Below are 57,671 nucleotides of genomic sequence, written 5' to 3'. Positions count from 1 at the left end.
TCGCGGGCTCGCTAAAGGTGGTGGTGCAGGGCTTCGAGACTTTGAGCGACGCTTACTGGACCATGTCCGGCCTGGTGGTGCTGATGACGCTTGTCGGCGGCATGGGCACGCTGTTCGGGCCGCTGCTCGGCGCGGCACTGATCGTCGCACTCGAGGATCGGCTCGGCGATATCGGTGGCGCGCTCGCGTCGACAACGGGCATCGAATGGTTCCGTTCGCTGGGTGAGTCAGTGACGATCGTGACGGGCGTGATCTTTATTGCGTGCGTGCTCGCGTTCCGGCGCGGGATTGTCGGCGAGATCATCGCGCGCGTGCGGCCGCTGCGCGCGTGAGACAGCGGTCCCACGAATAATTGATTCGACATCCGATCTAATTTCGCTGCTGTGCAGTATGACGTCGGCAAACCGCTTGAGCCCTTATTTTTACGTATTGCGTCGCATCGCCGGTTAAACTTGCCCCAATTCAGTGCCGCAGTGCACCACTAGGGTAATTGCTAGTTGTGGCACGCAGGGTGCTCGTTTAACCTTCATGCAGTTCTGATGCACCACGAATTTGCAGGTGGAGAACGAGGAGACATGAGGCACTAAGTGCCCACACGAAAGCGCTGTTGGATTGATATCCAACAGCGCTTTTTATTTTGGTTTTTTGAATTACCTCGTTCAATTCCTTTGCTAAGTCGGTGACCATTTTATGTCTCCGATAATTGCTCAATTTCCCACGCGGGCACCTTGCAAAGTGCTTGCCGCGCGCGGCTCGCCTCCGCTACACTCCTTATTCACCGACCGCTGGGTCGGGATTTAAATCACGAATTTAATCCGAATTGTTTTAACGGGGCATAGAGGAGCGGGATGAAGTCGGCATTGCGTTGGATCAGTGCGGCATTGGTCGCCACGGGCATTTCGGCTGCATGGAGCAGCCATGCATTTGCAGATGTGAAAATCGGCGTCACCGTGTCGGCAACCGGCCCGGCCGCATCGCTAGGCATTCCGGAGAAGAACACCGTCGCGCTGCTTCCAAAGGAAGTGGCCGGTCAAAAGATCGAATACATCGTGCTGGACGACGCGACTGATTCGACTCAGGCCGTCAAGAACGCCCGCAAGCTCACGAGCGAAGACCATGTAGACGCGTTGATCGGGTCGACCGTCGTGCCGAATTCGCTCGCCATGATGGACGTCGCCGCTGAGAGCAACACGCCGGTGATCTCGCTCGCGGCTGCGGCCAGCATTGTCGAGCCGATGGATGCCAAGCGCGCGTGGGTGTTCAAGACGCCGCAAAACGACATTCTCATGGCTACCGCCATCGCACAGCACATGTCCAATCATGGCGTGAAGACGGTGGCGTTCATCGGCTTCTCCGACGGCTATGGCGAGAGCTGGTTCAAGGAATTCAGCAAGGCCGCCGATCTGGCAAAGATCAAGGTTGTCGCGAACGAGCGCTTCGCGCGTAATGACGCTTCCGTCACCGGTCAGGTGTTGAAGATCGTGTCGCAGAACCCGGACGCGGTGTTGATCGCAGGCGCCGGTACGCCTGCCGCGTTGCCGCAGAAAACGCTCCGCGAGCGCGGCTACAAGGGCAAGTACTATCAGACGCACGGCGTCGCGAATAACGATTTCCTGCGCGTGTGCGGCAAGGATTGTGAGGGCACCTATCTGCCCGCCGGCCCGCTGCTCGTCGCTGAGCAACTGCCTGATTCGAATCCGGTGAAAAAGAGCGCGCTCGCCTATAAGCGGGCGTATGAAGCCGCTTATGGCGCCGGCTCAGTGTCCACCTTCGGCGGTCACGCATGGGACGCTGGCCTCCTGCTGCAGCGCGCTATTCCGCTCGCTCTGAAGAAAGGCCAGCCCGGCACGCCGGCGTTCCGCGAGGCGCTGCGCGCAGCGCTCGAAGGAACCAAAGAGCTGCCGGCGTCGCACGGTATCTTCAACATGAGCGCGAACGACCATGCCGGTCTCGATCAGCGGGCGCGCGTCATGGTGGAGATCGTCGGCGGCAAGTGGAAGTTGTCCGGCGACTGAGCGAAGGCAAAGCGATAGGGGACCTCATAACAAAAGACGCGTGCAGTCCGACGCGTCTTTTTTATTGCCCGCGTCGCACGAGACATGCGGCTATGCGGCTTCAGGACAAACCCGCATTTGCGTTGCAGTCTATTGACCGTCAACGATTCACAAAGCAATACTACTAACATGTTAGTGTTTTGTGCCCGCTGGTTCGGTGAGGCACTCAGGAATCGCAGCAGCAGGCAGTGACGGCAGGCAGCAGGGAGTGACATAAAAGACGGAGAAGGCTTGCGTGTTCAGCAGGGAAAACCATGCTTGGCACGCCCGGATCCGATAACTAGATTCAGACACCCGGCCCACGTGCCGGATAACAGATACGCGCTTCGCAGCGTTTGGAGACTTGCAATGACAAAGACAAAACAATGGGTACGCACCGGCATCGCGATGGCGTTGATGTGCGGCGCGGGCGCCGCCATCGCTCAGGTGAAGATCGGCGTAACGCTATCCACCACGGGACCGGCTGCATCGCTCGGGATTCCTGAAAAGAATACGATCGCGTTGCTGCCGAAGGAGATCGGCGGCAAGACGGTGCAGTACATCATCCTCGACGATGCATCGGACACCGGCAAGGCCGTGCAGAACACGCGCAAGCTGATCGACGAAGACCACGTCGACGCAATTATCGGCTCGACCGTCACACCGAATTCTCTCGCCATGCTCGATCCCGCTTCCGAGGGCAAGACGCCGGTGATCTCGCTCGCCGCGTCTGCGGCGATCATTTCGCCAATGGACGCGAAGCGTGCGTGGGCCTTCAAACCGCCGCAGAACGACAGTCTGATGGCCGACGCGATTGCTGATTACATGGAGCATCACGGCGTGAAGACGGTGGGCTTCATCGGCTTCGCGGATGCATACGGCGACAGCTGGAACAACGTGTTTACCGCCGCGGCGAATGCACACAATCTGAAGATCGTTTCCAACGAGCGATTCAATCGCACGGACGCGTCGGTGACCGGCCAGGTGCTGAAGACTATGGGCGCTAATCCCGACGCAGTGTTGATCGCGGGCTCTGGTACACCGTCGGCGCTGCCGGCGAAGACGCTCAAGGAGCGCGGCTACAAGGGCAAGGTTTATCAGACGCACGGCGTCGCCAACAATGACTTCCTGCGCGTTTGCGGCAAGGACTGCGAAGGCGAGATTCTGCCGGCTGGTCCGATCCTCGTCGCTGATCAATTGCCCGAATCGAATCCGGTGAAGAAGTCCTCGCTGGCTTATAAGGCTGCGTACGAGAAAGCGTATGGCGCGGGTTCGGTCGCGACGTTCGGCGGTCACGCATGGGACGCCGGCCAGATGCTGCAGCGTGCGATTCCCGAAGCGCTGAAGACCGCACAGCCGGGCACCGAGGCATTTCGCGTGGCACTGCGCAGCGCGCTCGAAAGCATCAAGGAACTGCCGGTCTCGCACGGCATCATGAACACGACGACAACCGACCACAACGGCCTCGACAAGCGCGCACGCGTGATCGTGCAGATCGTCGACGGCAAGTGGAAGCTGCAGAACGACTAATACAAAAGCGGTACGCGCCTCTCGCAAAGTGCGGCATATGACGCCGCATTGCCATTGTGTTCAACGACAATGGCACCGACCGCCGCGCCGTGCTTCAGCGCGGCGGTCGTCTTTCAGGCATTGCGGTTCGATGGACGGCTGCGGGTTTCGCCGCCACGACTGTTTCCAGTTTCGATTTCGACGCTTCAGGACGAGGAAGTATGGATCTATCAATTGCGGCGATCCTCGCGCAGGACGGCATCACCACTGGCGCTATCTACGCGTTGCTTGCGCTCGCGCTGGTGCTGGTGTTCTCCGTGACGCGGGTGATCTTTATCCCGCAGGGCGAGTTTGTTTCGTATGGCGCGCTCACGCTCGCCGCGTTGCAAACACAGAAATTTCCGGCCACCTGCTGGCTGCTGATGGCAATGGGGGCTGCGTGCTTCGTGGTCGAAGTGGCGGGGCTCGTACGGCACGCCGAGCGGCGCCGGCATGCGGCTCGCACGCTGGCTCTGCTGGTCGGCAAGTATCTGCTGTTTCCGGTTGCGGTGTACGCGCTCACCCAAGGCGTCTTCCTGCATCCACTGCCGATGATCGCGCAGATCGCGTTGACGCTCCTGATCGTGATTCCGATGGGCCCGTTCGTTTACCGGCTCGCGTATGAGCCGATCGCCGAAGCGACCACGTTGTTGCTTCTGATCGTTGCGGTGGCGGTGCACTTTGCGATGGTCGGCCTTGGCCTCGTGATGTTCGGCGCGGAAGGCTCGCGCACCACGGCGTTTTCGGACGCGACGTTCAACGTCGGCAGCCTGTCGATTTCAGGGCAAAGCCTGTGGGTCGTCGGGACAGCGGTTGTACTGATCGGCGCGCTGTACCTGTACTTCGACCGCTCGATTTCAGGCAAGGCGTTGCGTGCGACCTCGGTGAACCGGCTCGGTGCGCGCCTGGTCGGCATCGGCACGACGCAAGCAGGGCGCCTCGCGTTTACGCTCGCAGCGGGCCTCGGCGCGCTGTGCGGAATCCTCGTGGCCCCGTTGACTACCATCTACTACGACTCGGGCTTCCTGATCGGTCTGAAGGGCTTCGTGGGGGCGATTATCGGCGGCCTTGTCAGCTATCCGCTGGCGGCGGCGGGCTCGATCCTGGTCGGCCTGCTGGAGTCGTATTCGTCGTTCTGGGCGAGTGCCTATAAGGAAGTGATCGTGTTCACGCTGATTATCCCGGTGCTGCTCTGGCGCAGTCTTGCCAGCCCGCACGCTGAAGAGGACGAGGAGTGAAGCGATGAAACGGATCATGAAAAACAAGTTCTTCTGGCTATTCCTCGTCGTTCTGTTCGCCTTGCCGGTGTTGCCGCAGCCGATTCACGTGCCCGAGTACTGGGTCACGCTGCTGAACTACATCGGCCTCTATTCGATCGTGGCAATCGGGCTGGTGCTGCTCACCGGCATCGGCGGGATGACGAGTTTCGGGCAAGCCGCATTTGTCGGCATCGGCGCGTATGCAACTGCGTACCTGACGACACGCTTCGGTGTGTCGCCCTGGCTTGCGCTGATCGCCGGGGTGCTGGTGACGGCGCTGATCGCCCTGATCCTCGGCCTCGTGACCATGCGCCTCTCCGGCCACTTTTTGCCGCTTGGCACGATCGCCTGGGGGCTGTCGCTGTTCTATCTGTTCGGTAACCTGGAGATGCTGGGCAAGTACGACGGCATCAACGGAATTCCAGTGCTGAATGTTTTCGGCATCGATCTGGAGTCCGGCCGTCATATCTATTACCTGATCTGGCTCGTCGTGCTCGGCGCGGTCGTGTCGGTCCAGAATCTGTTGAATAGCCGGCCGGGGCGGGCGATTCGCGCTTTACGCGGCGGCGGCATGATGGCTGAAGCAATGGGCGTGAATACGGCGTGGATGCGCGTGGTCATTTTCGTCTACGCCGCAGTGCTGGCGTCGGTCTCCGGCTTTCTGTATGCGCATTTACAGCGCGCGGTGAACCCGACGCCTTTTGGACTGAATCACGGCATCGAATTCCTGTTCATGGCCGTGGTGGGCGGTGTATCACACGTCTGGGGCGCGGTGCTCGGGGCGGCAATCCTCACCGTACTGCAGGACTATCTGCAAACTCTGCTGCCGAAACTGTTGGGCGAAAACGGCAACTTCGAAGTGATCGTGTTCGGCATTTTGATGGTGCTGTTGCTGCAATATGCGCGGCAGGGCGTGTGGCCGTTCGTCGCGCGCTTTTTCCCGCGCGGCCCGCGCGCGCATTTGCCGGATCAGGCGGAAGCTTTGCCGCAGCGCAGCAAGCCGACGGGCGGCGAGAACCTGCTGACCGTCAACAAGGCTCGCAAGCAGTTCGGCGGGCTGGTCGCGGTGAACGACGTTAGCTTTGAAGTCAAAGCAGGGCAGATCATTGGCCTGATCGGACCAAACGGCGCCGGCAAATCAACCACGTTCAATCTCGTGACCGGTGTGCTTCAGGCGACGAGCGGCGAGATCACGTTCCGCGGCGAGCGTATCGACGCGCTTAGCTCACGTGAAATCGTCAAGCGAGGAATTGGCCGCACCTTCCAGCACGTCAAGCTGCTGCCCGGCATGACGGTGCTGGAGAACGTCGCGATTGGCGCGCACTTGCGCGGGCATGCGGGCGTCTGGCGAAGCATCGTGCGTTTGAACAGCGTGGAAGAAGCGCGCTTGATGGCCGAAGCCGCCCGCCAGATTCGGCGCGTCGGCCTTGAACAGCACATGTACGACGAAGCCGGAAGTCTGGCGTTGGGTCAGCAGCGGATTCTGGAAATCGCTCGGGCGCTGTGCTGCGATCCGACCTTGCTGCTGCTGGACGAACCGGCCGCCGGCCTGCGCTATCAGGAAAAGCTGCAACTGGCCGATTTACTTCGTCGGTTGAAGGCGGAAGGGATGAGCGTGCTGCTCGTCGAGCACGATATGGATTTCGTGATGAATCTGACTGATCGACTTGTTGTGATGGAATTCGGGACGCGTATCGCCGAAGGCTTGCCACAGGAAGTGCAGCAGGATCCGGCGGTGCTCGAAGCGTACCTTGGCGGAGTGGAGTAATGGAAAACCTCATGAATGCAGCTGCACCCATTCTCGACGTGACTGGCTTGTCTGTCCGATACGGCAAGGTCGAGGCGCTCCACGGCGCTGCCATCAAGGTACGAGCCGGGCAAATTGTGTCGGTAATCGGTCCGAACGGTGCGGGCAAGTCCACGCTGCTGAACGCCATCATGGGCGCCTTGCCGACCACTGGTCATGCTAAGGGCGCGGTCGTGTATCAGGGCGAGGACGTCAGTGCTGTGCCGGTCGAGAAGCGCGTGGCTCGCGGCATGTGCCTGGTGCCTGAGAAGCGCGAGCTTTTCGCGTCGATGAGCGTCGAGGACAACCTGGTTCTCGGCGCCTATCGACGCAAGCGGGCGGGTGAGCGCAACTTTCTTGACCAGATGGAGCCGGTGTTCCAGCTCTTTCCGCGTCTGAAGGAACGCCGCAAGCAGGCAGCCGGAACGTTGTCCGGTGGCGAGCGGCAGATGCTCGCGGTCGGGCGCGCTTTGATGGGCAAGCCGGATCTGCTCATGCTGGACGAGCCTAGCTTGGGGCTGGCGCCTCTGATCGTGAAAGAAATTTTTCACATCATCAGCGCTCTGCGCCAGACCGGCGTGGCGACGCTTTTGATCGAACAAAACGCTCGTGCGGCTCTGCAAATTTCGGACTACGGTTACGTTCTTGAGACCGGTGAGTTAGCGCTGGAGGGCGCGGCGTCGGACTTGGCGCAGAATCCTCGAGTTATCGAAACCTATCTGGGGCTGGCCAAAAAGGCGGCCTAGTCAAATTCACCGAAAGTTTTCAGCGGCGTGTTTCACGTGAAACACGCCGCTTTTTTATTGCTTGTCGGTTTGGCCTAATTCGGGACAAAACCGAACCCGTTATAATTCGCCCATACTTTTTCCTTTGAAGGCTCACGCGACGATCTGGCGTGAGATCCCCGATGCTTTTTCCCACAGAATTTGACGTAATAGTCGTCGGCGGCGGCCACGCCGGCACCGAGGCCGCTCTGGCCTCCGCACGCATGGGCAATAAGACGCTCCTGCTGACTCACAACATCGAAACGCTCGGTCAGATGAGCTGTAATCCGTCCATCGGCGGTATTGGCAAGGGTCATCTGGTCAAAGAAGTCGATGCGCTCGGCGGTGCTATGGCGGCCGCGACGGACGAGGGCGGTATTCAGTTCCGCATCCTCAATTCCTCGAAGGGCCCGGCTGTGCGCGCCACCCGGGCTCAGGCTGACCGGCTGCTCTACAAGCAAGCGATCCGTCACCGGCTCGAGAACCAGCCGAACCTGTGGCTCTTTCAACAAGCCGTGGACGATCTCATGGTTGAGGGCGACCGTGTGGTCGGCGCGGTGACGCAAGTGGGAATCCGCTTTCGCTCGCGGGCCGTCATACTGACGGCGGGGACTTTCCTCGACGGAAAGATTCACGTGGGACTGAACAACTATACCGGCGGTCGCGCTGGCGATCCCGCGGCTGTGTCGTTGTCAGCGCGTCTGAAGGAATTGAATCTGCCGCAAGGGCGCCTCAAGACCGGCACGCCTCCCCGGATTGACGGCCGGACCATCGACTTTTCGCAACTCGAGGAACAGCCTGGCGATCTCGACCCAGTGCCGGTCTTTTCGTTTCTCGGCCGCGCTGAACAGCATCCGCGCCAGATGCCGTGCTGGGTCACGCATACCAATGAGCGTACGCACGACATCATCCGGGGCGGACTGGATCGGTCGCCCATGTACACGGGCGTGATCGAAGGGGTGGGGCCACGGTATTGTCCTTCCATTGAGGATAAGATTCACCGCTTCGCGTCCAAGGAATCGCACCAGATCTTTTTGGAACCGGAAGGACTGACCACGAACGAGTTCTATCCGAACGGGATCTCAACGAGCCTGCCGTTCGATGTGCAACTCGAACTCGTACAGTCCATGCGCGGCTTGGAGCACGCGCATATCCTCCGTCCCGGCTATGCGATTGAATATGATTACTTTGATCCGCGTGGGCTTAAGGCGTCGCTAGAAACCAAAGTAATCAACGGCTTGTTCTTCGCGGGGCAGATCAACGGCACCACCGGCTATGAAGAGGCGGCGGCGCAAGGCCTGTTGGCCGGTATCAACGCTGGCCTGTTCGTTCAGGGCAAGGAAGCGTGGTGCCCGCGTCGGGATCAAGCCTACTTGGGCGTGCTGGTTGACGATCTCGTAACTCGCGGCGTCTCGGAGCCTTACCGCATGTTCACGAGCCGGGCAGAGTACCGGCTGAGTCTCCGGGAAGACAACGCCGATATGCGGCTGACGGAGATTGGCCGCGAGCTTGGTGTCGTCGACGATGTGCGCTGGGATGCATTCAGCCGCAAGCGCGATGCTGTTTCACGTGAAACAGAGCGGCTTCGCACGACTTGGGTCAACCCCAAAACGCTGTCGGCGGATGAGGCGACGGTCTTGCTGGGCAAACCAATCGACCACGAATACAGCCTCGCGGACTTGCTGCGCAGACCCGGCGTGACTTACGACGGCGTATCAGCGTTGCGAAACGGCGCCTGCGCTGCGCCGGAGACACTGGCCGACGACGCCGTGCTATTGGCTCAGATCAAGGAGCAGATCGAGATTGGTATCAAGTATCAGGGCTACATCGACCGGCAGGCGGACGAAATAGAGCGCAACGAGGCGCACGAAAGCACGCGTCTCCCAGAAGGTCTCGACTATGCCGAGGTGAGAGGTTTGTCGTTCGAGGCCCGGCAGAAACTAATGCAATTCCGTCCCGAAACCATCGGTCAGGCGTCGCGCATTTCGGGGATCACTCCTGCGGCCATTTCCCTGCTGATGGTCCATCTCAAGCGTGGCTTGGGTCGTCGTCCTGCAAAGACGGCCGCGCCGGACCCGGATAACAACAAGCCGGTGGTGCAATGACGGTCAAGAGTAGCGGAGCCGACCGGGAAGCGCTGTACCAACTCCTCACCGATGGCGTAGGCGAACTCGGACTCGAGCTAAGCGATGTGCAACTCGGCAAGCTGCTCGACTATGTGGCGCTGCTGGCGAAGTGGAATGCCGTCTACAACTTGACGGCCATTCGCGATCCCAGGCAGATGTTGATTCAACACATACTCGACTCCCTTTCCATCGTGCCGCACCTCGTGCAGCGCAACCCGAGCACGGTGCTGGACGTCGGCTCGGGCGGCGGTTTGCCCGGCATTGTGTTGGCGGTCGTCCGGCCTGACTGGGGCGTGACCGTAAACGACATCGTCCACAAGAAAACGGCCTTCCAGGCTCAGGCCAAGGCCGAACTCGGTCTGACGAACCTTTCGGTCGTGACCGGGCGTGTGGAAACGCTGCGGCCGGGCGCCGAAGTGTCGGCAAAGTTCGACGTAATCGTGTCTAGAGCATTCGCAGAGCTCGCCGATTTCGTTACACTGGCCCGTCATCTGGTGGCAGAGCAGGGCGCCATTCTCGCGATGAAGGGCATGCGTCCCGATGACGAAATCGAGCGGTTGCTTGCGGGCGCCCACGTGGAGCAGATCATCCGCCTCGACGTGCCGTTCCTCGACGCCGAGCGCCACCTCGTCACGGTACTTGTGGATGAAGGCAGGTAGCTGCGTTCGCTCGCGCACAACGCCATTCCGAAACGACGACGTAATCACTTCTTCAAGCAGCAAAGGGACACTCCAACGATGGCAAAAATTTTCTGCGTTGCGAACCAGAAAGGCGGAGTCGGTAAGACGACGACGGCAGTCAATCTGGCGGCCAGCCTGACAGCGCAGGGACAGCGAGTCCTCCTTATCGACCTGGACCCGCAGGGCAACGCCACAATGGGCAGCGGCATCGACAAGGCAGCGTGCGCCAACACCGTCTATGAAGTGCTAGTTGACGGGGTCTCGGTGGCTGACGCCCGGATGCGTCCCGAAGCCGTCGGCTATGACGTACTGCCTGCCAACCGCGAACTTGCGGGAGCGGAAGTCGAGTTGGTCAGCGTGCAGAATCGTGAGCGACAATTGAAGGTCGCGCTTGCGACAGTGGAAAGCGAATACGACTTCGTGTTGATCGACTGTCCGCCCGCACTGTCGCTTCTGACGCTCAATGGCCTCTGCGCGGCGCATGGCGTCGTGATTCCCATGCAGTGCGAGTACTTTGCGCTCGAAGGGCTGTCCGATCTGGTCAACACCATCAAGCAGGTGCATGCGAATCTGAATCGTGACCTGAAAGTGATCGGCTTGTTGCGCGTCATGTTCGACCCGCGGATCACGCTGCAGCAGCAGGTCTCCGATCAATTGAAGGAGCACTTTGGCGACAAGGTGTTCGACGCGGTAATTCCGCGCAACGTGCGCCTCGCCGAGGCGCCCAGCTATGGTCTGCCGGGCGTGGTGTTCGACAGGGCATCGCGAGGTGCGCAAGCCTATGTGCAGTTCGGCGCGGAAATGATTGAACGGGTGCGCGCACTGAATGACGCGCCACAAGCATCCTAAGTGGATCGAGGAAGCACGATGAACGCAGTAGCAAGAAAGAAGGGATTGGGCCGCGGCCTCGAAGCGTTGCTCGGCGGCAGCGCCGACATCACCGAGGCGGTGGTAATTGAAGGCGCGCCGAACGTGCTGCCGCTCAGCAAAATGCAGGCGGGCAAGTATCAGCCGCGCACGCGCATGGACGAAGGCGCGCTGCAGGAGTTGGCCGCCAGCATACGTGCACAAGGCTTGATGCAACCGATCCTCGTGCGGCCGGTGTCGGCGGACAAATACGAGATCATCGCGGGCGAGCGGCGTTTCCGCGCGGCTCGACTGGCTGGGCTGGAAGAAGTCCCGGTACTCGTGAAGGACGTGCCTGACCAGGCCGCCGCCGCGATGGCGCTGATCGAGAATATCCAGCGCGAAGACCTGAATCCGCTGGAAGAGGCACAAGGCATTCAGCGTTTGCTCGATGAATTCAACTTCACGCACGAGCAGGCCGCCGAGTCGGTCGGCCGCTCGCGAAGCGCCGTGTCGAACCTGCTGCGTCTGCTCAACCTCGCGACACCGGTTCAAACCATGTTACTTGCCGGCGACCTCGACATGGGGCATGCGCGCGCGCTGCTGGCGGTCGACGCAGCGACGCAGATCACGCTGGCGAATCAAGTCGTCAACAAGCGGATGTCCGTGCGCGAAACCGAGAAACTGGTGACGGCGACCACGAAGGCGGCTCCCGCGGTCAAGGCGCGCGCCAATGCCGACGGCGGCCGCGACACGAGACGGCTGGAAGAAGAACTGTCCGATTTGCTGGCAGCAACCGTCAAAATCAAGCTCGGCCGACGCGGTCGCGGTCAGGTGCTGGTCGATTTCGGTGATCTGGACGCGCTCGAGGGTATTCTTGTGCGGTTGCGCGGAAACGCCACGGCTTGAGCTTCTGACGACCGGAGATCCTTCGGTGAGCGGCGCCGCAAAAGATGGTCGCGCGCCGCTCAATTGCACTCCCGAGCGTTGAGCCCGTGGGCTCGGCCAGACGTAGGTTTTGGACAGTGAAGTAGGGACCAAATATCATGGAATCCTAACTAATTTTGATTCTTTAATAGGCACTTTGTCGGCCATGGCGAAGCGCGCGCTCGACGCGTGCAAGCGGCAGCGCGGCTGTGGAGAACAGCCTGCAAAGGAGGCGATGCGTTGCGCTGGCTTGGCCGGCTCATGCTGCTCTGTTGCGTTTTCGACACGGCCGCTCGAACGGTTGCGAGGCTGGCTGACGATAGTAAAAGCGGTCCAACGAACACGCACATTTTACATTTGCAGGACCGCCTTACAGTTGACAGGCTGACCATTCGTCGGAAGCCTTTTCCGCATCGCGAGGAGTCGTTTCGCACTGTTTATTGAACGGCCTAAAGTCTTGAATTGCCTGCAACTATCGCTTACAATCGCCCGGATTTAATTGCACGGCAACCCCGTAAGCGCAGCGAAAGCTCGCTGACCGGAACGAGACTTCGGAACACTGCGATGGCGGTCAAAACGTCGAATCAAGCGCCGAAAAATGGGCGAGACGGGCACCGCGAAAAACGCAGCGTTTCAGAGGCGTCTACCGCTCAGCAAGTCACGCATGACGAACCGTGGGACGCCGAGCAGGAAAATATCGTTCCGCTCACGCGGGCTGAGGCTGAAAAGCTGTTTGGTCCCAGTGTGAACCGTCCATCGCGCGTCACCCCTTTAAGGGTCGTGGCAGCGCAAATGGTCTTGTCCCTAGGCGCAACGCTGGTATGGTGGCTGTTCTATGAGCCGCCGGGCGCTGCTGCGCTGTCTGCCTTCCTGGGAGGGGCGATATGCTGGGTGCCGGCCGCATTGTTCGCGGCGCGGCTGAGAACGCTGAGCGGCGCCGAAACAGCAATGAGCTGGATGATCGGCGAAGCGCTCAAGATGGGGACAACGATCGCGATGTTTGTAGCCATCGCCTTCTGGTATCACGACGTACGCTGGGTTCCGCTGCTCGTGACTTATCTCATCGCGCTCAAGACGTATTGGATCGCTTTGGCGTGGCGCTGAAGAGGCAACAGGTAACAGCAAGATTCAAAAGCCGGCGCGCGGCGCCGGCGAGAGCGTGCGGATAAGACAGGATCCGCACCCGGCGCGTTCCCGCAATACAGCATTGCGGCGGGGCGGCCTCAGACGATTTTCGACAATTTGGGTGGCTTTAACGATATGGCAGCTAGCGAAGGCACGCGCGCAATGGATCCGTCCGAGTACATCGCGCACCACTTGCAGAACTTTTCCACCGCACACCAGACGTCGATTTTCGACATCCACGTGTGGAATCTGGACACCCTTTTCTGGTCGATCGTTTGCGGTCTGGCCACCATCTTCATTCTGCACATGGCTGCACGCAAGGCAACGTCCGGTGTACCCGGCCGTTTCCAATGTGCAATCGAAATGCTGGTCGAGATGGTCGAGGATCAATCGAAGTCGATGATCCACGGCACGCGTACTTTCATCGCGCCGCTGGCACTGACGGTGTTCGTCTGGGTCGCGCTGATGAACGCGCTCGACTTTATTCCTGTCGACCTGCCGGGTCACGTTATCGGCTGGCTTGGTCTGTCCGAAGTCATCCCGCACCACCGCATCGTGCCGACCGCCGACCTGAACGGCACACTCGGCATCGCCCTCGGTGTGTTCGCGCTGATGATTTACTACAACTTCAAAATCAAGGGCGCCGGCGGCTTCGTGCATGAACTGCTGTCCGCTCCGTTCGGCGCGCATCCGCTGCTGTGGATCCCGAACCTTGCACTGAACATCATCGAGTTCGTCGCGAAGACGGTCTCGCTCGGCATGCGGCTGTTCGGCAACATGTACGCGGGCGAACTGTTGTTCCTGCTGATTGCCCTGCTCGGCAGCATCTGGAGCTTCGGCGCGGACACGACGGTGCTTGGCTTCATCGGCCACGTGATCGCCGGCAGCGTGTGGGCAATCTTCCACATCCTGATCGTTCTGCTGCAGGCGTTCATTTTCATGATGCTGACGCTGGTGTACATCGGCCAGGCACACGACACGCACTAAACCGCGCAGTCGTTAAAGAATCGTAGTTTTTCAAATCCCAGTTCCAACCAGTTCTAAAAGACTTTTCACAAAGGAGTGATCATGCAAGCTTTCATCGCCAACATCCAGGGTCTGACCGCCATCGGTATCGGCATCATCATCGGCCTGGGTGCAATCGGCGCCTGTATCGGTATCGGCCTGATGGGCGGCAAGTACATCGAAGCATGTGCTCGTCAGCCGGAACTGATGAACCCGCTGCAAACCAAGATGTTCCTGCTGGCTGGTCTGATCGATGCGGCGTTCCTGATTGGCGTTGGTGTGGCAATGCTGTTTGCGTTCGCGAACCCGCTGCTGTCGAAGCTGGCAGGCTGAGGTTCCTCGGAAGTTTGCGCCTGAGCTATAACTGGTAAAGGCGCAGGGCGGAACGGGCACTTAGGCGCTGATCGAATACAGAATCGATGAGCGCCTTGCCGTTTCACTTTCCGAACTAGCAACGTTTAAGGAAACACCGTGAATCTCAACGCAACCCTGTTTGCGCAAATGGTCGTGTTCCTGATCCTCGCGTGGTTCACGATGAAGTTCGTGTGGCCGCCGCTGATCAACGCCCTCGACGAGCGCTCGAAGAAGATCGCCGACGGTTTGTCGGCTGCAGAAAAGGGCAAGGCAGAACTGGCAGCCGCTCACAAACGCGTCGACCAGGAACTTGCTCAGGCACGCAACGACGGTCAGCAGCGTATCGCTGACGCCGAAAAACGCGCCGTGGCAGTCGCTGACGAAATCAAGGCTCAAGCACAGGCTGAAGCCGCTCGCATCATCGCGCAAGCGAAGGCCGACGCTGAGCAGCAAGTCGTGAAGGCGCGCGAAACGCTGCGTGGTGAAGTCGCCGCGCTCGCCGTGAAGGGCGCTGAACAGATCCTGAAGCGCGAAGTCGACCAGGCAGCGCATGCTGACCTGCTGAATCAACTGAAAGCCGAGCTCTGATCATGGCCGAACTTGCAACCATCGCCCGTCCGTACGCAGAAGCGCTGTTTGGCGTGGCCGAAGCTGGTGACATCGCCGCCTGGTCCACGCTCGTGCAGGAGCTGGCACAGGTTGCGCGTCTGCCCGAAGTGCTGTCGATCGCCTCGAGCCCGAAAGTAAGCCGCGCCCAGGTCAGCGAACTGCTGCTGGCTGCGGTCAAGTCGCCGCTCAAGGACAACGCGCAAGCGAAGAATCTGGTGCAAATGCTGGTGGACAACCATCGCCTGCAATTGATGCCGGAAATCGCCGTGCAGTTCGAAGAGTTGAAGAACGCCCGCGAAGGGGCGGCCGATGTGCTGATCGTCAGCGCATTCCCGCTTGAGGGCGCGCAGTTGAACGACCTCGTCGCAAGTCTCGAACGCAAGTTCAAACGCAAGCTGAAGCCGACGGTCGAGATCGACCCGTCGTTGATCGGCGGCGTGCGCGTGACGGTCGGCGACGAAGTGCTCGATACCTCGGTCCGCGCGCGGCTTGCCAGCATGCAAACGGCTCTGACGGCCTGAAGCGCCTCGCGCTGAAGCGGCTGGCACGCAACAGAATTGACTATCAGGAGCGAATAATGCAACTCAATCCCTCTGAGATCAGCGAGCTGATCAAGAGCCGGATCCAGGGCCTTGAAGCGAGCGCAGACGTTCGCAACCAGGGCACCGTGATCTCCGTGACCGACGGTATCGTGCGTATTCACGGCCTGTCGGAAGTGATGCAGGGCGAAATGCTCGAATTCCCGGGCAACACCTTCGGTCTCGCGCTGAACCTCGAGCGCGACTCGGTCGGCGCCGTGATTCTGGGTGAGTACGAGCACATTTCGGAAGGCGACATCGTCAAGACGACGGGCCGCATTCTGGAAGTGCCGGTCGGCCCGGAACTGCTCGGCCGCGTGGTCGATGCACTCGGTAACCCGATCGACGGCAAGGGCCCGATCAACGCGAAGAAAACCGACGCGATCGAAAAGATCGCTCCGGGCGTGATCTGGCGTAAGTCGGTTTCGGAACCGGTCCAAACCGGTCTGAAGTCGATCGACGCAATGGTGCCGGTTGGCCGTGGCCAGCGCGAGCTGATCATTGGCGACCGCCAGTGCGGCAAGACCGCAGTCGCAGTCGACGCGATCATCAACCAGAAGGGCAAGAACCTCTTCTGTATCTACGTCGCGATCGGCCAGAAGGCTTCGTCGATCATGAACGTGGTCCGCAAGCTGGAAGAAACCGGCGCGCTGGAATACACGATCGTCGTCGCCGCTTCGGCGTCGGAATCGGCTGCCATGCAGTACCTGGCACCGTACGCCGGCTGCACGATGGGCGAATATTTCCGTGACCGCGGTCAAGACGCGCTGATCGTTTATGACGACTTGACCAAGCAGGCTTGGGCATATCGTCAGATCTCGCTGCTGCTGCGCCGTCCGCCGGGCCGTGAAGCGTATCCGGGCGACGTGTTCTATCTGCACTCGCGTCTGTTGGAACGCGCTGCTCGCGTCTCGGAAGAGTACGTCGAGAAGTTCACCAATGGCGAAGTCAAGGGCAAGAGCGGTTCGCTGACGGCACTGCCGGTCATTGAAACGCAAGCCGGCGACGTGACCGCATTCGTTCCGACGAACGTGATCTCGATTACCGACGGTCAGATCTTCCTTGAAACCGACCTCTTCAACGCAGGTATCCGCCCGGCAATTAACGCTGGTGTGTCGGTGTCGCGCGTCGGTGGTGCGGCTCAAACCAAGGTCGTGAAGAAGCTGTCGGGCGGTATTCGTACCGACCTCGCGCAGTATCGTGAACTGGCAGCGTTCGCGCAGTTCGCATCGGACCTCGACGAAGCAACCCGCAAGCAGCTCGAGCGCGGCCGCCGCGTGACGGAACTGCTGAAGCAGCCGCAATACCAGCCGCTGCAAGTGTGGGAACTCGCTATCTCGCTGTTCGCCGCGAACAACGGCTACCTCGACGATCTGGAAGTGTCGCAAGTTCTGCCGTTCGAAAAGGGCCTGCGCGAATATCTGAAGTCGAGCCACGCTGACCTGGTCAAGCGCGTCGAAGACAACAAGGAACTCTCGAAGGACGACGAAGGCCTGCTGCACACGGCCGTCAAAGACTTCAAGAAGTCCGGCGCTTATTGATCTGCGAGTGATCCGCAAGGCATAAACGGACCTTGAAGCGGCGCGGGCCGCATGCGAATGCTCCCGCGCTGCTTCGATCGCTTTGCATGGGACCCGGGTAAGCGTTGAAGCACTAACTCGGGCCGACAAGGAGCAAGCAATGGCTGGAATGAAGGAAATTCGCGGCAAGATCAAGAGCGTGCAAAACACGCGCAAGATCACGAAAGCGATGGAGATGGTGGCCGCATCGAAGATGCGCCGCGCTCAGGAGCGCATGCGCGCTGCTCGCCCGTATGCCGACAAGGTCCGCGATATCGCTGCGCACATGAGCCGTGCGAACCCCGAGTATCGTCACCCGTTCATGGTGTCGAACGAAGGCGCGAAGACGGCGGGCATCATCCTCGTCACGACCGATAAAGGTCTGTGCGGGGGCATGAATACCAATGTGCTGCGTGCAGCGCTGCAGAAGTTCAAGGAACTGGAAGGCCAGGGCAAGACGATCGAAGCAACTGCGATCGGCACCAAGGGCTTGGGTTTCCTGAACCGCTTGCGCGCCAAGGTGGTATCGAATGTCGTGTATCTGGGCGATACGCCGCATCTGGAAAAGCTGATCGGCGCGGTGAAGGTTCAGCTCGACCTGTACTCGGAAGGCAAGGTTTCGGCGGTGTATCTCGCATACACGCGCTTCGTCAATACGATGAAACAGGAGCCGGTGATCGAGCAACTGTTGCCGCTGGCGGCAGATCAGTTCGAGCGCAAGGATGAGCAGAGCGCGACGCCGACCACCCAGTGGGACTACATCTACGAGCCGGATGCACAGGCAGTGGTGGACGAACTGCTGGTGCGTTATGTCGAGGCGCTGGTCTATCAGGCCGTCGCGGAAAACATGGCGTCGGAGCAGTCGGCCCGGATGGTCGCAATGAAGGCCGCTTCGGACAATGCGAAGACGGTCATCAACGAACTGCAGCTTGTGTATAACAAGAGCCGTCAGGCCGCGATCACGAAAGAACTGTCGGAAATCGTCGGTGGCGCGGCGGCCGTCTGACCTTCATGGTCAGCGTGTCGCCTTGCGTGCGCCCGTGAGGCGCACCGTCCAGGCAACCGGTCTGGGCGATTCCATCGAAACAGCGCCTTTGCGCGAGTGAAGAATTGAGTATCTAAAGGAAAAGCGATGAGTACTACTGCTTTGGTAGAAGGCAAGATCGTACAGTGCATCGGCGCGGTGATCGACGTGGAATTCCCGCGTTCGGACATGCCGAAGATTTACGACGCGCTCATTCTGGAAGGTTCGGAACTGACCCTCGAAGTCCAGCAACAGCTGGGCGACGGCGTTGTCCGTACCATCTGTCTGGGTGCATCGGACGGTCTGCGTCGTGGCACGGTCGTCAAGAACACCGGCAATCCGATCAGCGTGCCGGTCGGCAAGCCGACGCTTGGCCGTATCATGGACGTTCTCGGTCGTCCGATCGACGAAGCCGGTCCGATCAACTCGGACGTGGTTCGCGGCATTCACCAGAAGGCTCCGGCGTTCGACGAATTGTCGCCGTCGACCGAGCTGCTCGAAACGGGCATCAAGGTTATCGACCTGATCTGCCCGTTTGCCAAGGGCGGTAAGGTGGGTCTGTTCGGTGGCGCCGGCGTCGGTAAGACCGTGAACATGATGGAATTGATCAACAACATCGCTAAGGAACACGGTGGTTACTCCGTGTTCGCCGGTGTTGGCGAGCGTACCCGTGAAGGGAACGACTTCTATCACGAAATGAAGGACTCGAACGTTCTGGACAAGGTCGCGCTGGTGTATGGCCAGATGAACGAGCCGCCGGGCAACCGTCTGCGCGTTGCGCTGACCGGCCTGACGATGGCTGAGCACTTCCGTGACGAAGGCCTCGACGTGCTGTTCTTCGTCGACAACATCTACCGTTTCACGCTGGCCGGTACCGAAGTGTCGGCACTGCTCGGCCGTATGCCGTCGGCAGTGGGCTATCAGCCGACGCTGGCTGAAGAAATGGGCAAGCTGCAAGAGCGCATTACGTCGACCAAGACCGGCTCGATCACGTCCGTTCAGGCCGTGTACGTCCCTGCGGACGACTTGACCGACCCGTCGCCGGCTACGACTTTCGGCCACTTGGACGCTACCGTCGTGTTGTCGCGTGACATCGCTTCGTTGGGTATCTACCCGGCAGTGGACCCGCTCGATTCGACCTCGCGTCAGATCGACCCGAACGTGATCGGCGAAGAGCATTACTCGATCACGCGCGGCGTGCAGCAAACGCTGCAGCGCTACAAGGAACTGCGCGACATTATCGCGATTCTGGGCATGGACGAACTCGCGCCGGAAGACAAGCTCGCCGTGGCGCGCGCTCGTAAGATCCAGCGTTTCCTGTCGCAGCCGTTCCACGTTGCTGAAGTGTTCACGGGTTCGCCGGGCAAGTACGTTCCGCTGAAGGAAACGATCCGCGGCTTCAAGATGATCGTTGAAGGCGAGTGCGACCACCTGCCGGAACAAGCCTTCTACATGGTCGGCACGATCGACGAAGCCTTCGAAAAGGCCAAGAAGATCCAGTAAAGGTCGGGTGTAACGAAGCGGGCGCCGGCCTCGCGCGCGATGACTCCAGCACGGTAGTTGTCCGCAAAGCCGGTGCCTCTCACTACGCTTAACCCAGCCTTGCACGGGGCCAGAGTGAGTGCTAATGCGCTAACGCTGGTCGCCACAGGAGTCGACACTTATGGCAACCATTAAAGTAGACGTCGTCAGCGCGGAAGAGCAGATCTTCTCGGGCCAGGCGAAGTTCGTCGCGCTGCCGGGCGAAGCAGGTGAACTCGGCATTCTGCCGGGCCACACGCCGCTCATCACCCGGATCCGTCCGGGTGCAGTGCGCATCGAAGCTGAAAACGGCGAAGAAGAGTTTGTGTTCGTCGCCGGCGGCATCCTCGAAATTCAGCCGGGTGCAGTGACGGTTCTCGCCGACACGGCAATTCGCGGCAAGGATCTCGACGAAGCCAAGGCCGAAGACGCGCGCAAACGTGCGGAAGAAGCGCTGCAGAACACGGGCTCGAACCTCGAATACGCGACCGCCCAAGCGGAACTGGCGTACGCGACGGCTCAGCTTGCTGCGATCCAGCGTCTGCGCAAATTGCGCGGTCAGAGCTAAGCAACACGTATCAGAGAAAAGGCAGCCCGCGTGGCTGCCTTTTTTTATCCTTCACTTGACGTTTACGGAAAGGTAAGTGAGATTGTGAGGCCGTTCGGACCACCGCAAAGAATCGACAGCCATCCAATACGTCGGGCTGCTGCGGGTAAGACTTGATGCCGCGCGTGCAACCGCCGGTGGCACAATCGGTTTCAAATTCATTTCAATAGGGCGATCTGCTCACGGAGACAGCACCATGGCGACGCAAGTGTCAGGCGAAGGCGCAATCATTGAACCGAAAGACGGACTCTCGTATGTCCGCGGCTCGACAGAGATTCCGTTAAGCGAAGCGACGATCGGCGAGTTTTTGCGCGCCACCGCCGAGCGCTTTCCCGACCGGCCTGCGGTGGTTTTTCGTGAGCAACAGATCCGGTGGACCTGGAAGGAGTTCGCCGAAGAAGTCGACATATTAGCCGCCGGTTTCCTCGCGCTGGGCATCGTGAAGGGCGACCGCGTCGGCATCTGGTCGCCGAACCGGGTTGAGTGGCTGCTGACACAGTTCGCGACCGCGCGTATCGGTGCGGTGCTGGTCAACATCAACCCGGCTTACCGCCTTGCGGAATTGGAATACGCGCTGAACAAGGTGGGCTGCAAGGCGATTGTCGCGGCGGAGCGCTTCAAGACGTCGATGTACCTCGAAATGCTGCAGCAACTCGCGCCCGAGCTTGCTACGCACGCGCCCGGCGATCTGCACGCGGCACGACTGCCTGATTTGCGCTACGTGATTCGCATGTGCGACACGGAAACGCCCGGAATGCTCACGTTCTCGGACGTGATCGAGCAGGGGCGCGCCACGCTCGACGTCGCGAAGCTCGACGAGATCGGCGCGACGCTCTCGTGCCACGAGGCGATCAATATCCAGTTCACCAGCGGTACAACGGGCAATCCGAAAGGGGCGACGCTCACCCATAGCAACGTGGTCAACAACGCTCGCTACATCGCGATGGCCATGAACCTCAGCGAGCAGGACGCGCTGTGCATTCCGGTCCCGCTATATCACTGCTTTGGCATGGTGCTCGCGGTTCTCGCGTGCGTCTCGGTGGGCGCGAACATGGTGTTTCCGGGCGAGGCGTTTGACCCCGCCGCGACACTCGCGGCCGTCGCGCAGGAGCAGTGCACGGCGCTGCATGGCGTGCCTACCATGTTCATAGCTGAACTGGATCACCCGGACTTTGCCTCCTTCGACCTCTCACGCTTGCGCACTGGCATCATGGCAGGTTCGCCGTGCCCGATCGAGACGATGAAGAAAGTCGTGTCGAGGATGCATCTCAACGAAATCACGATCGCGTACGGCATGACGGAGACTAGCCCTGTCTCGTTCCAAAGTTCGACCACCGACCCACTCGACAAGCGCACGACCACCGTCGGACGCATTCAGCCGCATCTCGAAGTGAAGATTGTCGATCCGGTAGGCAACATCGTGCCGGTGGGCGAAACCGGCGAGCTATGCACGCGCGGATATTCGGTGATGCAAGGCTATTGGGACGACGAGGCGAAAACGCGTGAAAGTATCGTGGACGGCTGGATGCACACTGGCGACCTCGCTACGATCGACGCCGAGGGTTATTGCAACATTGTCGGTCGCCTCAAGGACATGCTGATCCGTGGCGGCGAGAACATCTATCCGCGCGAGATCGAGGAGTTCCTTTTCCGCCACCCGAAGATCCAGAGCGTGCAGGTCTTCGGCGTACCGGACAGCCGATACGGCGAAGAGGTGTGCGCGTGGGTGGTCCTACGCCCAGGTGAACAGGCGACAGCTGAGGAGATCCAGCAGTTCTGCAATGGCCAGATAGCGCACTACAAGGTGCCGAAGTACATCCGCTTCGTCGACGAGCTACCAATGACCGTAACAGGCAAAGTGCAGAAGTTCGTCATGCGTGAGCGCATGATCAGCGAACTGAAGTTGCAGGAAGGGAAGACAGCCTGAGGCGCCCCGGCCGGAGTGTAAGTGCGCATGATAAGCGGCAGCCAGCTTCCGAGCGAGCTGGCGTACTTTTGTGCTGCCGATGGCAACCGCCGCATGCACCGCCAAACCGCAATTGCGCGCAAAAGCATGTAAAAGATGCCATCTTGCACTGCGCAAACGTTTGGCTGGACGAAAAAAAAGCGGGCCTGGAGCCCGCTAAAAACCACACGCTACGGGGTTAGCGCGAGGAGACCAATGTAGGAACCGACTGAGACGACGACCCGGCGTCGACTACGGTCCCAGCAGGGATGCCCCTTTACAGGGCTTCGGCATACGCCGACCGGCAAGTGCATCGTATCCGCTCACACCATGCACGCAGCCACATCCGTGTTGAAACCGTTGAGGGCATTGTGGGCGAATTAACAAAGGAGCGCCGTAACAAAGTGTTTCAGGTTGTAACGCCCGCCAGATAAGGCGCCGAGGGATTTATTGCGGAATTCAACGGCCGAAAAAGTAATATATACCGATGACTACGCGGCAATTTAATACGACTGTTTAATGATATTCGCGAGGCATAGCGCCGCATAAAGCGTTAAGTCGATTCCGCATGAAATAGTTGCGTCTTCATCTTTCTGACAATAAACCGTTGTTGTTACAACTGCTTCGCGGTGCGCAAAAATCGCGTGCAGTGACCGGCGAGGTTGAGTGCGACGCAATATACGCCGCGTAACCTTCAAAAAAGTAAGGGCCGGTTCACCAGTTCGCCCTACGCTCACCTTGTTTACCTCTAGCCGCGCTTTCCCGAGCCGCCGTTACATGATGCGGCCAGCAAATCGTCGCTACATAAAGCGGCGCGGCCGCCCACCTTCCTCAATCACGCCGGGAAAGAATGCGGCCGAGCGGCATGGCTCACTTGAGCCACTTGTCCAGTACGGCTTGATATTCACCCGTTGCCCGCGCGAAATGCAGCCACTGATCAACGTACTGTTGAAACGCGACATCGCCACGGGGCAGCAGCCACGCTTTTTCCCCATACTGGAACGGCTTCTGGGGATGCACGGCGCACAGGCCGGGATTCAGCTTTTGCTGCAGCAGGGTTTCGGACGCGTCGGTCACCATGACGTCGGCCTTGCCGGCGAGGATCTGCTTGAAGATCGTCACGTTGTCCGGATAGACAGTCATTGAGGCGTGCGACAAGAACTGCTTTGCGAAACGTTCGTTCGTGCCGCCGGGATTGACGATTACACGCGTTCCCGGCTGATCGATCTGTGCGACGGTCTGGTATTTGTCGACGTCGTCGCATCGGACAATCGGCGTCTTGCCGTCCACCATGAATGGCTGGGTGAAAAAGGCTCGCTTTTGCCGCTCCAGCGTCGGCGAGACGCCGCCCACGCCGATGTCGCATCTGGCAACGAAGTCGTTCATCAGGTTCGACCACGAAGTCTTGACGAATTCCACTTTGACGCCGAGCGACTTGGCCAGCGATTCGGTCATATCGATGTCGATCCCCTCGAACTGACCGTCTGCCCTATAAAACGAATGCGGTTTGTAGTCACCGGTCGTGCATGCGCGCAATGTGCCGCGGGCGGGTATTTCATCGAGCCGGGACGGTGTCGCGACTGTGGCCGATGCTTGCGCCTGCGCCGCGCCGGTGTGCATGAGTGCGCCCGTCAGGACGCTTAGCAATGCGACTGCTGCCTTATTCATTGAGTCTCCTTAATTGTGCATTGTTATGGTTAGGCCGCAGGATAATAGCCAGGAGACTTGCGCTTGAACATTGGCCGTTTGACCAGGTTGCGTCGCTCGCCGCGGACCGGGACAATGGGTTTCAAACCGTCCGCGAATCACAGTTATTGGCCGCATCAAGCAGGATGCGTCGCGCGCTGTCCGGTAAAATGCCCCTTTGCTCCTAGTCGCACGCAACGTGGCCCATAAACTTCTGAACGACACCTTTCTGCGCGCGCTGCTGCGCCAGCCCACTGACTACACGCCTGTCTGGCTGATGCGGCAGGCGGGTCGTTACCTGCCGGAATACAACGCCACGCGGGCTCGCGCCGGCAGCTTCCTCGGGCTGGCCAAGAACCCCGCGTTCGCAACGGAAGTCACGTTGCAGCCGCTCGAGCGCTACCCGCTCGACGCCGCGATTCTGTTCTCCGACATTCTTACCGTGCCCGACGCAATGGGCTTGGGTCTGGAATTCGTCACGGGCGAAGGGCCGACGTTTGCGCGCCCTGTGCGCACAGAAGACGATGTGGACCGACTCGCGGTGCCCGACATCGACGCCACATTGCGCTATGTGACCGACGCAGTGCGCGAGATCCGCACCGCGCTGACCGACGCTCAAGGCCGCCAACGTGTGCCGCTCATCGGATTTTCGGGCAGCCCGTGGACGCTGGCGTGCTACATGGTCGAAGGCGGCGGCTCGGCCGACTTCCGCACGGTCAAGTCCATGCTGTACGCACGTCCTGATCTGATGCATCGCATTCTCGAGATCAACGCGAATTCGGTTGCCGCTTATCTGAATGCGCAGATCGAAGCGGGCGCCCAGGCCGTTATGATTTTCGACACGTGGGGCGGTGCGCTCGCGGACGGTGCCTATCAGCGCTTCTCCCTGCACTATATCCAGCAGATCGTCAGTCAGCTGAAGCGCGAGCACGAAGGCGAAAAAGTGCCGGTGATCACGTTCACGAAGGGCGGCGGACTCTGGCTCGATGAGATTGCGGACATTGGCGTGGACGCCGTCGGTCTCGACTGGACGGTCAACCTGCGTAAGGCGCGTGAACAGGTAGGCGCGAAGGTGGCTTTGCAAGGCAACATCGATCCTTCCGTGTTGTTCGCGCCGCCAGCGGCGATCCGCATGGAAGCGCGCGCCGTGTTGGACAGCTTCGGAAATCATCCGGGCCACGTCTTCAACCTCGGTCATGGCATCTCGCAATTCACGCCGCCGGAAAACGTTGCGGAGCTCGTCGACGAGGTCCATCGCCATAGCCGCGCCATTCGCAGCGGCGCGCATGCACCGGCTTAATGCGGTAATAGTTGCCGTTTTATGTTGCGTTGCAGCGCGCTGGGCTCTGCCGCTCAGGAAAAATTCGCACCGTGCGGGCCGTCAGATGGCGGTCTCACGGTTGTCAAGACTTGACTTATACACATTTATCACGCTGCGGCGCGGTAGAAGCTTTAGTCCTGTCCTGACCCTTGCAAAACGCGCATTTATTTGATCTCGGCCTTACGTGGCAAGGGTTTGGCGGCTTCCCGACGAAGTGTGCGGAACCCCACAGAACGCCGCTGCGGCGCGGTTTCCGGGCTTTCAGAGCGAAGTTCTCAACAAAGTTATCCACAGGCAGCCGGGGTCGAGAGTAATTGTTCAGCGGAATCCAAAACTTAGCGGCGAAATTGAAGCTTTACTTTAACTTCGGCGGCTCGCCTCAGAGTGCGGCAATCTCGACTGCCACCTGCGCCGCAATGACGCCATTCGCCCTTGCCAGCATTCGCGCAGCCGAATGAGTGAAGCGTTCGTCCGCGTCGCACTGGATCATCCACTGCCGACCCTGTTTGATTACCGCTGCGATTCGTCGCGGTTGCCCGTACCGGGCACGCTCGTGAGCGTGCCGTTCGGCAAACGCGACGTGGTCGGCCTCGTTTGCGAAGTAACCGGTCATAGTGAGGTTCCCGCCGATCGTCTTCGGTCGGTGAATGGCATTTGCACCGCATGCCCGCCGCTGTCGGCTGAATGGCTCGCGCTTGCTTCGTTTGCTGCCGATTACTATCAACGTGGACTTGGCGAAGTGGCGTTACCGGCGCTGCCGCAGGCGCTGCGTGACGCCTCGCGCTGGTCACGGCTGCTCGCGCCGGAAGAGCGCTACAGGCTCACGCCGGAAGGCCGCACGGCCTTGCCCGACGCTCTGCCCGCGCGCGCGACTGCGCTGCGAAATCTTGCGCAAGCGCTTGCCGCCGGCGAGTTTTTGAGCGCCGCCGACGCCCGCGGGCTGCACCCTAAAGCTGTCTCCACGCTCGCCGCCTGGCAAGCCGAAGGCTGGGTCGCGCTAGACGTTGTCGATGCCGCCACGGCGCCCCCTGCCACCGCAGCCACGCCGGTGCCGCCGCAGACGCTTCCTACACTCACAGACGAACAAGCCGCCGCCGTCGAAGCCATTCGCGACGCGCACGGCTTCGCGCCCTTCCTGTTGCATGGCGTGACGGGAAGCGGCAAGACGGAAGTCTATCTCCGAGCGCTCGCCGAGATTCTTGCCGCTAATGCAGACGCGCAAGCGCTGGTGCTCGTGCCCGAAATCAACCTGACGCCGCAGTTCGAAGCGGCTTTCCGCGCCCGCTTCGCGGCGCTTGCGGACACAGCCATCGTCACGTTGCACAGCGGTCTTGCCGAGGGAGAGCGCGCGCGCAACTGGTTCGCGGCGCATGCGGGCCACGCGCGCATCGTGCTGGGCACGCGCCTCGCGGTGCTCGCGTCGCTGCCTCGGCTCGCCATCATCGTCGTGGATGAAGAGCACGATCCGGCGTATAAGCAGCAGGAAGGGCTGCGCTACTCGGCGCGCGACCTGGCCATCTACCGTGCAAAGCAGCTTGGCCTGCCGGTCGTGCTGGGATCGGCCACACCGTCGCTCGAAAGCTGGTGGCAGGCGGATCAGGGGCGCTACAAGCGGCTCACGTTGTCGCGCCGCGCGGTCGCCGATGCAGTGCTGCCCACGGTGCGCCTGATCGATCTCGAGGACGAGCGGCGGCGCGGACGCGCTTCAGTGGAAGGATTGTCCGGCCCTTTGATTGCCGCGCTGAAGACGCGGCTCGAGCGCGGTGAACAGAGTCTCGTGTTCCTGAACCGCCGTGGCTACGCGCCACAGCTTGCTTGCGATGCCTGCGGATGGGTCGCCGGTTGTCCGCGTTGCAGCGCTTATGTCGTTTTACATAAGCCGGAGCGCGCGCTGCGCTGTCATCACTGTGGTTGGGAGGCGCGAATTCCGCGTGCATGTCCCGAATGCGGCAATGTCGACATTGCACCCATGGGTCGCGGCACCCAGCGCGTCGAAGAAACGCTGGCGAGCGCGGTGCCCGGCGCGCGAGTGCTGCGCATCGACGCCGACAGCACCCGCCGCAAAGGCAGCGCGCAGGCGCTCTTTTCCGACGTGCACGCCGGCGAAGTCGACATTCTGGTCGGCACGCAGATGATCGCGAAGGGACACGACTTCCAGCGCGTTTCGCTAGTTGGTGTGCTGAACGCCGACACCGCACTGTTTTCGCACGACTTTCGAGCGAGCGAACGCCTCTTCGCGCAACTGATGCAAGTCAGCGGCCGTGCCGGCCGGGCAGGTTTGCCCGGTGAAGTGCTGGTGCAGACGCGTTATCCGCGCCATGCGCTTTATCACGCGCTAGGGCGCCACGATTACGTCGGCTTCGCCAACTCGACGTTGGCCGAGCGGCGCGACGCGCATTTGCCGCCGTTCGTGTATCAGGCGTTGCTGCGTGCTGAAGGCCGCACGCTCGAGGCTGCGCTCGCTTTTCTGCAGCAGGCCGCGGCTGAACTGACGGGCATTGCAGCTGCCGAACGCGTGACCGTCTATGACGCGGTGCCGCTCACCATCGTCAAGGTGATGCACGTCCACCGCGCGCAGTTGTTGATCGAAAGTGCGTCGCGCGCGGCGCTGCAGGCCACGTTGCGCGCGTGGCAGCCGTTATTGCGCGGTTTGAAAGGCGTGCTTCGCTGGAACCTCGAAGTCGACCCGCTCGATATTTGAGTCGGCGTCTCTGCTCCCCGTTTGCGTCGGCGGAACTCGGATCAGCAAACAATCACTATCGACAGCGGCTGCGCGCGCTCCGGGCGCGTGCTCGGACCGTGTTCGAATAGCTTGCGGCAGAAGTCGCGGTGCGCGTGCGTGTCCGCGTACCCAACACTGCCGATGCCCGCGACGAAACGTGCGCGCCACGTGCCGCGAGTTGTCGATAGCGTGCGGAAGATCTGTAGTCGCTGGAACAAAGCATGGTGGATCTCACAGTGTTCACTTCTCACTTCCCGGCAGCAACGGCCGGCAACTCCCGCAAACCCTTCCGCAAACCCGCGCCCGTCAAGCCAGCCGGAACAGGTATCCGCCCACCACACAGCTAATCACCACGCCGCCGAACTCAATCGTTCAATGCCGCCTGCGCGTCACCGGATGATGCGGCCGACGTCGCACGTCCCCGACCTTCGGACGCATCGCGTTTGTCTGAGCCGCCCGTCGCGCCGCGGATAAACAGCACAACGCAGGCTGCGCACATCGCCCAGATGCCCAATACGACCAGCCACTTTTCCATTTCGCTTGTCCTCACCCCGTACCGTTTTTGTGCGCGCATGACCCCGCGCCCGCTATGTCTTCTATAACGGCGCGCCTGCCGGTTTGATAAGGGCTCGAAGAAAAGAAATATGGCCAGGGAAAATACCGATCCTTACCGGCGTTCGCCCTCTCACGGGGACTGGGCGGAAAGCCCCGACGGGCAAGGGATTGAGTGAGGTGCAACCGTTTCGCTATGTCGGTTGCACCTTTTTATTGGGAGGGGTACGATTCGGCCAACTTTTGTCTTTCGCCAGCATTTCGTCTGGTATCCGAAGAAGGAAACATGGCTAGCACCACCCTTGGCGTCAAGGTCGACGACCTCCTGCGTTCCCGGCTGCGAGATGCCGCCACCCGCCTCGAACGCACTCCGCACTGGCTGATCAAGCAGGCGATTTTTGCGTACCTGGAAAAGATCGAGCAGGGACAACTGCCGCCGGAACTGTCGGGCGTGGCAGGCTCCGCCGACATGGCTGACGGCGCGTCGGTAGAACCGGACGAGGACGGTGCGGCGCACCCGTTCCTCGATTTCGCGCAGAACGTGCAACCGCAATCGGTGTTGCGCGCGGCAATCACGGCGGCATATCGCCGGCCCGAGCCGGAATGCGTGCCGTTCCTGTTGGGTCAGGCGCGCTTGCCGGCCAATCTCGCGGGCGACGTGCAAGCGCTCGCCGCGAAGCTCGTCGAAACGCTGCGCGGCAAGAGTAAGGGCGGCGGCGTCGAAGGGCTGATCCACGAATTCTCGCTGTCGAGTCAGGAAGGCGTCGCACTGATGTGCCTCGCCGAAGCCTTGCTGCGCATTCCCGATCGCGCGACGCGCGACGCGCTGATCCGCGACAAGATCAGCAAGGGCGACTGGAAATCGCACGTCGGCCAGGCGCCGTCGCTGTTCGTCAACGCCGCGACCTGGGGTTTGATGATCACGGGCAAGCTGGTCACGACCAATAGCGAGACGAACCTTTCGTCGGCGCTTACGCGGCTGATCGGCAAGGGCGGCGAGCCGCTGATCCGCAAGGGCGTGGACATGGCGATGCGCCTGATGGGCGAGCAGTTCGTCACCGGTGAGAACATTTCGGAAGCGCTGGCGAACAGCCGCAAATACGAAGCGCGCGGTTTCCGCTACTCGTACGACATGCTTGGCGAAGCCGCCACGACCGAAGCGGACGCGCAACGTTACTACGCGTCGTATGAGCAGGCGATCCACGCGATCGGCAAGGCAGCTGGCGGCCGCGGGATCTACGAAGGTCCCGGCATCTCGATCAAGCTCTCCGCACTGCATCCGCGTTACTCGCGCTCGCAACAGGAGCGCACGATGAGCGAGTTGCTGCCGCGTGTGCGTTCGCTTGCGATCCTCGCGCGCCGTTACGACATCGGCCTGAACATCGACGCCGAAGAAGCTGACCGCCTCGAAATCTCGCTCGATCTGCTGGAAGCGCTGTGCTTCGATCCTGAGCTCGCCGGTTGGAACGGTATCGGTTTTGTGGTGCAGGCTTATCAGAAGCGCTGCCCGTTCGTAATCGAATACATTGTCGACCTCGCGCGCCGCAGCCGTCACCGCATCATGGTGCGCCTCGTGAAGGGTGCGTACTGGGACACCGAAATCAAGCGTGCGCAAGTGGACGGCCTCGAAGGCTATCCGGTCTACACGCGCAAGATCTATACGGACGTGTCGTATCTCGCGTGCGCTAAGAAGCTGCTCGGCGCGCCCGACGCGGTGTACCCGCAATTCGCCACGCACAACGCGCACACGCTGTCGGCGATCTATCACCTCGCGGGCAACAACTACTATCCCGGTCAGTACGAGTTCCAGTGCCTGCACGGCATGGGCGAGCCGCTTTACGAAGAAGTGACGGGCCCGCTGTCAGCAGGCAAGCTGAACCGTCCGTGCCGCGTGTATGCACCGGTCGGCACGCACGAAACGCTGCTCGCGTATCTGGTGCGACGTCTGCTGGAAAACGGCGCTAACACGTCGTTCGTCAATCGCATCGCCGATGAAAACGTTGCGATCCAGGATCTGATCGCCGATCCGGTCGAAGAAGCGTCGAAAATCGTTCCGCTCGGTGCGCCGCACGCAAAGATTCCGCTGCCGCGCAATCTGTACGGCGCGGAGCGTCTCAACTCGATGGGTCTCGATCTGTCGAACGAGCATCGTCTCGCGTCGCTGTCGTCGGCGTTGCTGGCGAGCGCGAATCATCCGTGGCGCGCTGCGCCGATGCTCGCCGACGATCAGATCGTGCTGGGCAATGCGCGCGACGTGCGCAATCCGGCGGATCATCGCGACCTCGTCGGCACGGTGGTCGAAGCGAGCGCGGAACATGTGAGCGCCGCATTGACGCACGCGGTTGCCGCAGCGCCGATCTGGCAAGCAACTCCCGTAGAAGCGCGTGCCGATTGCCTCGCGCGTGCCGCCGATCTGCTCGAAGCGCAGATGCATACGTTGATGGGCCTCGTGGTGCGCGAAGCGGGCAAGTCGCTCGCGAACGCGGTGTCGGAAATTCGCGAAGCGATCGACTTCCTGCGCTACTACTCGACTCAGATTCGCAGCGAATTTTCAAACGACACGCATCGTCCGCTTGGACCTGTTGTGTGTATCAGCCCGTGGAATTTCCCGCTCGCAATTTTCATGGGCCAGGTGGCCGCCGCGCTTGCAGCCGGCAACACCGTGCTCGCGAAGCCGGCTGAGCAAACGCCGCTGATCGCCGCTCAGGCCGTACGCATTCTGCGCGAAGCCGGCGTACCTGCCGGCGCCGTGCAACTGCTGCCGGGCGATGGCGAAACGGTCGGTGCGGCGCTCGTCGCCGACCCGCGCACCCGTGCGGTGATGTTCACCGGTTCGACCGAAGTCGCGCGCCTCATCAACAAAACGCTCTCGGGCCGTCTCGACCCGGAAGGCAAACCGATTCCGCTGATCGCTGAAACGGGTGGTCAGAACGCGATGATCGTCGATTCGTCGGCGCTCGCTGAACAGGTGGTGGCCGACGTGATGCAGTCGTCGTTCGATTCGGCAGGTCAACGTTGTTCGGCGCTGCGCGTTCTCTGTTTGCAGGACGACGTTGCGGACCGCACGCTGGAAATGCTGACGGGCGCGATGCGCGAACTGACGGTGGGCAATCCGGATCGCCTGTCGACCGATGTCGGCCCGGTGATCGACGTTGACGCGAAGCGCGGCATCGACGCGCATATCGCGGCAATGCGTGAGAAGGGCCGCAAGGTGGAGCAACTGCCGATGCCCGAGGGCTGCGCGCAAGGCACGTTCGTGCCGCCGACGCTGATCGAGCTCGACAGCATCGACGAATTGAAGCGTGAAGTGTTCGGGCCCGTGCTGCATGTGGTGCGTTACCGCCGCAGTCAGCTCGACACGTTGCTCGAGCAGATCCGCACGACGGGCTATGGCCTGACGCTCGGTATCCATACCCGCATCGACGAAACCATTGCTCACGTGATCAGCCGCGCGCATGTCGGCAACATCTACGTGAATCGCAACGTGATCGGCGCGGTGGTCGGCGTGCAGCCGTTCGGCGGCGAAGGTTTGTCGGGCACGGGGCCGAAGGCAGGCGGTGCGTTGTATCTGCAGCGCTTGCTCGCGACGCGTCCGGCGGGCTTGCCGAAGTCGCTCGCGCAGGCGCTGATCGTAGATGTACCGCAAGCAGCCGAAAAAGGCGACAATCCGTCCGCCGCGCTGACGGCGTTGCGCGACTGGCTGATTGCCGAGCGCGAGCCTCAACTTGCTGCGCGTTGCGACGGTTATCTGTCGCACATGCCGGCTGGCGCGACTGCGGTGTTGTCGGGGCCGACTGGCGAGCGCAACACTTACACGCTGGGCGCGCGCGGCACGGTGTTGTGTATCGCATCGACCGCGAGCGGTGCGCGCGCGCAGTTTGCCGCCGTGCTGGCTACGGGAAATCGAGCGTTGTTCGAAGGCCCGGCTGGTGAACAATTGGTAACGCAGTTGCCCGCATCGCTGAAGTCTTATGCGAGCGTGCGCAAGAACGCGGAGACGCCGTTCGACGCCGTTTTGTTCGAAGGCGACAGCGACGAATTGCTGACGCTCGTGAAGGAAGTCGCGAAGCGTCCCGGACCGATTGTGTCGGTGCAAGGCGTCGCGTCGCGCGCGTTGGAGAGCGGCGACGAAGACTACGCGCTCGAGCGTCTGTTGACGGAGCGCTCGGTCAGCGTGAATACGGCAGCTGCCGGTGGTAATGCGAATTTGATGACGATCGGTTGAGCGAACCTCATCGATTACTGGCAAGAAAACGCCGGGCCGCCCCAAGTTTTCTTGCGCCCCCTCGGGGGGCCTGGCGCGATGCGCCAGGATTTGGGGGCGGTCATTAGAACGGAAGCGGTAACGGCGATCCCGAAAGCCGCTCCATCCACACCTGGTACCAAGGAGAAGATATGCAACACAAGATGACACAGCTGGCAGGCGCAGCGCTGTTTGCGGCGATGTCGCTGGCGGGGACGGCCAACGCTCAATCGACGGACGACGTGAAGATCGGTTTCGCCGGTCCGATGACGGGCGCGCAGGCGCACTACGGCAAAGACTTCCAGAACGGCATCACGCTGGCTGTGGAAGACATGAACGCAACGAAGCCGGTGATCGGCGGCAAGCCGGTTCGCTTCGTGCTCGACTCGGCAGACGACCAGGCTGACCCGCGCACCGGCACCACCGTCGCGCAGAAGCTGGTGGACGACGGCATCAAAGGCATGCTCGGCCACTTCAACTCGGGCACCACGATCCCGGCTTCGCGCATCTACGCGAACGCGGGCATTCCCGAAATCGCGATGGCAACGGCGCCTGAATACACGCAACAAGGTTTCAAGACCACGTTCCGTATGATGACGTCGGACACGCAGCAAGGTTCGGTCGCGGGCACGTTCGCGGTCAAGACGCTTGGCGTGAAGAAGATCGTGATCGTCGACGACCGCACGGCTTACGGCCAGGGTCTGGCGGATCAGTTCGAGAAGGCGGCGAAGGCAGCGGGCGGCACGATCGTCGATCGTGAATACACGAACGACAAAGCCGTGGACTTCAAGTCGATCCTGACCAAGCTGAAGGCCGCCAATCCGGACCTAATCTATTACGGCGGTGCGGATTCGCAAGCAGCACCCATGGTCAAGCAGATGAAGGCGCTCGGCATCAAGGCGCCGCTGATGGGCGGCGAAATGGTTCACACGCCGACGTTCATCCAGATCGCGGGTGACGCAGCGAATGGCACGGTGGCATCGCTCGCCGGCCTGCCGCTGGAAGAAATGCCGGGCGGCAAGGACTACGTCGCCAAGTACAAGAAGCGCTTCAACGAAGACGTGCAGACGTACTCGCCGTATGCTTACGACGGCGCAATGGCCATGTTCGCCGCAATGAAGAAGGCTAACTCGACGGACCCGGCCAAGTACCTGCCGGTGCTCGCCAAGACGTCGATGCCCGCTGTGACGTCGTCGAACCTCTCGTACGACACCAAGGGTGATCTGAAGAACGGCGGCATCACGCTGTACAAGGTTGTCGACGGCAAGTGGACGACCCTGCAAAGCGTGGGCGGCAAGTAAGCCTTTCTTTGCAGATCGATCCGATCTTGAAGACCCCGCTTCGGCGGGGTTTTTTTATGGATTGCCGTAGAAGGCGCTTCTCCCCCGCACCGTTGCGCTTACTCCCCGCGCAACTTCCTCCCCTGCTCCCGAATCTGCTCCAAAGTCGCGCCGGGCGTGCTCGCCTCCTGCGGCATACGGATCTCTATCACGGCCGCGCATTTCGCCTCCAATGAACGCTGCAACGCCGGCAGAAAATCTTCGGTGCGTTCAACGGTTTCGCCGTGCGCGCCGAACGATCGCGCGAATGCCGCGAAGTCCGGATTCGTGAGCCCGGTGCCGTGTACGCGATTCGGATAGTGCCGCTCCTGATGCATGCGGATCGTGCCGAAGTGACCGTTGTTCACGACGATGAACAGCACATGCAGGTCGTATTGCATCGCCGTCGCAAGTTCCTGCGCGGCCATCATGAAGCAGCCGTCGCCCGCCAGCGCGACCACCGCACGTTGCGGATAGAGCGACTTCGCCGCGATCGCCGCCGGCACGCCGTAGCCCATTGCGCCACTCGTGGGCGCAAGTTGAGAGCGGTATTGACGATACGAAAAGTGCCGATGCAACCACGTCGCGTAATTGCCGGCGCCGTTGGTCAGTATTGCGTCATCCGGAAGATGCGCGCGAAGTTGCTGGATCACTTCGCCCATTTGTACGTCGCCTGGAATGGGCCGAGGTTTGCGCCACTCGAGATACGCGCGATGCGCTTCTTCCGCCGCGCCCGCCCACATCAGCGTGCGGGCGGAGGGTTCCAACGCCGCGAGCGCCGCCGCAAGTTCAGGCATGCCGGAGACGATGGGCAGATCGGCGGCATACACCCGCCCCAGCTCTTCCGCGCCTTGGTGCACGTGAACCAGTGTCTGCTTCGTCTTGGGAATGTCGAGCAACGTATAGCCGTTCGTCGTGGCTTCGCCGAGGCGAGGACCCAGCGCGAGCAGCAGGTCGGCATCGCGGATACGCTGGGCCAGCGCGGGATTGATGCCGAGTCCCACATCGCCGGCATAGTTCGGATGCTCGTTATCGAGCGTGTCCTGGAAGCGGAACGCAAGGCCGATCGGCAATTGCCAGTTCTCGACGAAGCGTTGCAAGTCCGCGCAGGCCGCGGGCGTCCAACCGCTTCCGCCTGCTATCACCATTGGCCGTTGCGCGCGCGCCAGCAATTCGCGCAGCTTGCCGATCTGCGCGGTCGACGGCGACGCGGCCACGCGCTGATAACGCGGCGCGCCCGGTACGGCGTCGCATGCATCGCTCAACACGTCTTCAGGCAAGGAAAGCACCACGGGGCCCGGCCGACCGGAAGTCGCCGTGTAGAACGCATGACTCAGATATTCGGGAATGCGCCTCGGATCGTCGATCTGCGCGACCCATTTCGCCATCTGACCGAACATGCGCCGATAGTCGATCTCCTGGAAAGCCTCGCGATCGAGATGCTCGCGCGCGCATTGCCCGATCAGCAGGATCATCGGCGTGGAGTCCTGAAACGCGGTGTGCACGCCAATCGATGCATGCGTCGCACCCGGTCCTCGCGTGACGAGCGCGACGCCCGGGCGCCCGGTCAGCTTACCGATCGCTTCGGCCATGTTCGCGGCCGCCGCTTCGTGACGGCAGACAATGGTCTGGATGCGCTCCGTTTCGTCGTGCAATGAATCGAGCACGGCGAGAAAACTCTCACCGGGCACGCAGAAGACACGTTCGACACCATGTGTGAGCAAAGCGTCGACAACAAGGCGCGCGCCAGTGGTTCGAGCGGCGGCAGTATCGGAAACGGGAGCATTCGGCTGCGACATTGCGATGAGGCCTCCAGACAGTGCATGAGTGCGGTTGCGTCGGTATCGACTGCATGATCGGCCGACCGGCGCCCCGACAGCTTACGCTGGGAGCGCACCCGGTGTCACGGCGCAGCGCAATGCGCGCTCATGCAGCGGGCGCGGCCAGCAAATACGCAAACATACAAAGAAAACGCGGGCGCTGGGGCCCGCGTCTCCTCCACTTCGCAACACGCCGCGTTGCCGATCAACGATCAGCACCGGACATCGTGCAGTCACCCATCAACATTCGACGATGTTCACCGCCAAACCGCCGCGCGACGTTTCCTTGTACTTCGTTTTCATATCCGCGCCGGTTTCGCGCATGGTCTTGATGACCGAATCGAGCGACACGTAATGACTGCCGTCGCCGCGCAGTGCCATGCGCGCTGCGTTGACGGCTTTCACCGACGCCATCGCATTGCGCTCGATGCACGGAATCTGCACCATGCCGCCGACCGGATCGCACGTGAGCCCGAGGTTGTGCTCCATGCCGATTTCCGCCGCGTTTTCAACCTGCTTCGGCGTGCCGCCCATCACGGCGGCGAGTGCGCCTGCAGCCATCGAGCAGGCGACGCCTACCTCGCCCTGGCAGCCAACTTCGGCGCCGGAAATCGACGCGTTTAACTTGTACAGAATGCCGATCGCAGCCGCGGTCATCAGGAAGTCGATCACGCCTTGCTGGTTCGAGCCTGGCATGAACCGCGTGTAGTAATGCAGCACGGCGGGAATGATGCCGGCCGCGCCGTTGGTGGGCGCGGTGACGACGCGGCCACCGGCGGCATTCTCTTCGTTGACCGCGATTGCATAGAGATTGATCCAGTCGATCATCGACAGCGGATCGCGCAGCGCCAGCTCAGGGTTGCCGGATAGCGCTCGATACAACTGCGGCGCGCGGCGCTTCACCTGAAACGGGCCGGGCAAGTTGCCGTCCGCGTCCGGATTGTTGATGCCGCAGCCTCGCGACACACATGACTGCATTACGTCCCAGATCTTCAGAAGGCCCGCGCGGGTCTCTTCTTCCGTGTGCCAAACCCGCTCGTTTTCCCACATCAATTGCGCGATGCTTTTGCCGGTCGATCCGCACAGCGCGAGCAACTCGTTGCCCGTTCGAAACGAGTGCGGCAATTGGTCGACGGCGGCAAGAACCTTGGTGTTCGGTGCGCCGGCCGTTACCACGAAACCGCCGCCCACCGACAGATACGTCGATTCGCGCAGCGTCTCGCCTTGCGCGTCGAACGCGCGCAGCTTGAGCCCGTTCGGATGTTCGGGCAGCGCTTGCCGGTAGAACGAGATGTGATCCTTCTGCACGAACGGCACTTCATGCGTGCCGAGCAATGCGAGCTTGCGCGTGGTGCGCACGGCTTCGAGCCGTTGCGCGATCGTGTCGGGGTCGACCGTGTCGGGTGCGTCGCCCATCAGGCCGAGCATCACGCCGCGATCCGTGCCGTGCCCTTTGCCTGTGGCGCCGAGCGACCCGTAAAGATCGACTTTCACCGACGCGGTGTTCGGCAGCAGCCCATCGCGTTCGAGCCCTTGGGCGAACATCAGCGCCGCGCGCATCGGCCCGACCGTATGCGAACTTGACGGACCAATGCCGATTTTGAAGAGATCGAACACGCTGACTGCCATTACTGCTCCCTGCTGATGAAAGTTGGTTTAGCGCGCCGGCATCGGCAAACACACGGCGAGCCACGCGGGTGGCGTCGGCGCGAGCCGCAGCGCGATCGGCGTATAGCGTCCGTCGAGACGCGCCGCCAGATGAAACAGTTCCGTCGCGTTCTTCGGATCCCACTGACCCGAGTAGCCGGGCAAGCCGGCTTCGCGGCGTTTTGCATCGAATGCGACGCTCGAATGCACGAATTCCTCATGCGTCTTGCTGCCGTCCGCATACGGCGAGAGCCAGTTCAGTGCCGCTTGCAGCGACGCACCGTTCGCACCCTTCTCCGGCAGCCAGTTGCGGTTGTGGCGGCGGGCGGCGAGCGCGGCGGTAACGAGCGGCTGCAGATCGTAAGTGACATAGTGCAGCGCGTCACGTTCGCTGAAATCGATCGTGGAGCCGTCCGGCTCGATGTTGTCGCCAATATGCTCGGCAAAAAGACGCTGCGCCGCATTGATCATTTTGCGGTTGTCGAGCGTGAAGGCCGCCATGGCTATCAGTTTGATCCGGTGACTTTGCCAGTTGTTCCGGTAAGTGCCTTTCAAAGGACGCGGCTGGTCGTCGATATCGGCGATGTAGCCGTTCGCGAGCTTCGTCAGAAACGCCATCGACGCGTTACGCGTTTTCACAGGCAGCGCACTCGCGGTCATATCGTACGCGAGGATCAGCCCTTCGAAGTGCGTTTCGTCGATTGGATTGAAGCTCGGCTGATAAGTCGTGACCCACGCGTACAGCAAACGGTCGACCAGCTTCAGATACCGGTCGTCGCTGGTGGCGCGCCATGCGAGCGCCGCGTCCCGCAACAGGTCGAGATCCTTCTCGGCTTCGACGCTCTGGTCGTAGACGCCCTCATGCGGCAGCGTGCCTTCCGTGTGCAGTTTGGCTTGCGCGTGAGGCTTGTCGTTCAGATGCGCGAGCACGTTGCTCACCAATGCCTTGACGCCGGGATCGGCATTCGTGCGCTCGCTGGTTTGCCAGGCGGGCGCTGCGCAAAAATTCATCGCCGCCTGCGCATGGCGAAGCGGCAGCAACACGGCTGCGCCGGCAAGCAGGCATGCGCATGCGTACCGCCACGTTGGGACTCGCGTTGCCCCGGCCGGGCTTTGCATCAATCGCACCTTTCGCACCATGCGAAACTCCTCGTTGGGCTGATTCGGTGTGTGATGTTAGCCGTTTGCGGCCTCCAGCGACAGAACCGCGCACCGCACGCTACAGGCTGCGGGCGGCGCGCGGTGACGGCCGGGTGTTACTCGTAATCCGCAACCGGCACGCACGAGCAGAACAGGTTGCGATCGCCATAGACGTTGTCCGCGCGGCCGACCGGCGGCCAGTACTTCTTCGCGATCAGCGTGGGCAGCGGATAGGCGGCGGTTTCGCGCGCGTACGCATGCTTCCACTCGTCCGCGATGACGACTGCGGCCGTGTGCGGGGCGTGCTTCAGCGGATTGTCTTCCCGGTCCGAGCGGCCTTCTTCCACAGCGCGAATTTCGTCACGGATCGCGATCATCGCTTCGATGAACCGGTCGAGTTCTTCCTTCGATTCCGATTCGGTCGGCTCGACCATCAGCGTGCCCGGCACCGGAAAGCTCATGGTGGGCGCATGGAAACCATAGTCGGCGAGTCGCTTCGCAACGTCGTCCACAGTGATGCCGCTCGTTTCCTTGATCGGACGCAGATCCAGAATGCACTCATGCGCGACGAGTCCGCCCGGGCCCGAGTACAGCACCGGATAGTGCGGCGCGAGTTTCTTCGCGACATAGTTCGCATTGAGGATCGCGGTCTCGGTCGCGGCGGTGAGGTTTTTCGCGCCCATCATCGCGATGTACATCCACGAGATCGGCAGGATCGACGCCGAGCCGTACGGTGCGCCCGACACTGCGCCAATACCGTTGGGCGCGCGTTCGTAGCCCGACGAAATCTGGTTCGGCAGGAACGGCGCGAGATGCGCGCCGACCGCAACCGGACCGACGCCCGGTCCGCCGCCGCCGTGCGGAATGCAAAACGTCTTGTGCAGATTCAGGTGCGAGACGTCGCCGCCGAACTGGCCCGGCGCGGTCAAGCCGACCATCGCGTTCATGTTCGCGCCGTCCACATAGACCTGACCGCCGCGCGCATGCACGATCTCGCAAATTTCGCGGACGTTCTGTTCGAACACGCCATGCGTGGACGGATACGTGATCATGATCGCCGCGAGTTTGTCGGCGTGCTGGTCGGCCTTCTTCTTCAGATCTTCGACGTCGACGTTGCCTTGCGCGTCGCACGCGACGACCACGACCTGCATGCCGGCCATTTGCGCCGACGCCGGGTTCGTGCCGTGCGCCGAAGCGGGAATCAGGCAGACGTTGCGATGCGCTTCGCCGCGCGACGCGTGATATGCGTGGATGATCAACAGGCCGGCGTATTCACCTTGCGAGCCCGCGTTCGGCTGCAGTGAAACCGCTGCGTAGCCGGTTGCGGCGACCAGCATTTCTTCGAGCTGGTCGATCATTTCGCGGTAGCCGACGGTTTGCTCAGCCGGTGCGAACGGATGAATCTGGCCGAACTCGGGCCACGTGACCGGTAGCATTTCCGACGTCGCGTTCAGCTTCATCGTGCACGAACCGAGCGGGATCATCGACCGGTCGAGCGCGAGATCCTTATCCGACAGGCTGCGCAGATAGCGCAGCATTTCCGTTTCCGAATGATGGCGGTTGAACACGTGATGCGTGAGATAGGCGCTCGTGCGTTCGAGCGCGGCCGGCACCGAGGCCGTGCTGGACGCCGTGATCGCGGCGTCCAGCGTGTCGACTTGCGGCGCGTCTTTCGCACCTGCGGCTTGGGCGAACACAGCCAACAGATCGCCGAGATCGCGGCGCGATGTCGTTTCGTCGATCGACACACCGACTTGCGTGTCGCTCACGCGGCGCAGATTGATACGCTTCGCTTTGGCCGCGTCGTGCAACGCTTGCGTGCGCGCGCCGGTGTCGAACGTAAGCGTATCGAAGAACGTTTCGTTGACGAGCGCGTAGCCAAGCTGCTTCGCGCCTTCCGCGAGCAACGAGGCGATGCGGTTCACGCGCAACGCGATTGTCTTGAGACCGCGCGGGCCGTGGTACACCGCATACATGCTGGCCATGATCGCGAGCAGCGCTTGCGCCGTACATACGTTCGACGTCGCTTTCTCGCGGCGAATGTGCTGTTCGCGCGTTTGCAGCGCGAGACGCAGCGCGGGATTGCCTTGCGCGTCGACGGTCACACCGACGAGACGGCCCGGCATCTGGCGCTTGAATTCGTCGCGCACGGCGAGGTAGGCCGCATGCGGGCCGCCGAAGCCGACCGGCACGCCGAAGCGCTGCGTGTTGCCGACGGCCACGTCCGCGCCCCACTCGCCCGGCGGCGTAAGCACGGTCAGCGCGAGCAAGTCGGCGGCGACCACCACGTGGCCGCCCGCTGTATGGATCGCCTCGGTGAGCGTGCGATAGTCCCGCACGTCGCCGTTCACGCCCGGATATTGCAACAGCACGCCGAATGCATTTGCGTTCGCGGCTTCCGCTGCGGGGCCCACTTTCACTTCGATGCCGACCGGCGTGGCGCGCGTTTTCACCACTTCAATGGTTTGCGGCAGCACGTCGTCAGCGACGAAGAATACGTTCGACTTCGGCTTGCCAACGCGTTGCAGCAACGTCATTGCTTCAGCGGCGGCGGTGGCTTCGTCGAGCAGCGACGCATTCGAGATCGCGAGACCTGTCAGGTCGACGATCATTTGCTGGAAGTTCAGCAGCGCTTCGAGGCGGCCTTGCGAGATTTCCGGCTGATACGGCGTGTACGCCGTGTACCACGCCGGATTCTCGAGCACGTTACGCAGGATCACCGTCGGCGTGTGGGCGTTGTAGTAACCCTGCCCGATGTACGAGCGGAACACCTGGTTCTTGTCCGCGAGTTCGCGCAGCGCGGCGAGCGCTTCCGCTTCGCTCTTAGGCTGTGCGAAGGGGCCGAGCGGCAGCGGTTCGGTGCGGCGGATCGTCTTTGGAATGACGGCGTCGATCAGCGCGGCGCGCGACGTGAAGCCCAAGGCTTCGAGCATCGCTTCCTGGTCGGCCGCATCCGGGCCGATATGCCGTTCAGCGAAGGCGTCATGCACTTCGAGCGCGGCGAGCGAGAGAGGAGTGCGGTTCATCAGACGATCCGGGTGTTCGAGCTTCATGGTGTTCCTGGCGGTGCGGCTGTCCGTGCTGGACCGTTCGAAACCTCGCGCTGTGCGCAAGGTCTCCTGAAGGAGCAATCCCAAAGGGATTTTCTTCAGGGCGCGGTCCCGTGTGTTTCACGAGGGACGCGCCGCACCTGTCGGGTTATATAAAAGTGAATCAGGCGCCGATCGACTTCGAGTACGCGTCCGCGTCGATCAAACGATCCTGTGCTGCGTCCGAGGCCGGCTTGATCTTGAAGAGCCAGCTTTCATACGGGGCGCTGTTGACCGAATCGGGCGTGTCAGCAACGGTGGTGTTCGCTTCGATGATTTCGCCGGAAACCGGCGCGTAGATATCCGAAGCGGCTTTCACCGATTCGATCACGGCGACGGTATCGCCTGCCGTGACGGTCTTGCCCAATTCCTGCACTTCGAAGAAGACGATGTCGCCAAGCGCTTCCTGCGCGTGGTCGGTGATGCCGACCGTCAGCGTGCCGTCCGCCTCGGTGCGGACCCACTCGTGCGATTCGGTGTATTTCAGATCGGCCGGGATGCTCATCGGATGCTCCTATGCGGTGTGATTCGATATGGACTAAAAGCTGGAAAAAGACGCACGCGCCGGCTGCTAACAATGGTTCAACTCACTGCGAGTACTTTGCCGTTGCGCACGAACGGCAGTTTTACCACGCTTGCGGGCACGGATTTGTCACGAATCTGAACATGAACCGTGTCGCCAGGTTGCACGCCTTTCGGCACCCGCGCGAAGGCGATGGATTCCTGCATGGTCGGGGAGAAGGTGCCGCTGGTGATTTCGCCTTCGCCGTGCGGCGTGACGACCTTCTGATGCGCGCGCAGCACGCCTGCGGCCTTGCCGTTCTCCTTCAGCAGGATCAGACCGACGAACGCCGCGCGCGAGCCGTCCGCTTCCAGCCGGCTCCTGCCGACGAAGTCGCGCGCGGAGGTCAGGTCGACGGTCCACGCGAGGCCGGCGTCGAGCGGCGAGATGTTGTCGTCCATATCCTGGCCGTACAGGTTCATGCCGGCTTCGAGACGGAGCGTGTCGCGCGCGCCGAGACCTGCCGGGCGCACGCCTTGTGCTTGCAGCGCATTCCACAACGCGACGACGTGATCGGCCGGGACGATGATCTCGAAGCCGTCTTCGCCGGTATACCCGGTGCGTGCAACGGTCAATTCGCCGAACGGCGTCGCTTCGACGCGCGCGGCGTTAAAGGGCTTGAGTGTTTCGGTGGCAGAGCGGATGGCCGGTACGGTTTGCCAAACCTTCTCACGCGCGTTCGGACCTTGCACGGCGACGATCGCGAGATCGCGGCGCGGCGTGATGGTCAGACCAAAGCCTCCTTCGTTCAACTGCTTGAACCACGCGATGTCTTTGTCGGCAGTGCCCGCGTTGACCACCACGCGGAAATGATCTTCGCCGAAGTAATAGACGATCAGGTCGTCGATGACGCCGCCGTCCGCGTTTAGCAGGCACGAGTACAGCGCGCGCCCAGACGTTTGCAGCTTCGCGACGTTGTTGGCGAGCGCATGCTCGAAGAAGCCGCGCACGCGTTCCCCGGTGAAGTCGATGACGCACATGTGCGAGACGTCGAACATGCCGGCGTCGGTACGCACGGCGCGGTGTTCGTCGATCTGCGAGCCGTAGTTGACGGGCATGTCCCAGCCGCCGAAATCGACCATGCGAGCGTTGAGCGCGCGATGGGTGGCGTTGAGCGGAGTGTGTTTGAGTTCGGTCATGGGGCCTCGGGCGTCTCGCGAAACAAAAAAGGCCATGCAGAGCCGCGCCTCGCGGCCTGCTGGCTGCGAGCGTGGTTCTGCATGGCCCCTCTGTCCTCGATACCTGAGAGATTGCGCTGCCGCGGCGACGTTGATTCGTCACGGCGGAACGCGCGCCCCTTCGGTGGGCAGCTTGCCGGATCTGCACGACATTGCGATGCAGACGGCTACTGCCGCTCTCCAGAGTGCGAAAAACGGCGCCTTGATGTTGCGTGTGTTACCTGGCGGCCGGTCTTTCGACGCGTTCGGTCCTTTTGCCTGAGAGTTTGCGGGTGTGCCCCTTCGGCGGCGCGGCCTGCGAAAATCAGCGGCCCGCGCGCTCTCCCGACGCGTGCGGCGAATGTACGCGAGGGCCGGAGGCTTGTCAAATGGCGGTTTATTCGCGGTTATTCGTCCTCGTTCGCCCTGATTCGTCCTGGTTGGCCCTTATTCGCCGATAGCATGCGCCGCGCCGTCCAGTTCCTGGTTCAGCACGCGCTGTTCGTCGGCGGACAAGCCGCCGCCATGTTGGCCGGCCATTTCATGCGCCTCGCGCCGGATCACATCCAGCCGATGATGCAACGCATCGCCTTGTGGCGGCGGGTAATAGCCTTGATTGACGCGATTGTCGATACGGCGGCTCAGATTGTCGATGCGGCCGTCGACCTGATGCAGGCGTTTGTCGGCGATCTGTTGCGGGCTTGGGCGCGGCGCCGGCTCGGTCTGCGGTGCTACCACACAGGCGGCGAGCGAACTCAGTAATGCGCATGCGGCGAGGGCGCGGATGGGACGTGACATGAACTCTCCGTGAAGTCGTTGTGGTTTTGCGGTGCTACAGGCGTAGCAACGGATCACGGCAGACGAGCGCTGACCCGGACGGCCCGCTCTTTTGTAACGTTATATTGCTTTCCGGTTTGTCAGTTTTGCCGGCGCGGCACTTCGCGCCGCGCCGGCAACGCCTCAATAACCTGTAACGCGGTTCAACGAACCCGCTGGAACGGCAGGCGGACGCCCTCGTCGGAACTGCGCGCCGCGAGTTCGATGATGGTCATCACGTCGACGGCATCTTGCGGGCTCACGGGAAACTTCACGCCGTGCTGGACCGCCTCGGCGAGCGCGATATAGAAGCCCGCATAATCGCCATTGCGCGTCGGTAATTCGCGCTCCACTTCGCGGTCGCCCTTCAGCACGCGCAACGTGCCTGCGGCATTGCCGGCCGCAAAGCCCTCGTCGCCCGGACGCAAGCCGGCTTTCAACTGGTCTTCCTGCGTGTCGAGTCCGTACTTTACGTAACTGCCGCGCGTGCCGTGAATGGCGAACCTCGGCGCAACGATCGCCGTCAGCGCGCTTGCGTGCAACACGACTTCGAATTCGCCGTAGCCCAACTGGATATGCACGTAGTCAGACGCGCTCGCGTCATCGCGATGGGTGCGCACGGTCGCGGACACGGTCTGCGGCGCGCCGAACAACGCCAGCGCCTGGTCAATCAGGTGCGGTCCGAGATCGAACAGCAGCCCGCCGCCGCGCGACGCTTCCTCGCGCCAACGCTGACGCACTTCAGGCCGGAACCGGTCGAAATGCGATTCATAGTGCGTGATGCGTCCTAACTCGCCGCTCGCGAGCAGATCGCGGACGGTCATGAAATCGCCGTCCCAGCGACGGTTGTGAAACGGCACGAACAGTTTGCCCCGCGCGAGTGCAATGTTGGCGAGCGTGCGAGCGTCGGCAGCGCTGAGCGTGACTGGCTTGTCGACCACCACATGCTTGCCTGCTTCGAGCGTACGTCGCGCGAGATCGAAGTGCGTGTCGTTCGGCGTGGCAATAACCACGCAGTCGATCTCCGGGAGCGCGAGCAACGCGTCGAGATCGGCCACCACCTTCGCGTGCGGATAGTCGGCGAGCGCGGCCTCGGGTCTACCGGTCGCGATGGCGGCGACGCTGGCGCGGCCACAGTGCTCGATCACCGGTGCATGAAACGTCGCGCCTGCGAATCCGTAACCCATCAATCCAATTTTCAGCGATGCGGACATGCGTGTCTTCCTGCAAAAACGGCGCGCCGCTTTGCCACCGCGGCGGCGGCGCGCAACGCCGTCATTGTGGCATGGCCGGGACCGGGATTGCGCCGGCAGGCCAGGCGCCGAAGCTCCGCCTTTTCTCGCGGCGCGGTGGGCGCCGGTTCATCCGCGGGATTCGTCGAGCGAATCTATCCGCCGATTTCATCCGTGTTAACATCGCTCCTCTCGCGCCAACCGAGGCGCGCCGGGCGAGCCTCGCAACGCGTGGCATGCATTCCCGAGCGCGCGCCGCGCGGCATGCGCCGGCTTCGCGACCGGCAATACTGCGCTGCGGCGCCTCAAGCGCCGCTATCAAACGGCGCGTTCGAGTGCTCCGTCTGAACAGCCGCTTTTCAACCCGCACTACCCCATCCACAGACGATGTCCGCAGGCCTGAATCCCGCTCAAAATGAAGCGGTCCGTTACCTTGACGGGCCGTGTCTCGTACTCGCCGGCGCAGGGAGCGGCAAGACGCGTGTGATTACGCAGAAAATCGCGCATCTGATCGAGGCAAAGGGCTTCGAGCCGCGCCACATCGCGGCGGTCACGTTCACGAATAAGGCAGCGGCGGAAATGCGCGAGCGCGTGGGAAAACTGCTCGAAGGCAAGACGCTGACCACGCCCGGCAAGGAAGGCCGCAAAGTGCCCGTCAATCAGTTGACGGTGTGCACGTTTCACTCGCTCGGCGTGCAGATTCTGCGGCAGGAAGCGGAACACGTCGGCCTCAAGCCGCAATTCTCGATCATGGATTCCGACGACTGCTTCGGCATGATCCAGGAGCAGGTCGGCTCGACGGACAAGGGCTTTATCCGCAAGATCCAGTCGATCATTTCGCTGTGGAAGAACGGACTCATCATGCCCGAGCAGGCGATCGCGATCGCCGCGAATGAGGACGAGCACCAGGCGGCGATCGTCTATCGCAACTATGTGGCGACGCTGCACGCGTACCAGGCGGTCGATTTCGACGATTTGATCCGCCTGCCCGCCGAACTCTTCGCGAGCAATGAGCAGGTGCGCGACCGCTGGCAAAACAAGCTGCGTTATCTGCTGATCGACGAATATCAGGACACCAATGCCTGCCAGTATGAATTGCTCAAGCAACTGGCCGGCCCGCGCGCGGCATTCACGGCGGTGGGCGACGACGATCAGGCGATTTACGGCTGGCGCGGAGCGACGCTCGAGAACCTCGCGCAGCTCGGCAAGGATTTCCCGAAGCTGCATGTGATCAAGCTCGAGCAGAACTATCGTTCGACGGTGCGCATTCTCACGGCCGCCAACAACGTGATCGCGAACAACCCAAAGCTCTTCGAAAAGAAGCTGTGGTCCGAGCACGGCATGGGGGATTCGATCACCGTCACCCCGTGCAACGACGAAGAGCACGAAGCCGAGTCCGTAGTGTTTCGTCTGTCCGCGCACAAGTTCGAGCGACGTGCGAATTTTCGCGACTACGCAATTCTCTATCGCGGCAACTTCCAGGCGCGCATCTTCGAACAGGTGCTGCGCCGCGAGCGGATTCCGTATGTGCTGTCAGGCGGCCAGTCATTCTTCGATAAAGCTGAAATCAAGGACATTTGCGCGTACTTGCGGCTGATTGCGAACGCTAACGACGACCCCGCATTCATCCGCGCGATCACCACGCCGCGTCGCGGTGTCGGTAACACGACGCTCGAAGCACTCGGCTCGTTCGCGGGTCAAGCGAAGGTGTCGCTGTTCGAGGCGGTGTATATGGGCGGCATTGAAGCACGCTTGTCGCCGCGTCAGATCGAGCCAATGCGCGTGTTCTGCGACTTCATGCAGCGCCTCACCGACCGAGCCGAAAAGGACGCGGCGGGCACGCTGCTCGACGAGTTGATGGACGCGATCCACTACGAAGCGTATCTGTACGACGCATTCGACGAACGTCAGGCGCAATCCAAGTGGCAAAACGTTCTGGAGTTCATCGAATGGTTAAAGCGCAAGGGCACGAAGGCGGAGCCCCAAGGCTCGGATGAATCCGCTGGTTCGGGCAACCAGCAGGCAACCGGCTACGACACGGCGGACGGCTTTGGCGACACGGGCAAGAACCTGCTCGGCCTCATCCAGACGGTCGCGCTGATGTCGATGCTCGAAGGCCGCGAGGAAGATCCGGACGCGGTGCGGCTCTCGACCGTGCACGCGTCGAAGGGGCTTGAATATTCGCACGTGTTTCTCGTGGGCGTCGAAGAAGGAATCATGCCGCATAGAGGCGGCGCGGACGACGAGCCGATCGACGACGCGCGCATCGAGGAAGAGCGCCGTCTGATGTATGTCGCGATCACGCGCGCGCAACGCAGTCTGCATCTGAACTGGTGCAAAAAGCGCAAGCGCGCACGGGAGACGGTGGTTTGCGAGCCGTCGCGATTCATCCCCGAGATGCTGCTCGACGACGCGCCGCCGCCGACGCCCGAAGAGGCGCCGATGTCGCCCAAAGACCGGCTCGCGAGTCTCAAGGCGCTGCTGCAGAAGCCTTGAACACCGCGGTTGGCGGGTGCGTGGCAAGACCCCGCTGACCTCAGGTGCTTCACCGGTTTTCGTGGAAAGGCGCGCTACAGTGGCGCGGCTGGTCGGTCGCACGGTCATGTATCTTCGCGTGCCTTCGCGCACCTTCGAGCCCGCCAACTGGAGACCGCCGCATGACCTCGCCGACGCTCGCGCCATACACCCGCGCCCTCGAAGCCTACATCGACGCGAAAGACAACACGCGCGCGCAACGCATGCCGGATGCGTTTGCTCCCGACGCCGAGCTCACCATTTCTCTTGCAACGTCGACAATCACCTTCCCCGCGCGCACGGTCGGCTTGGACGCGATCACGAAGACGCTCGTCACCGATTTCGGTGCGACGTACACGCGATGCCGCACGTATTACGTGTGCGACTCGCTGAACGTGCGCGACGGTGCGATCGATGCGCTGCCGTGGCTCGTGCTGATGCGTGAACCCGCCGCCGGCGCGTTGCGCGTGGGCCACGGCGTCTATCGCTGGACTTTCGATGAAACGCCAGCCGTCAGCCGCTTTCATATCCACATCGCACGCATGGACGTCGTGCCGGATACGGATGGCGCGTTGCTCGACGCGTTGCAGGAAGGCTTGAGTTATCCGTGGCTTCCGCCGGCGGAATTGCACGCGCGTTTCACCGAGCTTGCGCGCAGTACGCCGGCGCTCTCGTTTGTCGACGCCTTCGCTCGTCCCGTCGGCGAGCAATAAGGCGGCACTCGCGCGCAGAATCTGTCGAGCATAAAAAATCCCTGCCCGGGTGGTTGCGGTGCAGGGATTGGGTTGTCGGATAAGCGGCGCGCAATTGTCTTCGCGCGCGGCCAATGCGCGCTACTTGGTGTTACTTCGCGGCACTGACCATGTAGTCGACGGCGGCCTTTACGTCGGCGTCCGAGGCGTTCGAGCCGCCTTTGGGCGGCATCGCGCCCTTGCCGTGCAGCGCATAGTTGTAGACGGTGTCCATCGGCTCTTTCAGGCGCGGCGCCCAAGCTTCCTTGTCACCGAACTTGGGTGCGTTGAGCACGCCGGCAGCGTGACATGCCTGGCACACCTGCTGGTACAAGGCCTTGCCCGCTTGCGATGCATCTGCGCTTTGCGTGGCGCCGGATGCGGGCGCCGCGGCTTGCGGGACGCTCGCCATTGCCGCCACTGCGGCGGCGGCTTGTGCCGCGCCAGCATCGGAAGCGCCGCCGGCAGCCGTTGCACCAGAAGCGCCGGCCGCGACAGAAGCGGCAGCGGCGCCGGACGCGGCCGCCGCGCCCGATGCCGGCTGCGCCGGTTCAGCGAAGCTTCCGCCCGAGTTATTCGCCATGTAGGTCACCGCGCGAGCGATTTCGAAGTCGCTGTAGTCGTCCGGGCTCGTGCCGCCGCGCGGAGGCATGGCGCCTTTACCGGCGAGCGCCGTGTGCAGCAGCGTGTCGAAGCCTTGCGAGATGCGTGGTGCCCAATCGGCAGTATTGGTGAACTTCGGTGCGCCTGCCGCGCCGGACGCGTGACAGGCCGAGCAGACCGCCTTGTAGACTTCTTCGCCAGTCTTGTAGACGCGTGGCGCGTTGGCGTCGCGAATGTCGACCTGAGCGATCGGCTTGATGCGGGCAGTGACCTCGGCTTGGGAGAGACTGTCGGTGCCGGCGCCGGTGCGCGTCGAGTTGTCGACGTAATAGGCCAGCAGAACGATGATGATGATCGGCACAGCAAACCCGGCGATGACCGCGGCGATGAGCTGTCCTGGGGTTTTGATCGGGGCTCCGTGTGGTGCTTCGCTCATGCTTGTCTCGTCTCCGTGGGTATGTGAGCGGTACAGCGCGACGGCAACTTCTTGTTCTTGATCGGCCACGGACGATTATAGACGCAAGCTTTCGGCGGCGGCGAGGGCCGCAGCGTGCTGTTCAGCAGGCGTTTACCCGCATCGCGCGAAGTCCTGCAAAGGTGCGCAAAACCACGGGGGAAGGGCCCGGAGGCCGTCCGGTGGACGGTATGGCGGAAACCGGGTATCCTTTCGGTCTTGCTTTGGCGCCGCATCCGCTCAGTTTGCCGCGCTTTCGCGTTTCTTGTGTCAAAGCGCCCGTAGCTCAATGGATAGAGTACTGCCCTCCGAAGGCAGGGGTTGCTGGTTCGATCCCAGCCGGGCGCGCCAATAACATTGGCTCGGAATCAAGGGTTTAGGCAAACAACGCCTAAGCCCTTTTTTATTTCCCACGCCCTCAATGTAGCGCCATTCGGCGCCTCATCCCCAGGCTTGTCCGCCGCGCTCACTCCCGCTAGAATCCTCCGGTCACTGGGGAGTAGCCTTCCTTCACGCATCGCATGAAGGGGAGCGCGTCAACATACTTGACCTGACAGGTCATGGCGCGTTCGACCGGGTCGGTTTGGCGAGACCATTGGCGCACTGCTTCGTTCTGGTCGGACGGGTGGCGGTGCGTCATTGGTTCGTCTAACGTCCGACCGCGGAGCCGCTGTGAAATCACGTTGTCCCCTACCCAATTTCCTCCTGCACCATGCGCCGCGCCGCGCGTTTCCCGTCGACGGGAGCCGTGCATGACCGGTCTTATCATCGAACTGGCCGTCATGCTGGTCGTCATTCTGGTGGCGGCTGAGCTTTTCACCAACGCGCTCGAACATCTCGGCGAGCGCCTCAAAATCTCGGAAGGCGTCACCGGCTCGCTGTTTGCCGCGGTGGGTACTGCGTTGCCAGAGACGTTGGTGCCGCTGATCGCGATCATCGGCGGCACGGCTGATCATGCCGTCAATGAGGAAATCGGTGTCGGCGCCATCCTCGGCGCGCCGCTGATGCTTTCCACGCTGTCCACCTTCCTCATGACGCTCGCGGTCCTGCGTTCACGCGGCATCGGAGGACGGGTCGCACCTGAACGCTCGGGCTTCACGCGCGACCTCAACTATTTTCTTTTCGCGTTCCTGCTGGCGGCCGCGGCCATGTATGTGCCGCACGAGCAAAAAATCGTCCGCGCGCTGTTCAGCATTGCGCTCATGGGCGTCTACGTCGCCTATGTGGTGGCGACTTTCCGCGCGTCAAACAGTCTCGTGGATGCCGGCCACGGCACGGAGGCGCCGGGCAAGATGCTGCTCGCGCGCCTCGGCGTGTCGACGAACCTGGCGACGATCGCCATCCAGCTCGCGCTCGCCGTCGCCTTGCTGGTGTGGGGTGCCGAAGGTTTCATCCACGGTGTTCGGGGCGTGTCCGAAGCGTTCGGTGTTTCGCCGCTGCTGCTCTCCCTGCTGATCATCCCGATCGCCACCGAACTGCCGGAGAAGGTGAACAGCATTCTGTGGATTCGCCGCGGCAAGGACACGCTGGCGTTCGGCAACATCACCGGTGCAATGGTGTTTCAGGGCACGTTGCTACCGGCGATCGGCATTCTTCTGACGCCGTGGACGCCGCGAATCGAGGTTGTCACGGGCATCGTCATCACGCTAGCCGCGGCGGCGTGGCTGCGCGTCAACGCGCGGGAGCGCGGCGCGCCGGTGTGGGCGCTGCTCGTGTGCGGTGCGCTTTATGTGGCTTATCTGGCCATTACGCTGAGCCGCTAGGCGTCGCGGCGCGCCGTCGTCGGAGTGCGTCGATTTAGACGCTTTTCCCCGGCTAACTCTCGGGATCACCCAGTGGAGAGTGACGGCATAATTTCCCAGAATGTTAAGACGCGGATTTCGTGGGGCGCTGCCAACGGCTGCGCCGCCGCGCCGCGCTCTATTCGCGCATGCCGTGGACGCGTGAAGAGGCACAGAACCAGTTGGGCAAGTCCAAGGAGTGCGGTATGAGCAACATTGTCATAGTCGGATCGCGGGGCCATGCGAAAGTCGTCATCGACATCGTTGAACAGGAAGCGAAGTACAGAATTGCCGGGCTAATCGACGGGTACCGCAACGTAGGTGAGAAGACGCTGAACTATCAGGTGCTCGGCTCTGAAGCTGATCTCCCACGTCTGACTGCCGAATATGATTTGAGAGGGGTAATTGTTGCTATCGGCGACAATCTGGTCCGTTCGAAAGTCGCGGCGAAGGTCAGCGAGTATTGCCCCCAACTACCGTTTGTGAATGCCGTTCATCCGCGGGCGACGATCGCTCGCAGCACCACTGTCGGGGCGGGTACCGTATTGATGGCGGGAGCGATAGTTAATCCTGACTGTCGGGTGGCCTCGTTCTGCATCTTGAACACGAACTCGTCACTGGATCATGATTCCGTCATGGACGAGTATTCGAGCCTTGCACCCGGGGCCATAACCGGTGGCAATTGCCGAATCAGCGCGTTCTCCGCGATCGGCATCGGCGCCGTACTTCGCCACGGCATTACGATCGGCGAACACAGTGTAATTGGCGCGGGTGCCACCGTTCTGAAGGACATCGAAGCATATACGGTCGCCTACGGCTGCCCTGCCAAAAAGGTCAGCGACAGGGTTCCCGGGGCGCGCTACCTGTGAATGCAGGCGATCGATTCATTATATCCACGACTTGCTCGCGTCGTTACTCCGAACCAGCCAACGGCTTTAGGGCGCGCGACAGGAATCTACCAGTGAGTGAAACGATTCGCTCACCCCGCAATAACCTGAATGTAAATGGATAAATATGAACGTTGTTACGTCGGACGACAGCGTCGGCGTTGTGCCGACCCATCCGCTCTCGAAGCATTTCATCGTCATCGGCTACCGGGACGGAGCTTACTCAACCATCCCTAACAACTTCTTCAGGAATTGGCTGGACGAAGAGGCCACGCAGGGAACGTTCCATATTGGCCGTTGCACAATATTGGGTGTGGGTTCGGTAGCGAGGTACGACGGCAATGCGCAAAAACTGGTCATTGGAAAGAACGTCGCTGGTGGTATGGGTCTCAAATTCATTCTTAATGCGCAGCATGAAATGAAGACCATATCGACAACCATGTTTAGCATCTACGGTGAAGGCCTCACCAACGCTGTCATGCCGCAATACGCAGACACTGTTATCCACAACGACGTATGGATCGGAGATGAGGCATTGTTTCTCGGTGGCAGCGTCGTCGAAAGTGGGTGTGTCATTGGCGCGCGCACCCTGATACCACCGAACTTCCGAAGCGAACCGTACGGCATTTATGTCGGCTCGCCGGCGCGGCTCGTGCGTTTCCGTTTTTCAGAGAGGGTGCGGGAGCGCTTGCTGGATCTGGCGTGGTGGGACATGCCGCTTCAGTGGATCAAGAGGAACAACGACGCTTTCCTCGTCGATCTCACGGCAGATGAGGGGCGTGCGCTGGAAGTACTCGGGGAGCTCCAGCGGGACAAAACTGCTGAACTGGCTAATGCGAACAAGGTTGTCGCGAAGGTGTCCTGACCACTAGCGGTTTTCGCCCTCAATGAAAAAAAGCACTTAATGCAACCATGCATTAAGTGCTTTTTAGTACGTGATTTGGGAGTGAACGCGCTATTTTTAATAGGCTTTGATGATGTCGACGATCCGTTCTATGTTTCCGGACGAAAGCCCCGGGTAAATCGGCAGGCACAGCACTTTCCTCGCGGCATCGGCTGCGACCGGGAGGTTGGCAGGACTGGCGCTCACAAGGCCGCGATACATCGGGAAATCCGAAATCAGCGGGTAGAAATAGCGGCGCACGATGATGTTGTGGCTACGGAAATTCTCAAACAACGCGTCGCGACTACACGGGAAGTCGTCTTCCACGAGAATTGGAAAGTACGCGCGATTCGCAATGGGGTTGTCGCAAGCTGGCAGGCAACGGATTCCAGGCACATCGGAAAGCAGTGCGCAATACTGCGAGGCGATTTCACGCCGGCGGGCAAGGGCTTCGTCGATATTCTTCAGCTGCAGAAGCCCGAACGCGGCATTCACTTCGCTCATCTTGCCGTTAATGCCAGGCGCGACGACGGTCGTTTCGTCGACGAAACCGAAGTTTTTCAGGTGATTGACCCGCTGTTTGGTCTTTGCATCTGGACAAATAATTGCGCCACCCTCGAACGTATTGAAGACTTTCGTTGCGTGAAAGCTTAAGACGGAGAGGTCGCCGTGGCGAAGAATGCTCTTGCCTTCGCGGCGCACGCCGAATGCGTGAGCCGCGTCGTAGATAACCTTCAGGTTGTAATTGTCGGCGATCTTCTGAATGGCGTCGGTGTCGCAAGGATAGCCGTAGCAATGCACGGGCAGGATCGCCGTGGTCTGGGGCGTGATGGCTGCCTCGATCTTCCGCGGATCCATATTGAGCGTGTGCGGATCTACGTCGACGAAAACCGGCTTGATTCCATTCCAAAGCAGCGAGTGCGCTGTTGCCACGAACGAATAGGGGGTCGTGATCACCTCACCGGTAATGCGCAGCGCCTGCAATGCAGTAACCAGACCTAACGTGCCATTCGAGAAAAGCGCGAGATGGTCAACACCGAGGTACTCTTCGAGCGCCGCCTCGAGCCGTTGGTGAAATGGGCCGCCATTAGTCAGTACCTTGCTCTCCCATATCTCGCGGAGATAGGGAATAAAGTCGTCCAGCGGCGACAAATAAGGCTGCGTGACAAAGATGGTTTCCTCTGTCAACGCGGACACTGCTTCTGCAGGTAGGCTTGCGTTCATGATTCGGTTCTTCGCTAGTTAAGGGCGGTGCGTCACGGACGATCAGATCACGGCGTCCGTCGAAAGTGCAGCGAGCGAGGGCGACCAGTCCGCTGGCAATGTCGCCTCAAAGGTCGTCGGCGTATCGCCTGCGCACCAACGCTTCCACATGGTGCGTACCGCGATCGAGAAGCCGCTTGCTACTTTTTCTGGCTGGAAAGGAACTGAGTTCACACATCGTTCGCGCATCCCGATGCGAAGTTCATTGAGAGCATCGAGATCTCGTGTCAGTTCGATGCTCTTGCGGATGAATTCTTCCTTGTTCCGCACAATGAACTGTTCGAGTCCAACGTGCTCGAGCCAGCAAGCACCTCCGCGGCTCGGCATCGATGTGCCTGGCATCGTGATTGTCGGGACTCCCATCCATAAGGCGTTGAGCGTGGTAGTCGAGCCTGTGTACGGGAAGGTGTCGAGGCAAAGATCGACCTGATGGTGCTGCTGCATGTACACAGGCAGCGACCCGCGAGGACAAAACGTGAGCCGGTCGGCGGTAATGCCTTCCGCGGCGAACCATTCGAGATACGTCGGCTCATCCAGCTTGCTCGAAATCGCGCCGATCACCATTCGTGACGACGGCTCTGCGCGCAGAATGACGCTCCAGAGTGCGATAACTTCCTGACTCAGCTTGTTGAGCCGGTTGAAACTTCCATAGGTAACGTAGCCCTTGTGCAGCGCAGGCAGCGCGTTCACCGGCGGACAGTTTGGCGGTGGCATGTACGGAGCAATCGCGGGCAACAGGGCCAGCTTCTCGACGAACTGGTCTTCAAAATGTGCCGGAGGCGTGATGAAGCGATCGGAGATGTAGTAATCGAATGCAGTCATCCCAGTGGTGGCGGGATAGCCGATCCACGAGGCCTGGATGGGCGCGGGCTTGTGCCCGAGCGCGATGATTCGTGAATGTGCCGTATGCCCGGAAAGGTCTACGACGATATCTATGCCATCACTAGAAATCTTCTTGACCAGCTCTGCATCGCTCAGATTCGCCACGGCGTGCCACGAGTCGGCATGAGAGCGAAGTTTCTCAGTGAAATGATCATTGACCCCGAAGTTGTAGTAAAAATGGAGCGATAGATCGCGATCACGACTCAAATGCTGGACGACAGGCAGAAGATAGTAAGCCGCTGCGTGATTGCAAAAGTCGCCGGAAACAAAGCCAATTCGCAACTTGCGCTCAGGGTCACGCTGATTGGCGTAGCGTCGGTTGGCAACGATGCCGGGAACGCCGTGCACTTCCCCGAACAATCGGTGTTCCTCGAACAGCGCAGCCTTGTCAATCGTACTGCTGTGGGTCAGGCAGAACAGCAAATTGGTACGCGCGTTTGCATCTGAGGGCTCGATCGCGAGCGCCGTGCGCAACGCAGTTTCGGCCTCAGCGATCGCGCCGATGCCCAAGTAGACGTTCCCGAGCGAACTGTGTACAGCGGCGGAGTGCGGCGCAAGTTGTGCGGCTCGTGTGCATGATGCAATCGCCTCCGCGCGCCGCCCGAGCGCGACAAGCGTAACACCGAGAATTCGATGTGCCTCCGCGTGATCGGGAGAAATGGCGATGAGTTCTCGCGACTGGCGTTCAGCTTCTTGCAGCGCACCGAGGTGGCGCGATGTGTCGGCGAGCAGTAATCGGCAGATCACGTCACCCGGATCCAATTCAACGCCTTTGCGCGACGCTTCCATCACTTCCTGGAATCGATTGGCTTTGTGCAGCGAGATGGCCAGTGCACGCCAACTCTGGACGTCATTCGGATAGCGAACCGTTAGCTTGCGTGCCAGCTTGATCGCTTCCGTAAAATTCCCTTTGTGCACAAGCGCATTATGCTTTTGGATTTCTACGGTCGACGCGCGCCGATGTTGAGCCACGTTAATCGCCGCGCCCGGATTTTTAGCCGGCTCGTTCGCGGCTTCGCTGACAATCAGGTTCACATCATCTGAGGTTTTCCGGCGATCATGGATCTTGACCGCCAGCCGCTCTTCCGGTTGCGCCAACTGATGAATCAAGCTGTTCAACGCGGGCCCATGAACGCCTTGCTGCTGTGCCAACTCCACCGCCGTCCATCCTGCGGCCACCTGATCGCTTTCGAACAGGGCATTAATATAGGCGACCCAGTACTGGCCGTTGGCCGGACTGCTGCCCAACGCCACCTCAAAGTGCGGAACAGCCTCAGCCGGATAGCCTGTCTGGACTTTAACGACACCAAGGTTGTAATTCGCGTCCGCATGATTCGGCACCACTTCGACGATCGCTTCGAAAAGCGCCCGCGCGTCGTCGATCTCGCCCGCATGATATTGCTCGATGGCGCTCTGCATGACGAGAGCGATGTCCTGAGCGCGTTGCTGTTCAGGAGAGAGAGGCTGGGGAGCCGAGAAGTCGAATTGGATGGACATGATGCTCGCACGAGGAAGCTGTACGTTGGATTATCAATTCGGAATTCGCAGCCTGAAGGGTGGAAGTGACGGCAAAATGGCCACCAATTCACCTGATTACGGACGCCGGCGGCGCAGCCATGGAACGCCGCTCGCGGGCCTTTCGGCAACGTGTCGACACGGGTTGCGCGACGCCTTCGCGCGCGGCTTCCAGGGGCGAAGGCCGTCCCCATGTGCTTTGCTAGAAGCACAAAAAGAAACGCCCGCGCAAGGCGGGCGAGGGTGAAGCGTGCACACCTTAATGCTGGCGCGCGTGTTGTTGTTCTTCTGTTCTGTCGTTCCGCGGTTCGCTCAACCGGCGGGCCGTTCGTAAAGCTTAGAGCTGTGCTGCCTTCTGATACTGATTCGCGGCGCTCACGCGGCGCATGGCAGCCGTGTATTCCGCCTGCAATTCGACCTGCGTGGTTTGTGCGTCGGCGATGATCGCGTCGTTGCGCGCGACGATCGAGCGGATCACATCGAGCGAGCCCTGAACCCGCTGAGCGTCGAGCGACATGATGAGCGGCGACCGCAGCTCGGCAAGTCGCGCGGCTTC

At 61.3% G+C, this 57,671-nt stretch carries 43 protein-coding genes, 1 tRNA gene and 3 riboswitches (2 of these 47 only partly in view); of the genes, 30 read left to right on the top strand and 14 right to left on the bottom strand.

Going from position 1 to position 57,671, the window contains the following annotated elements; genetic code table 11:
* From OH764_RS16930 to OH764_RS16835, 20 genes are all read left to right on the top strand, one after another.
* Window positions 1–332, top strand: partial view of a branched-chain amino acid ABC transporter permease gene (locus OH764_RS16930; RefSeq protein WP_498848844.1) — the 3' end only. The gene continues 640 nt to the left of window position 1, outside the view; 332 of the gene's 972 nt are visible here — the last part of the coding sequence; its start codon lies beyond the left edge, outside the window; its stop codon occupies window positions 330–332.
* A gap of 516 nt (window positions 333–848) precedes the next feature.
* Complete coding sequence (locus tag OH764_RS16925; RefSeq protein WP_498847533.1) at window positions 849–2,015, top strand: ABC transporter substrate-binding protein; 1,167 nt, start codon at window positions 849–851, stop codon at window positions 2,013–2,015.
* 387 nt (window positions 2,016–2,402) lie between these two features.
* Window positions 2,403–3,563, top strand: coding sequence for an ABC transporter substrate-binding protein (locus OH764_RS16920; RefSeq protein WP_027776908.1), 1,161 nt, complete (start codon window positions 2,403–2,405; stop codon window positions 3,561–3,563).
* A 200-nt stretch (window positions 3,564–3,763) separates the two neighbouring features.
* Complete coding sequence (locus OH764_RS16915) at window positions 3,764–4,819, top strand: branched-chain amino acid ABC transporter permease (protein WP_027776909.1); 1,056 nt, start codon at window positions 3,764–3,766, stop codon at window positions 4,817–4,819.
* 4 nt (window positions 4,820–4,823) lie between these two features.
* Window positions 4,824–6,608, top strand: a complete 1,785-nt coding sequence (locus tag OH764_RS16910; RefSeq protein WP_087752414.1) for a branched-chain amino acid ABC transporter ATP-binding protein/permease — start codon at window positions 4,824–4,826, stop codon at window positions 6,606–6,608.
* A gap of 11 nt (window positions 6,609–6,619) precedes the next feature.
* A complete protein-coding gene (locus OH764_RS16905) occupies window positions 6,620–7,372 on the top strand; it encodes an ABC transporter ATP-binding protein (protein WP_498848843.1) in 753 nt (250 codons plus the stop codon).
* Between the two features lie 161 nt (window positions 7,373–7,533).
* Window positions 7,534–9,495 carry a tRNA uridine-5-carboxymethylaminomethyl modification enzyme MnmG/GidA gene (gene mnmG / locus OH764_RS16900; protein WP_498847532.1) on the top strand — a complete coding sequence of 654 codons (1,962 nt, stop codon included), beginning with the start codon at window positions 7,534–7,536 and terminating at the stop codon, window positions 9,493–9,495.
* Window positions 9,492–10,175, top strand: coding sequence for a 16S rRNA (guanine(527)-N(7))-methyltransferase RsmG (rsmG, locus tag OH764_RS16895; RefSeq protein WP_498847531.1), 684 nt, complete (start codon window positions 9,492–9,494; stop codon window positions 10,173–10,175). Before mnmG ends, rsmG begins: the two co-directional genes overlap by 4 nt.
* A gap of 78 nt (window positions 10,176–10,253) precedes the next feature.
* Window positions 10,254–11,045, top strand: a complete 792-nt coding sequence (locus tag OH764_RS16890) for a ParA family protein (RefSeq protein ID WP_498847530.1) — start codon at window positions 10,254–10,256, stop codon at window positions 11,043–11,045.
* 18 nt (window positions 11,046–11,063) lie between these two features.
* Complete coding sequence (locus OH764_RS16885; protein WP_498847529.1) at window positions 11,064–11,951, top strand: ParB/RepB/Spo0J family partition protein; 888 nt, start codon at window positions 11,064–11,066, stop codon at window positions 11,949–11,951.
* Window positions 11,952–12,533: 582 nt separating this feature from the next.
* A complete protein-coding gene (locus tag OH764_RS16880) occupies window positions 12,534–13,073 on the top strand; it encodes an ATP synthase subunit I (RefSeq protein ID WP_310066002.1) in 540 nt (179 codons plus the stop codon).
* Window positions 13,074–13,229: 156 nt separating this feature from the next.
* Window positions 13,230–14,081, top strand: coding sequence for a F0F1 ATP synthase subunit A (atpB, locus tag OH764_RS16875; protein WP_310066003.1), 852 nt, complete (start codon window positions 13,230–13,232; stop codon window positions 14,079–14,081).
* Window positions 14,082–14,162: 81 nt separating this feature from the next.
* Complete coding sequence (atpE, locus tag OH764_RS16870) at window positions 14,163–14,432, top strand: F0F1 ATP synthase subunit C (RefSeq protein ID WP_007180033.1); 270 nt, start codon at window positions 14,163–14,165, stop codon at window positions 14,430–14,432.
* Window positions 14,433–14,570: 138 nt separating this feature from the next.
* On the top strand, window positions 14,571–15,041 hold the full coding sequence (locus tag OH764_RS16865; RefSeq protein WP_027776917.1) for a F0F1 ATP synthase subunit B: 471 nt from the start codon (window positions 14,571–14,573) through the stop codon (window positions 15,039–15,041).
* Window positions 15,042–15,043: 2 nt separating this feature from the next.
* A complete protein-coding gene (locus OH764_RS16860) occupies window positions 15,044–15,583 on the top strand; it encodes a F0F1 ATP synthase subunit delta (RefSeq protein WP_020067424.1) in 540 nt (179 codons plus the stop codon).
* 56 nt (window positions 15,584–15,639) lie between these two features.
* Window positions 15,640–17,181: a F0F1 ATP synthase subunit alpha gene (gene atpA, locus OH764_RS16855; protein WP_020067425.1), complete on the top strand. Its 1,542-nt coding sequence runs from the start codon at window positions 15,640–15,642 to the stop codon at window positions 17,179–17,181.
* Window positions 17,182–17,320: 139 nt separating this feature from the next.
* Window positions 17,321–18,205, top strand: a complete 885-nt coding sequence (atpG, locus tag OH764_RS16850; RefSeq protein ID WP_498847528.1) for a F0F1 ATP synthase subunit gamma — start codon at window positions 17,321–17,323, stop codon at window positions 18,203–18,205.
* Between the two features lie 126 nt (window positions 18,206–18,331).
* Window positions 18,332–19,726 (top strand): F0F1 ATP synthase subunit beta, encoded by a 1,395-nt coding sequence (gene atpD / locus OH764_RS16845; protein WP_020067427.1) that lies wholly within the window; start codon window positions 18,332–18,334, stop codon window positions 19,724–19,726.
* Between the two features lie 160 nt (window positions 19,727–19,886).
* A complete protein-coding gene (locus tag OH764_RS16840; protein ID WP_020067428.1) occupies window positions 19,887–20,312 on the top strand; it encodes a F0F1 ATP synthase subunit epsilon in 426 nt (141 codons plus the stop codon).
* Between the two features lie 235 nt (window positions 20,313–20,547).
* A complete protein-coding gene (locus OH764_RS16835) occupies window positions 20,548–22,278 on the top strand; it encodes an AMP-binding protein (RefSeq protein WP_498847527.1) in 1,731 nt (576 codons plus the stop codon).
* An 888-nt stretch (window positions 22,279–23,166) separates the two neighbouring features.
* On the opposite strand, the gene OH764_RS16830 is transcribed toward OH764_RS16835, so the two are convergent.
* A complete protein-coding gene (locus tag OH764_RS16830) occupies window positions 23,167–23,964 on the bottom strand; it encodes a transporter substrate-binding domain-containing protein (RefSeq protein WP_498847526.1) in 798 nt (265 codons plus the stop codon).
* Window positions 23,965–24,181: 217 nt separating this feature from the next.
* On the opposite strand from OH764_RS16830, the gene hemE reads away from it, so the two are divergent.
* Both hemE and OH764_RS16820 read left to right on the top strand, forming a co-directional pair.
* On the top strand, window positions 24,182–25,282 hold the full coding sequence (gene hemE / locus OH764_RS16825; protein WP_498847525.1) for a uroporphyrinogen decarboxylase: 1,101 nt from the start codon (window positions 24,182–24,184) through the stop codon (window positions 25,280–25,282).
* A 475-nt stretch (window positions 25,283–25,757) separates the two neighbouring features.
* A complete protein-coding gene (locus tag OH764_RS16820; RefSeq protein WP_498847524.1) occupies window positions 25,758–28,004 on the top strand; it encodes a primosomal protein N' in 2,247 nt (748 codons plus the stop codon).
* A gap of 385 nt (window positions 28,005–28,389) precedes the next feature.
* Here the strand turns inward: OH764_RS16820 and OH764_RS16815 are convergent, their stop codons facing one another.
* A complete protein-coding gene (locus tag OH764_RS16815) occupies window positions 28,390–28,560 on the bottom strand; it encodes a hypothetical protein (RefSeq protein WP_498847523.1) in 171 nt (56 codons plus the stop codon).
* A gap of 303 nt (window positions 28,561–28,863) precedes the next feature.
* On the opposite strand from OH764_RS16815, the gene putA reads away from it, so the two are divergent.
* Window positions 28,864–32,802: a trifunctional transcriptional regulator/proline dehydrogenase/L-glutamate gamma-semialdehyde dehydrogenase gene (gene putA / locus OH764_RS16810; protein ID WP_498847522.1), complete on the top strand. Its 3,939-nt coding sequence runs from the start codon at window positions 28,864–28,866 to the stop codon at window positions 32,800–32,802.
* Window positions 32,803–32,972: 170 nt separating this feature from the next.
* Complete coding sequence (locus OH764_RS16805; protein WP_498847521.1) at window positions 32,973–34,121, top strand: branched-chain amino acid ABC transporter substrate-binding protein; 1,149 nt, start codon at window positions 32,973–32,975, stop codon at window positions 34,119–34,121.
* A gap of 98 nt (window positions 34,122–34,219) precedes the next feature.
* On the opposite strand, the gene OH764_RS16800 is transcribed toward OH764_RS16805, so the two are convergent.
* The 8 genes from OH764_RS16800 to OH764_RS16765 form a co-directional block, all read right to left on the bottom strand.
* On the bottom strand, window positions 34,220–35,938 hold the full coding sequence (locus tag OH764_RS16800; RefSeq protein WP_498847520.1) for a thiamine pyrophosphate-binding protein: 1,719 nt from the start codon (window positions 35,936–35,938) through the stop codon (window positions 34,220–34,222).
* Window positions 35,939–36,199: 261 nt separating this feature from the next.
* Complete coding sequence (locus tag OH764_RS16795; protein ID WP_087752292.1) at window positions 36,200–37,588, bottom strand: L-serine ammonia-lyase; 1,389 nt, start codon at window positions 37,586–37,588, stop codon at window positions 36,200–36,202.
* Window positions 37,589–37,615: 27 nt separating this feature from the next.
* On the bottom strand, window positions 37,616–38,746 hold the full coding sequence (locus OH764_RS16790) for an alginate lyase family protein (protein ID WP_498847519.1): 1,131 nt from the start codon (window positions 38,744–38,746) through the stop codon (window positions 37,616–37,618).
* Between the two features lie 116 nt (window positions 38,747–38,862).
* Window positions 38,863–41,799, bottom strand: coding sequence for an aminomethyl-transferring glycine dehydrogenase (gcvP, locus tag OH764_RS16785; protein WP_498847518.1), 2,937 nt, complete (start codon window positions 41,797–41,799; stop codon window positions 38,863–38,865).
* A 160-nt stretch (window positions 41,800–41,959) separates the two neighbouring features.
* Window positions 41,960–42,340: a glycine cleavage system protein H gene (gcvH, locus tag OH764_RS16780; protein WP_498847517.1), complete on the bottom strand. Its 381-nt coding sequence runs from the start codon at window positions 42,338–42,340 to the stop codon at window positions 41,960–41,962.
* Window positions 42,341–42,417: 77 nt separating this feature from the next.
* The gene (gcvT, locus tag OH764_RS16775) at window positions 42,418–43,536 is read right to left on the bottom strand and encodes a glycine cleavage system aminomethyltransferase GcvT (protein ID WP_498847516.1); all 1,119 of its coding nucleotides are present in this window, start codon (window positions 43,534–43,536) and stop codon (window positions 42,418–42,420) included.
* Window positions 43,537–43,616: 80 nt separating this feature from the next.
* A riboswitch (glycine riboswitch) is annotated at window positions 43,617–43,769 on the bottom strand.
* Window positions 43,770–43,811: 42 nt separating this feature from the next.
* Window positions 43,812–43,911, bottom strand: a riboswitch (glycine riboswitch).
* A 90-nt stretch (window positions 43,912–44,001) separates the two neighbouring features.
* Window positions 44,002–44,352: a hypothetical protein gene (locus OH764_RS16770; RefSeq protein WP_498847515.1), complete on the bottom strand. Its 351-nt coding sequence runs from the start codon at window positions 44,350–44,352 to the stop codon at window positions 44,002–44,004.
* 182 nt (window positions 44,353–44,534) lie between these two features.
* A complete protein-coding gene (locus tag OH764_RS16765; protein WP_498847514.1) occupies window positions 44,535–45,584 on the bottom strand; it encodes an oxidoreductase in 1,050 nt (349 codons plus the stop codon).
* A gap of 405 nt (window positions 45,585–45,989) precedes the next feature.
* Between OH764_RS16765 and OH764_RS16760 the strand changes: the two genes are divergently transcribed.
* Together OH764_RS16760 and OH764_RS16755 are read left to right on the top strand one after the other, a co-directional pair.
* Window positions 45,990–48,098: a UvrD-helicase domain-containing protein gene (locus OH764_RS16760; RefSeq protein ID WP_498847513.1), complete on the top strand. Its 2,109-nt coding sequence runs from the start codon at window positions 45,990–45,992 to the stop codon at window positions 48,096–48,098.
* A gap of 161 nt (window positions 48,099–48,259) precedes the next feature.
* Window positions 48,260–48,829, top strand: a complete 570-nt coding sequence (locus OH764_RS16755; RefSeq protein WP_498847512.1) for a hypothetical protein — start codon at window positions 48,260–48,262, stop codon at window positions 48,827–48,829.
* Window positions 48,830–48,959: 130 nt separating this feature from the next.
* Here the strand turns inward: OH764_RS16755 and OH764_RS16750 are convergent, their stop codons facing one another.
* Window positions 48,960–49,886: a c-type cytochrome gene (locus tag OH764_RS16750; RefSeq protein ID WP_498847511.1), complete on the bottom strand. Its 927-nt coding sequence runs from the start codon at window positions 49,884–49,886 to the stop codon at window positions 48,960–48,962.
* A gap of 293 nt (window positions 49,887–50,179) precedes the next feature.
* On the opposite strand from OH764_RS16750, the gene OH764_RS16745 reads away from it, so the two are divergent.
* The 4 genes from OH764_RS16745 (at window position 50,180) to OH764_RS16730 (ending at window position 53,437) form a co-directional block, all read left to right on the top strand.
* Window positions 50,180–50,255 (top strand) — tRNA-Arg (locus OH764_RS16745).
* Window positions 50,256–50,386: 131 nt separating this feature from the next.
* Window positions 50,387–50,567: riboswitch (yybP-ykoY riboswitch) on the top strand.
* An 89-nt stretch (window positions 50,568–50,656) separates the two neighbouring features.
* The gene (locus OH764_RS16740) at window positions 50,657–51,667 is read left to right on the top strand and encodes a sodium:calcium antiporter (RefSeq protein WP_498847510.1); all 1,011 of its coding nucleotides are present in this window, start codon (window positions 50,657–50,659) and stop codon (window positions 51,665–51,667) included.
* A 224-nt stretch (window positions 51,668–51,891) separates the two neighbouring features.
* Complete coding sequence (locus OH764_RS16735) at window positions 51,892–52,554, top strand: acetyltransferase (RefSeq protein WP_498847509.1); 663 nt, start codon at window positions 51,892–51,894, stop codon at window positions 52,552–52,554.
* Window positions 52,555–52,699: 145 nt separating this feature from the next.
* Window positions 52,700–53,437, top strand: a complete 738-nt coding sequence (locus OH764_RS16730) for an LbetaH domain-containing protein (RefSeq protein ID WP_498847508.1) — start codon at window positions 52,700–52,702, stop codon at window positions 53,435–53,437.
* 96 nt (window positions 53,438–53,533) lie between these two features.
* On the opposite strand, the gene OH764_RS16725 is transcribed toward OH764_RS16730, so the two are convergent.
* The 3 genes from OH764_RS16725 to fliT all read right to left on the bottom strand — a co-directional run.
* Window positions 53,534–54,679 (bottom strand): DegT/DnrJ/EryC1/StrS family aminotransferase, encoded by a 1,146-nt coding sequence (locus OH764_RS16725; RefSeq protein ID WP_498847507.1) that lies wholly within the window; start codon window positions 54,677–54,679, stop codon window positions 53,534–53,536.
* Window positions 54,680–54,721: 42 nt separating this feature from the next.
* On the bottom strand, window positions 54,722–57,097 hold the full coding sequence (locus tag OH764_RS16720) for a tetratricopeptide repeat protein (RefSeq protein WP_498847506.1): 2,376 nt from the start codon (window positions 57,095–57,097) through the stop codon (window positions 54,722–54,724).
* 355 nt (window positions 57,098–57,452) lie between these two features.
* Window positions 57,453–57,671: the 3' portion of a flagellar protein FliT gene (gene fliT / locus OH764_RS16715; RefSeq protein ID WP_498847505.1), read on the bottom strand. It continues 81 nt past the right edge of the window; the window shows 219 of its 300 coding nt (coding positions 82–300); its start codon lies off the right edge, out of view; its stop codon occupies window positions 57,453–57,455.

It is taken from the genome of Burkholderia sp. M6-3 (assembly GCF_050858985.1).
Classification (GTDB): domain Bacteria; phylum Pseudomonadota; class Gammaproteobacteria; order Burkholderiales; family Burkholderiaceae; genus Paraburkholderia; species Paraburkholderia caledonica.
The sequence above is the reverse complement of the archived record's forward strand: the minus strand, read 5'-3'. Positions and strand labels throughout refer to the sequence as shown.

Coding starts and splice junctions, on each gene's coding strand:
- OH764_RS16750 (WP_498847511.1), bottom strand. CDS start 49,886: ATGAGCGAAGCACCACACGGAGCCCCGATCAAAACCCCAGGACAGCTC.
- atpA (WP_020067425.1), top strand. CDS start 15,640: ATGCAACTCAATCCCTCTGAGATCAGCGAGCTGATCAAGAGCCGGATC.
- rsmG (WP_498847531.1), top strand. CDS start 9,492: ATGACGGTCAAGAGTAGCGGAGCCGACCGGGAAGCGCTGTACCAACTC.
- OH764_RS16890 (WP_498847530.1), top strand. CDS start 10,254: ATGGCAAAAATTTTCTGCGTTGCGAACCAGAAAGGCGGAGTCGGTAAG.
- mnmG (WP_498847532.1), top strand. CDS start 7,534: ATGCTTTTTCCCACAGAATTTGACGTAATAGTCGTCGGCGGCGGCCAC.
- OH764_RS16760 (WP_498847513.1), top strand. CDS start 45,990: ATGTCCGCAGGCCTGAATCCCGCTCAAAATGAAGCGGTCCGTTACCTT.
- OH764_RS16805 (WP_498847521.1), top strand. CDS start 32,973: ATGCAACACAAGATGACACAGCTGGCAGGCGCAGCGCTGTTTGCGGCG.
- OH764_RS16910 (WP_087752414.1), top strand. CDS start 4,824: ATGAAACGGATCATGAAAAACAAGTTCTTCTGGCTATTCCTCGTCGTT.
- OH764_RS16885 (WP_498847529.1), top strand. CDS start 11,064: ATGAACGCAGTAGCAAGAAAGAAGGGATTGGGCCGCGGCCTCGAAGCG.
- OH764_RS16730 (WP_498847508.1), top strand. CDS start 52,700: ATGAACGTTGTTACGTCGGACGACAGCGTCGGCGTTGTGCCGACCCAT.
- OH764_RS16755 (WP_498847512.1), top strand. CDS start 48,260: ATGACCTCGCCGACGCTCGCGCCATACACCCGCGCCCTCGAAGCCTAC.
- OH764_RS16880 (WP_310066002.1), top strand. CDS start 12,534: ATGGCGGTCAAAACGTCGAATCAAGCGCCGAAAAATGGGCGAGACGGG.
- atpE (WP_007180033.1), top strand. CDS start 14,163: ATGCAAGCTTTCATCGCCAACATCCAGGGTCTGACCGCCATCGGTATC.
- OH764_RS16820 (WP_498847524.1), top strand. CDS start 25,758: ATGAGTGAAGCGTTCGTCCGCGTCGCACTGGATCATCCACTGCCGACC.
- OH764_RS16765 (WP_498847514.1), bottom strand. CDS start 45,584: ATGTCCGCATCGCTGAAAATTGGATTGATGGGTTACGGATTCGCAGGC.
- OH764_RS16795 (WP_087752292.1), bottom strand. CDS start 37,588: ATGGCAGTCAGCGTGTTCGATCTCTTCAAAATCGGCATTGGTCCGTCA.
- OH764_RS16815 (WP_498847523.1), bottom strand. CDS start 28,560: ATGGAAAAGTGGCTGGTCGTATTGGGCATCTGGGCGATGTGCGCAGCC.
- OH764_RS16835 (WP_498847527.1), top strand. CDS start 20,548: ATGGCGACGCAAGTGTCAGGCGAAGGCGCAATCATTGAACCGAAAGAC.
- OH764_RS16920 (WP_027776908.1), top strand. CDS start 2,403: ATGACAAAGACAAAACAATGGGTACGCACCGGCATCGCGATGGCGTTG.
- putA (WP_498847522.1), top strand. CDS start 28,864: ATGGCTAGCACCACCCTTGGCGTCAAGGTCGACGACCTCCTGCGTTCC.
- OH764_RS16735 (WP_498847509.1), top strand. CDS start 51,892: ATGAGCAACATTGTCATAGTCGGATCGCGGGGCCATGCGAAAGTCGTC.
- OH764_RS16790 (WP_498847519.1), bottom strand. CDS start 38,746: ATGGTGCGAAAGGTGCGATTGATGCAAAGCCCGGCCGGGGCAACGCGA.
- OH764_RS16830 (WP_498847526.1), bottom strand. CDS start 23,964: ATGAATAAGGCAGCAGTCGCATTGCTAAGCGTCCTGACGGGCGCACTC.
- OH764_RS16860 (WP_020067424.1), top strand. CDS start 15,044: ATGGCCGAACTTGCAACCATCGCCCGTCCGTACGCAGAAGCGCTGTTT.
- OH764_RS16905 (WP_498848843.1), top strand. CDS start 6,620: ATGAATGCAGCTGCACCCATTCTCGACGTGACTGGCTTGTCTGTCCGA.
- atpB (WP_310066003.1), top strand. CDS start 13,230: ATGGCAGCTAGCGAAGGCACGCGCGCAATGGATCCGTCCGAGTACATC.
- OH764_RS16725 (WP_498847507.1), bottom strand. CDS start 54,679: ATGAACGCAAGCCTACCTGCAGAAGCAGTGTCCGCGTTGACAGAGGAA.
- OH764_RS16925 (WP_498847533.1), top strand. CDS start 849: ATGAAGTCGGCATTGCGTTGGATCAGTGCGGCATTGGTCGCCACGGGC.
- gcvH (WP_498847517.1), bottom strand. CDS start 42,340: ATGAGCATCCCGGCCGATCTGAAATACACCGAATCGCACGAGTGGGTC.
- OH764_RS16800 (WP_498847520.1), bottom strand. CDS start 35,938: ATGTCGCAGCCGAATGCTCCCGTTTCCGATACTGCCGCCGCTCGAACC.
- gcvP (WP_498847518.1), bottom strand. CDS start 41,799: ATGAAGCTCGAACACCCGGATCGTCTGATGAACCGCACTCCTCTCTCG.
- OH764_RS16740 (WP_498847510.1), top strand. CDS start 50,657: ATGACCGGTCTTATCATCGAACTGGCCGTCATGCTGGTCGTCATTCTG.
- atpG (WP_498847528.1), top strand. CDS start 17,321: ATGGCTGGAATGAAGGAAATTCGCGGCAAGATCAAGAGCGTGCAAAAC.
- atpD (WP_020067427.1), top strand. CDS start 18,332: ATGAGTACTACTGCTTTGGTAGAAGGCAAGATCGTACAGTGCATCGGC.
- OH764_RS16770 (WP_498847515.1), bottom strand. CDS start 44,352: ATGTCACGTCCCATCCGCGCCCTCGCCGCATGCGCATTACTGAGTTCG.
- OH764_RS16915 (WP_027776909.1), top strand. CDS start 3,764: ATGGATCTATCAATTGCGGCGATCCTCGCGCAGGACGGCATCACCACT.
- OH764_RS16840 (WP_020067428.1), top strand. CDS start 19,887: ATGGCAACCATTAAAGTAGACGTCGTCAGCGCGGAAGAGCAGATCTTC.
- OH764_RS16720 (WP_498847506.1), bottom strand. CDS start 57,097: ATGTCCATCCAATTCGACTTCTCGGCTCCCCAGCCTCTCTCTCCTGAA.
- gcvT (WP_498847516.1), bottom strand. CDS start 43,536: ATGACCGAACTCAAACACACTCCGCTCAACGCCACCCATCGCGCGCTC.